Below are 57,671 nucleotides of genomic sequence, written 5' to 3'. Positions count from 1 at the left end.
GCCGGTGATCTCCACACGGCGGTCTTGCAGGTCGGCGGGAATGCCGCGAATGGTCCAGTCACCTTCACGGATGTGGGCGGTTTCTGGCAGGAAGTCCGGCAGCTCGCCGCCATCGATACGGGCCTGGCGTGCCACACGTTGTTTCAGCAATTCCCCTCTTTGGGGAGCAAAACGTTCCACCAGTTCGGAGACCAGAGCCACCGCGTCCGGCGTCAGAATTTGCGCGTATTCGGGTTGCATCTCGCCCTGGATGCGAAGGCGGGCGCTGCAGTGGGTCTGAGCCGGTGCCGACATAAGGTTCACTCCTTTGAGAATTACATTTTGAACTTACTAACTACGACTAAAGTCGAATCCCTGTTCCTGAAACGTTCCCGCAACAACGGGATAACACGATTGATAAGGTGCGAAATATTGTTGAGTACGTCAACAGTTTTTTTTAAACACTTGTTTTTTGGATATGGTTAAGTTGATGTTTTTTATTGCTTTATTGGATTGGTATAAAAGCTCTACGCAGATGGTTATGCTCCTGCTTTTTCCCATCGGACAACGGCTAATTTGGGCCGTTACCCTGCCCCTCATTTTGTAACTTATTACGTAATAAAATTACAAATGCAAAAACAAATCCCGACCTAACTCCAGGCTTTGCCAAAACAGCCGTATAAAGCGCGTTTGAATGTGGCAATGAATGTTTTGCTAATGCTAGACCTGATTGGTGAACGTGCGTTTTAAACTTGGCGTGGTGATGCAGGCTCTGTTGGCACCAGCGGTTGCAGCGATGGAAAGTGAAGTGCAATAACGTAGGTTTGTATCAGTTGTCGGGGGGAATGCCGGGGAGGAAAGGGGGAGATACATCAGTCAATAATACTGCCATCCTTGATAGAATTAGCAGTTTGTCGTTTTTTGCAGATTTCTCGCCAAGGGCCTGAAACGGAGAGCGTTGAACAGGCGATGTGCTGGTGATGAGCGGCCATCTGGCCGGGCTCAATAGTCATCATCCGGTTCGGCCAGATCGATCACATCCAGCTGGATGACCTGTTCATTTTCGCTTTCGGTGTGGCAAGGGGTGTCGTGAGGAACGGAATAAAGCGTAACGGCGGGTGCGAAATCGGTGTTCTGGTTCATGCCTGGTCCTGTGTTGCACTCAAGCCGGACAGTGATCCCTTCACTCGTGTTTCCACCTCCCTGTGTTGTCTACCGGCGGAAAGTTGCGCATCTTAATGAGTTCGGCAAAAAGATTCAAGTGGTTCTGAGTGTTTTTTGTGCTTTATAGGTAGGCATCGTCAGGAGGATAAATTGGAGGCAAAAAAATAGCCCAGTCGTTTGACTGGGCTATTCTCGGGGAAAATGGTCGGTGTGAGAGGATTCGAACCTCCGACCCTCTACACCCCATGCAGATGCGCTACCTGGCTGCGCTACACACCGACGGAGTCAGACTCGGCTGACGGGGAGGAAGTCTAATAGCATGGCCAAACGGGTGCAACTCCTTTTTTATCATAGAGATGCCGATTGCTTCTTTATTGCTCAGTCGGGATGCGGCTTGGGTCTGACGTGCAGATTTGGCATAATCGCCGCCCTGTCACCGCGAGCTATCATGCCTGCTATCTATGGAATTATCTGACAGATGTGGATAGCTGGAATGCAAACAGCACAATTGAACAAGATAAAGAGGGGATGGGCGTGAAACCATCAGAGGTCCCAGAAATACCGAGTCAGGCACAGAGTCAAACCGAGCAGGACGAACAGTGGATGCGCCATGCCATGGCATTGGCCACCCGGGCCGAAGGGATTGGCGAGATCCCGGTCGGAGCCGTACTGGTGCTGGATGGTCAGGTGGTGGGAGAGGGGTGGAACCGCTCCATCAGCGAACACGATGCCTGTGCCCATGCCGAGGTGATGGCGATCCGGGCGGCGGGCAAGCAGCTGGCGAACTACCGCCTGCTCGACACCACTCTTTATGTGACGCTGGAGCCCTGCTGTATGTGTGCTGGTGCGCTGATCCATAGCCGGGTCAAGCGGGTGGTTTACGGCGCCCGAGACCTCAAGACCGGTGCCGCGGGATCGGTGTTCGAGATCTTGCAGGACCCGCGACACAATCACAGCGTCGAGCTGACCGGCGGTGTGCTGGCCGATGTTTGCTCGGCCCAGTTGTCGGCCTTCTTCAAGCGCCGCCGCGCCGAGAAAAAGGCGGCCAAACTGGCGCTGCAACAATCAAACGATATCCTTTCCTGAATCATTCGGGGGCAGCGTAGGCTGCCCTTGCTGATTATCAGCATAAATATTCCTTTATAAACAATATATTACGCTCGCAAGTCTTCTAAGGGATCCCTGCCCATTCTTCCGTTAACAACCTCAGTTAAAGCGTTCTCGATGTAACAAAACTGTCATGCAACCGCCATATAATGCCGCGAAGCCTAGCTTACATTGAGGTCTTGCATGTCATTGGAATCGTTAAACCTGGTCATGGCGGGCAGTAGAAAACGCCGGATCAAGGATAAATTGGCCAAATATGGCGTCACCACAGGCGGAGCCCTGGTACTGGTGGCGCTGCTGCTTATCTTCTTTTATCTGCTCTATGTGGTGAAACCCATCTTCAATGGCGCCTCCATGGAGCCGACCGCCTCGTTTACCCTGCCTGCCGCAGGGAAGACCGCCTGGCTCGGCGTGGAAGAGCAGAACGAGATCGGCTATCGCTTCAGCGATAAAGGGCAGGTCAACTTCTTTGCGGTGCAGGGAGATGACAAGATCAAGGTCGGCCAGTCACTGGGTCAGGCCCAGGTTGCTGGTGACATCACCACGGTAGCGACCCCAGCTCCTGGTCAGCGGCTGATCGCCTACGGCTTTGCCGATGGCAAGGCGCAGGTCGTCCAGCCAGCATTCAAGGTCTCCTATCCCAACGATGTGCGGGTGATTGAGCCCAGCCTGCAATATCCCTTCGGCGAAGAGCCTGTGGTGATCGACCCGCAAGGGAAGGCGCTGCAACTGATGGTGTTCGAAGCCACCAAGGACAAGATGGCGACCGCCGCCGTGACCGAAGATGGTCGTGGTGTGATGACTGTGATGAGCGGTGAGGAGAACTTCATCTCCGGGGAGATTGAGTGGAGCAGTGAAAACTACACGATTCCCTCCCTGCCGCGCCATGTGGATCAGATGTTGCTGACCCCCAATCTGCGGATCCTGTTCGTGCGCGAGGGCAATCGCCTCTCCGTCTATGACATTCATAACCTGAGCGAAATCTCCCTGCGCAACGTGCTGGAGATCAATGCCCCCAACGCCAATGTGACCCGGGTTCAGCTACTCTCCGGCGCCTCTTCACTGCTGGTGGGCAATGACAACGGCGTCATCTCCCAGTGGTTCGAAGTGGCAAAGGATGGCAAACGCCAGTTCACCCAAATTCGTGACTTCAAGGGCGATGGCGCGGTAGATCTGCTGACTCCCGAGCACTTTCGCAAAGGCTTCATCAGTGCCGACAAGGACGGCATCATCAGCTTCTTCCACGCCACCGGCGAGACCAAGCTACTGACCGAGACGGTGGAAGGGGGCGAGCTCTCTGCTCTGGCCATCTCCCCCCGTCACAACCTGTTGCTGATGCAGCAAGGGGAGACCTTCAAGCTTTTCTCGGTGGAGAACGATCACCCCGAGGTGACCTGGTCGGCCCTCTGGCAGAAGGTATGGTATGAAGGATATCCGGAGCCCCAGTATGTGTGGCAATCCACCTCCGCCAGCAACGACTTTGAAGCCAAGCTGAGCCTGGTGCCGCTGGTATTCGGTACCCTGAAAGCCTCTTTCTACGCCATGGTGTTTGCTGTGCCGCTCGGCGTGGCCGGTGCCATCTATACCGCCTACTTCATGTCGGCAGGGCTGCGCAAATACGTCAAGCCGACGGTCGAGATCATGGCAGCGCTGCCTACCGTTATCCTGGGCTTCCTGGCGGGTCTGTGGCTGGCGCCCATCATCGAGGGTGCGTTGCCCGGGGTGATCCTGCTGCTGATATTGCTGCCGATGGGGATGCTGCTGACTGCATTGCTCTGGAACTATCTGCCGGAGCGCGGCAAGTCCTGGCTGCCGGAGGGGTGGCACGCCATCCTGCTGATCCCGGTGCTGCTGCTGATTGGCTGGGGGGCCTTCGCCCTGAGCCCGCTCATCGAGAATGCCTTTATGCACGGCGATTCGCGCATCTGGCTGACTCACGAAATGGGCATCAAGTTTGACCAGCGCAACTCGCTGGTGGTCGGTATCGCCATGGGCTTCGCGGTCATCCCCACCATCTTCTCCATCGCTGAAGATGCGGTCTTCTCGGTGCCCAAGCACCTGACCCAGGGCTCGCTGGCGCTGGGGGCCACCCCGTGGCAGACCCTGAGCCGGGTGGTGATCCTCACCGCCAGCCCGGGCATCTTCTCTGCGGTGATGATGGGCCTTGGCCGCGCCGTGGGCGAGACCATGATCGTGCTGATGGCTACCGGCAACACCCCCATCATGGACTTCTCCATGTTCCAGGGGCTGCGCACCCTCGCCGCCAACATCGCGGTGGAGATGCCGGAATCGGAAGTGGGCAGCTCCCACTATCGGGTACTGTTCCTCGCGGCCTTCGTCCTGTTTGTGTTCACCTTTTTGTTCAACACCCTGGCCGAGTTTGTCCGTCAGCGGTTGCGTGAAAAATACAGCTCGATGTAAGGGGCGACTCTGTAATGGACAAGGAATCGACAATGGGTAAGTGGTTTAAATCAGGGGCCCCCTGGATCTGGATGACCGGCGGTGCCGTCAGCCTGAGTCTGGTGGCGGTACTGGGTCTGCTGCTGCTGATCGGCTGGCGTGGTCTGGTCTACTTCTGGCCGCACCCCATCTATGAGTGGCAGCTGGAAGACGCCAGCGGCAACAAGAGCGTACTGATCGGCGAGATCAACGATCGCGAGCAGGTTCCGGTGGAGCGACTGCGCGCCGCAGGTCTGCCACTGGAAGGGGAAGAGCGCGAGCTGCTGACCCGCTATCTGGTCAAGACCGGCAACCGTGAGTTCGTTGACCTCGATTTTCGCTGGGTGCTGGAGACGGACATCAAGTCCCAGAGCCAGCCAGCCGAGCTGGCCATGGTTGAGCGTGCCACCAACGGCAACTTCTATGGCTATATCGTCGGGGTGAAAGAGGATGGCCGCGAGCTCACCTCTGATCTGCATCCTGCCCTGCAGCGGGTGCTGGCGCGAGCCAATGCCCTCTCCGAGCAGGCCAACGATCTGCAAAAAGGGGACATCGGCAGCATCAACTATCAACTGGAGCGGCTGCGCCTGAAAGAGCGTAAGGCCGAGCTGGATGACAAGCTGACCGATCAGCTCAAAGCCGAACTGGCCAGCGAGCGTCAGGCCCTCAACGATCGCTATCAGGTGCTGGAAAAAGAGCTCTTTTCACTACGTAGCCAAGCGGACCGTGACGCCATCACCGTCAAGGATATGCGTGGCGAGCTGGTGACCATGCCGATGTCCAAGGTACTGGACGTGGTATGGCCCAACGACATGAGCCTGCTGGCCAAGGTGGGTCACTGGTTCCACCAGATCGGCAAGTTCGTCTCTGACGATCCCCGTGAAGCCAACACCGAGGGCGGGGTGTTCCCGGCCATCTTCGGCACCGTGTTCATGGTGTTCCTGATGGCGATCATCGTGACCCCGCTGGGGGTGGTAGCGGCAGTCTACCTGCACGAATATGCGGGCAAGAACAGTCTGACCAAGATCATCCGCATTGCGGTGATCAACCTGGCGGGCGTGCCCTCCATCGTTTACGGCGTGTTTGGTCTGGGCTTCTTCGTCTACACACTCGGCGGTTCGTTAGACCAGCTGTTCTACCCGGAAGCGCTGCCGAGCCCGACCTTTGGCTCACCCGGCGTGATTTGGTCGGCGCTGACCCTGGCTATCCTGACCCTGCCGGTGGTGATCGTCTCCACCGAAGAGGGGCTGGCGCGGATCCCGAGCACCATCCGTCAGGGCTCGCTGGCACTGGGCGCGACCCAGGCCGAAACCCTGTGGCGCATCGTGCTGCCGATGGCGAGCCCGGCCATCATGACCGGCCTTATTCTGGCGATTGCCCGTGCGGCCGGTGAAGTGGCGCCGCTGATGCTGGTGGGGGTGGTGAAACTGGCACCGACCCTGCCGATGGATGGCAACTTCCCGTATCTGCATGTGGAGCGCAAGTTCATGCACCTGGGTTTCCACATCTATGACGTCGGCTTCCAGAGCCCCAACGTCGAGGCGGCCCGCCCGCTGGTCTACGCCACCTCCTTCCTGCTGGTGACGGTGATCGTGGGTCTGAACCTGACCGCTATCGGTATTCGTAACCACTTGCGCGAGAAATTCCGGTCGCTGGAGCATTAATCCGGCGCCGCTTGAGTGATACAAGAGTGAGATAACAGAGGGGCGGCCGAGCGCGAGCCGCCATCTCTCTGCACCAATACGTGAGGGGCGCCGGCAGCTGTCCGGCCACTCCAGATAGATTTTGAGGTAACAGATGATCAACGTAACGACCACGTCTACCCAGCACACCGCGCTGGACCTGCTCAACCTGACCCCGGAGCAGACCGCGCTGGAGGTGAAGGATCTCAACCTGTACTACGGCAGCAAACAGGCGCTGTTCAACGTCAACATGAAGATCCCCAAAGGGCAGGTGACCGCCTTTATCGGCCCGTCAGGCTGTGGCAAATCGACCCTGCTGCGCTGCATCAACCGGATGAACGATCTGGTGGAGATCTGCCGCATCGAGGGAGAAATCCAACTGCACGGCCATAACATCTATGACAAGAGCGTCGATGTTTCCGCCCTGCGCCGTCAGGTGGGCATGGTGTTCCAGCGCCCGAACCCGTTCCCCAAGTCCATCTACGAGAACGTGGTCTATGGTCTGCGCCTGCAGGGGATCAACGATCGTCGCACTCTGGATGAAGCGGCCGAGCGCTCCCTGCGCGGTGCGGCCCTGTGGGACGAGGTGAAGGATCGTCTGCATGACAACGCCTTCGGTCTCTCCGGTGGTCAGCAGCAGCGTCTGGTGATCGCCCGTGCCATCGCCATCGAGCCGGAAGTGTTGCTGCTCGATGAACCGACCTCGGCGCTCGACCCCATCTCCACCCTCACCATCGAGGAGCTGATCAACGAGCTCAAGAGCCAGTTCACCGTGGTGATCGTGACCCACAACATGCAACAGGCTGCGCGCGTGTCGGATCAGACCGCCTTCATGTATATGGGCGAGCTTATCGAGTACTCGGATACCAACACCATTTTCACCACCCCGGCCAAGAAAAAGACCGAAGATTACATTACCGGTCGTTACGGCTAAGGAGAGGAGAGGATGAATCTCAGCAAACAGATTGGCAGTCGGTTCAACGGCTAAGGCATAATCGGAGCAATCAAGGATTATTTGTATGGACAATATGAACCTCAATAAACACATCTCCGGTCAGTTCAATGCCGAGCTAGAGAGCGTGCGCAACCAGGTGCTGGTGATGGGCGGTCTGGTGGAGCAGCAGCTCACCGACGCCATCGCAGCGATCCACGACCAGGATCTCGATGCGGCCCGCAAAATCGTGGCCAACGACCACAAGGTCAACGCGATGGAAGTGGCGATCGATGAGGAGTGCACCCGCATCATCGCCAAGCGTCAGCCGACAGCCTCCGACCTGCGACTGGTGATGGCCATCATCAAGACCATCACCGATCTGGAGCGCATTGGCGACGTGGCCGACAAGATCGCCCGCATGCTGACCGACAACGCCAACAAGCCGCAGCCGCCGCTGGTGTCTCTGGAGAACATGGGCCGTCGTACCATCAAGATGCTGCACGATGTGCTCGACGCCTTCGCCCGCATGGATCTGGATGCGGCGCTGGCGGTCTACAAGGAAGATGACAAGGTAGACCGCGAGTACGAGTCCATCATTCGCGAGCTGATGACCTACATGATGGAAGATCCCCGCACCATCCCCCAGGTGCTCAACGTCCTGTGGGCGGCGCGGGCCATCGAGCGGGTCGGCGATCGCTGCCAGCACATCTGCGAGTACATCGTCTACTACGTGAAAGGCAAGGATGTGCGCCACACCAAGGCGGATGATCTGGGTACCCTGCTGGGCAAGGGCTAACCGGAAGTGAATAAAAAGGCGCGTGAAGCGCCTTTTTTGTTGCATAACTGGTCGGAGTAAGATAAAGCCCCCAACTGGCTGTTTTCTGATAGAATACTCCCCCTGTGTGAGTCCCGGATGGGCTCACGGTCCGGTCTCCCGGGCCCAGTTTGCCGTCTTGTGCTAAGGCGGGTGTAGCAATAGGTTAATCATGAGTTTTGCCGATAGTTTGTTCTTTTTAATGCTGCTGGTTGGCGGCAGTGTGTTCTTCTCCCTCTCCGAGATTTCTCTCGCCGCGTCTCGCAAAATCAAATTGCAGGTGATGGCGGATGAAGGTAATCGCCAGGCCGAAAAGGTGCTGGCCTTGCAGGCCCAGCCGGGCAACTTTTTCACCGTGGTGCAGATTGGCCTCAATACCGTCGCCATTCTGGGCGGTATCCTGGGTGAGTCTGCCCTCAACCCCGCCATCAAGGGGATTGTCTCTCAGTTCTACCAGGGTCCCTGGCTTGGCGAGATCAGCTCCGGTGCCTCCTTCGTGTTCGTCACCGGCATGTTTATCCTGATCGCCGATCTGATGCCCAAGCGTCTGGCCATGACCATGCCCGAGCAGATTGCCGTGGTGGTGGTGCGCCCCATGCTCTTCTTCGTCACCGTGTTGATGCCGCTGGTGTGGATCTTCAACGGGTTGGCCAACTCCCTGTTCCGTCTGATGCGCGTCTCCACGGTGCGCAACGACGAGATCACCTCCGATGATATCTATGCGGTGATGGATGCCGGTGCCGAGGCGGGGGTTATCCAGCGCGAGGAGCATCAGCTCATCGAGAACGTGTTCGAGTTGCAGTCCCTTGGTGTCACCTCTGCCATGACGGCCCGCGAGAGCCTGATCTATTTCACCCTGCAAGAGAGTGAAGAGAGCATCAAGGCGAAGATCGCCGAACATCCCCACAACAAGTTTCTGGTCTGTGACCACAACCTCGACAGCATCAAGGGCTTTGTCGATGCCAAAGAGCTGCTGATCCGCGTTATCGGCGGCCAGAGCATCGACCTTATCGGTGGCAACCTGGTGCAGAACGTCATCATCATCCCCGATACCCTGAACCTCTATGAGGCGATGGAGTACTTCAAGAATCATCGTGGCGACTTTGCCGTGGTGATGAACGAGTACGCGCTGGTGGTGGGGATTGTCACCATGAACGACCTGATGAGTACCGTCATGGGCGAGTGGGCGACCCACGTGGTGGAAGAGCAGATCGTCCAGCGCGACGAGAACTCCTGGCTGGTGGACGGGGTTACCCCCATCTCCGACGTGATGCGTGCCTTCGATATCGAAGAGTTCCCAGAGAACCAGAACTACGAGACCATCGCCGGCTTTATCATGTATATGCTGCGCAAGATCCCCAAACGCACTGACTCGGTCAAATACGCCGGTTACAAGTTCGAAGTGGTGGATATCGACAGTTACAAGATTGATCAGCTGCTGGTTACCCGGGTCGAACCGGCGGTGGCCGAGAAGCTAGCTCAGGAATCGTAAAAGGAGCGACATAAGAGTCATGAAGATGCAGTCTCATTCCCGTGCGCTGGCCTGTGTCGCGCTCGCCCTGGCACTGGGTGCCTGTAGTCAGAGTGCGCCGCGCAAAGCCACAGTGGCAGCCAAGCCGGTAACCCCCAAGCCTGCCGTGGTGGTGCCGCAGCCGGATCCCGATGCGGTGGTACAAAGCGGCATGGCCGAGCCGAGCCCGGTCTTTGACGAGCAGTATCACGGCCCGGATCAGGGGTCGCTGGAGTCGGTGACCGCCCTGTTTGCTCGTGGCTACATCGAGTCCGCCATGCGCGAGACCATGCTGGCGGCGGTGCACAACGACTATCCGCTGCTCGGCATGCGGGACGTGCGGTTGACCGATCCGGTCTCCAAATTCCTCACCTCCGAGCATGCGGCCACCACGGCCCATGACTACCTCTATGCGGGTGTGCAGCGTCGTCTCGGTCGTCCGCTCAGCCCTGCCCAATGGGAGCAGATCTGGCGCGGTTTGCCGCAGCAGGGTCGGGTCTCCGACTGGGTCAAGCAGATCAAGCGCGTGCTGGCCGGGCGTTAAGTCGCCAGCGGATCAAGATAGTGATGAGGCCACCTTCGGGTGGCCTCTTGCATTTCTGCGTTTGCCTCGCCGTTTGCACGCTGATTTCTGCTGATACTGATTGCCGCCCGTGGCACTTTGTTTTATCTTGTTTTGGCCGTCTAAACATCTATATGTTTTTATGGCTGCATAATAAAAGCGCTTCCCAAGATGAAGCTGGACGATCTGCAGCGATTCGATGCGAAACCGCAGATCAACAAAACAAACAGATAAATACGCAAATAAACAACGCATATAACAAAGAGACACGACAGATGAAAACCAGGGAATTGTGGGTGCTGGATGGGGGCATGGGGCGCGAGCTGGCACGGCGGGGGGCACCGTTTCGTCAACCCGAGTGGTCGGCGCTGGCCTTGATGGAGGCGCCAGAGACGGTGCGTTACGTGCATCAGGCCTATGTGGCGAGCGGGGCCAGAGTCATTACTACCAACAGCTATGCGCTGGTGCCGTTTCATATCGGCGATGAGCGTTTCTTTGCCGACGGGGAGGGGCTGGCAGCGCTGGCTGGTCAACTGGCCCGTGAGGTGGCTGACGAGCAGAAGGGCGCCGTGCAGGTGGCGGGTTCTCTGCCACCGCTGTTTGGCTCCTACCGTGCCGACCTGTTCAAGGCGGACCGGGTGAGCGAGCTGGCGACGCCGCTTATCCGGGCGCTATCCCCTCATGTGGATATCTGGCTGGCCGAGACCATGAGCCTGATTGCCGAGCCACTGGCTCTGAAAGCGCTGCTGCCTGACGATGGCAAGCCGTTCTGGGTCTCCTTCACGCTGGAAGATGAGGCGCCGGGCAACGAGCCGCGACTACGTTCCGGCGAGCGGGTAGCTGATGCGGTGACCGCGCTGGTGGCGGCCGGGGTCGATGCCATCCTGTTCAACTGCTGTCAACCCGAGGTGATTGAGGGGGCGCTCAAGGTGGCAAGTGCTGCGTTGCAGGCAGAGGGTCGCAGCGACATCCGCCTCGGTGCCTATGCCAACGCCTTCCCGCCGCAACCCAAAGAGGCCACCGCCAACGATGGGCTGGACGAGATCCGCGCCGATCTGGGGCCGCTGGATTACCTTGGCTGGGCCGAGCGCTGGCGCGGGGCCGGGGCGAACCTCATCGGCGGTTGCTGCGGTATCGGTCCCGAGCATATTCAGGCGCTGAGCAGCCGGTTGCGCTAAGGAGCTTCCATGAAAGAGAACAAGATTGGGCTCTGGTCTCTCACCGCGCTGGTGTTCAGCTCCATGGTGGGGGCGGGGATTTTCAGCCTGCCCCAGAACATGGCCGAGGTGGCAGGCGCCCGCGCCGTGCTGATCGGTTGGGGCGTGACGGGTGTGGGCATCCTGGCGCTCGCCATGAGTTTTCTCTATCTGTCGCGACTCAGACCGGATCTCGACGGCGGCATCTACAGCTACGCCCGCGCAGGTTTTGGCGAGCTGGTGGGCTTCTTCTCCGCCTGGGGATACTGGCTCTGTGCCACCATCGGCGTGGTGGGCTATCTGGTGATCGCCTTTGCGGCGCTGGGCAGCTTTGTCGATACGCCGGAGCAGATCTGGTTTGGTGACGGCAATACCCTGGCGGCGTTTGTCGGCGAGTCCTGCATCCTTTGGGCGGTGCACCTGCTGGTGGCTCGCGGCGTGCAGCAGGCGGCGCAGTTCAATCTGGTGGCGACCCTGGCCAAGAGCCTGCCGCTGCTGCTGTTTATTCTGTTCGCCTGCTACTGGTTCGATCCGGTCACCTTCGCGGCGGATCAGCAGGGTAGTAGCCTGGCGGTGCCGGTTTCCGAGCAGGTGCGCAACACCATGCTGATCACCCTCTGGGTCTTCACCGGTATCGAGGGGGCGGCGGTGTTGTCGGCCCGCGCCAGAAACCGGCGGGATGTGGGCACCGCCACCGTACTGGGGGTCGTGTTGGCACTGCTGCTCTATGTGCTTATCTCGGTGCTGGCGCTGGGAATATTGAGCCGACCCGAGCTGGCGGCGCTGCCCAACCCCTCCATGGCAGGGCTGATGGCCCAGATGACCGGCTCCTGGGGCAAGCTGCTCATCAGCGTCGGCCTTATCGTCTCGGTGCTTGCCTCCTACGTGAGCTGGACCCTCTTCTCGGCGGAGGTGCCCTTCAGCGCAGCCCGCCACGGCGCGTTTCCCGCCATCTTCCGGCGCCAGAACCGCAATGGGACGCCTATCGCCTCGCTCTGGCTCACCAGCCTGACGGTGCAAACATGCCTGCTGCTGGTGTGGCTGCTCGGCAAGGGTTACACCAGCCTGCTGCTTATCTCCACCTCGATGATCCTGGTGCCTTACCTGCTGATCGGGCTGTTCTTGCTCAAGCTCTCGTTCAGCAGGAAGGGTGAGGGCGGGCAGGGCCGCAGTCTGATGCGGGCGGTGGCGCTGGTGTCGAGCGGTTACGGCTTCTGGCTGCTCTATGCCGCCGGGGTGGAGTATCTGCTGCTGTCGTTGTTGCTCTACGGGCCGGGCTTGCTGCTGTTTCTCTACAGCCGCCGTCAGCTGGGCGCAGATCTTTGCCTGAGTGGTCGCGAGCGGCTGTTGGCCGGAGTGACCTTACTGAGCCTGATCCCCGCCGTCTGGTCGTTTGCCCATCTCTGATATCGAAGAGGTGACTGACCATAAAAGAGAGCGCCACAGTGGCGCTCTCTTGTTATCAGGGACTGGTTATCAGGGGCTTGCTATCCGGGAGTTGCGATTCGGGGCGAAGGCCTAGCGTCTGGCTGGTCCGGCCGGTTTGCCAAACAGCACCGCGAGTTTTTGTCGCCATGGCAGGCCACGGGCGTCACGCAGCATGTCGCGCCACTCATGGAAGGTGAGAGTGAGGGGGTTGAAGCTGTGGATCGGCTTGGTGATGCCAAAGCGACACGGCTCGGCCGGATCTTCTTCGACAAAGGTGCCGAACAGCCGATCCCAGATGATCAGCACCCCGGCAAAGTTGCGGTCTATGTACTTGGCGTTGCTGGCGTGATGCACCCTGTGGTGGGAGGGGGTGTTGAAGAGCCACTCAAGCCAGCCGAGTTTGCCCACTACCTGGGTGTGGACGAAGAACTGGAAGCCCAGACTCAGCAGCACGGTGGCGACCACCGCCTCGGGCGGGAAGCCGATGACAATCATCGGGATCCAGAACAGCCACATGCCGGAGATGGGGTACATCAGGCTCTGGCGAAAGGCGGTGGAGAGGTTGAGCCGCTCCGAGCTGTGGTGCACCACGTGGGAGGCCCACAGCCAGCGCACATGGTGGCTGGTGAAGTGGAACAGCCAGTAACAGAGATCCTGCAGCAGGAAGAGCAGCAATACGCTCCAGAAGGTGAGCTCGATATCGAACAGTCGCCAGCCCCAGAGGGTGTCATACAGATAAGCAATGGCGATGGCCGCCAGGGCATCGCCCCCTTGGTGCATCAGGGCCAGGGCTGCGTTGGCGAACAGATCCCGCCACTGGTAGGTGGCAGTGGGAAAGGCCGCGCCATGTTTGCGCAGGTAGAGCATCTCCCAGCCGATAAAGGCCAGAAAAATCGGGGAGAGGTAGAGCAGAAGCAGTTGCACATCCATATGCGGCCATCCATTCAGAGCAATTGCTCTCCAGCATAAAGGATGGTTTTAATATTTCATTAACATTTTTCAGCCAACGAAGAGATGGCATGAAATATGGCGCGGCAGCAGAGGAAGGCGCGCTGGATGGCTATGCTTGATGCAGGCTTTTTCAGGAGGTGCTGGCTTATGCGCGTCTGGTGTTGCTTGTTGCTGGGGTTGTGCATGATGGCGCACGCCAAGACCCGGGTCGAGATCCTGGCGGATGCCGCCTATCCCCCCTACTCCTGGCAGGAGGGGGAGGAGGTCAGGGGGATCTATGCCGACATCATCCGCGAGGTGACCTCTGCCATGCCTGACTATGAGGTGGTGCTCAAGCCTATGCCGTGGCGGCGCGGTCTGAGCATGGTGGAACAGGGGGCCGCCTTCGCTATTTTTCCACCTTACTACATGCCCGATACCCGCCCTTATATGTGGCCCTACTCCCAGCCGATGCTGGATGAAGAGCTGGTGGTGATGTGCGGCGCCAGTGTGGCAGCCAATACCCCGCAGGCCAGCTTTCCGCTCGACTATCACGCTTTGCGCTTTGGCATGAACGCCGGTTTTGCCGTCGGCGGCGATGCCTTTTGGCAGGCGGTAAAAGAGAAGCAGATCGACGTGGAGGAGGTGAAAAGCAATCGGGAGAACCTGCTCAAGATTGTCCGCGGCCGGGTCGATTGCACCATCAATGATCGCCTCTCCCTGCTCTATGAGTTGCTCAACATGATAAAGGCCGAGCAGCTGGCGGTAGCCGATATGTCCCTGCTCAAACAGGGGCCGGTGCTCAGCAAGGAGCAGGGGTTTCTCGGATACAGCCGCAAGGGGGAGTACCCCTACAAACAGGCCTTTATCGACCAGTTTGACAAGGAGCTCTATCAGCTCAAAAAACGTGACGGGGTGAAAGTGATCGTGGAGCGCTATCTGGGAAAGTCCCCGCGCTGAGCCGATGAGAGGGGCACTCGGGTTCAGCTGGGTTAAGCCTGCTCAGCGTGACACACAAGCAGAGGGACCTTGCGGTCCCTCTTCGTTTATCCAGCAGAGCATGTTGGCTAGAGCACCTGACTGAGGAACTGGCGCAGACGCGGGGAGGGGGGATTGTCGAAGAAGTCTGCAGGTTTTTCATCCACCAGCAGTTCGCCACTCTCCATAAAGAGCACCCGATCAGCCACCTCGCGGGCAAAGCCCATCTCGTGGGTCACCACCACCATGGTCATTCCTTCGCGGGCCAGCCCCTTCATCACATCCAGCACTTCCCCCACCATTTCGGGGTCGAGCGCACTGGTGGGCTCGTCAAACAGCATGATGCGTGGTTGCATGGCGAGCGCCCGGGCGATGGCCACCCGCTGTTGCTGACCGCCGGAGAGTTGGGAGGGATAGCTGGCCGCTTTCACCGACAGCCCCACTTTCAGCAGCAGCGCCTTGGCTCTGTCTTCGGCCTCACGGCGCGACAGGCCACGCACCTTCTGCGGAGCGAGGCAGATATTATCCAGCACCGTCAGGTGGGGGAAGAGGTTGAAGGACTGAAACACCATGCCCACCTCTTCCCGCAGCTTGTTGACATCGCCCGGTTCGGTCAGGCTGATTCCATCGACCACGATATTGCCGTCGTTGATGGTCTCCAGCTGGTTGAGGGTGCGCAGGAAGGTGGACTTGCCCGAGCCGCTGGGGCCGACGATCACCACCACTTCCCCTTCGGCCACCTGGGTGCTGACATTTTTCAGGGCATGCACTTCGCTGCCGTAGAACTTCTCTACGCCGGTCGCCTTGATGATGGGGTCAGTTGCTGCGCGCATATTTCACCTCGAGACGGCGTACCAGAAAAGAGAGGGTGCCGGTGAGCACCAGATAGAGCAGGGCCACGGTAAACCACACCTCGAACGGGCTGAAGGTGGAGCTCACCACCTCGCGCCCCGCCTTGGTCAGGTCGGTGATGGAGATGACCGAGACCAGCGAGGAGTCCTTGATCAGGTTGATGAACTGGCCTGCCAGCGGTGGCAGCACCCGCTTGAACGCCTGCGGCAGGATGACGTAGCGCATGGTCTGGGCGGAGGTCATACCCAGGCTGCGGCCCGCCTCCATCTGCCCCTTGTGGATGGAGCTGATACCGGCGCGGACGATCTCCGCCACATAGGCACCGGTAAAGACCGCCAGTGCCGCGACCCCGGCGGTGAAGCGATCGAGGTTCAGCACGGTACCGATAAAGAAGTAGACAATAAAGATCTGCACCAGCAGCGGCGTACCGCGGATCAGCTCCACATAGGTGATGGCCAGATTGCGCAGGGCCGGATTGGGGGAGAGGCGCGCCAGCCCGGCCAGGGTGCCAAGCAAAATGGCGAAGATGCCTGCCACCAGCGAGAGCTTGACGGTGACCCAGACGCCCCAGGCGATGGGGCCTGCGGTCCAGCTCAGTTGGGTGTCGAGGGTATCGCCACGAAAAACGGTATCCCCTTCGGCGACTTGTACGCCGGTACTGGCAATGGCTTGCCGCACATTGGGGTCGAGATCGTCTTGCAGGAACAGCTTGCCCTTCTCGGCCTCGCTGGTGCTCGCCATCACGGTGCCGTCAAATTCGGCCAGATTATTCTGCTCCGCCTGATAGGCGATGTATTGGGGAATGCGTTCCCAGCGCCAGGTGTAATCCACTGACTGGACAGCCTTGTAGATGCCGAATACGGCAACCAGCAGCATCAGCAGGAAAACCCCATGCCAGAGCAGCTGATTGGGTTGTTTTTCCATCTGTCTTGTCGGTTTGGGTGTGTGCACAGTCACAACCTCTTCTCGTTATTGTGTGGGGAGCTGCGTGGTGCAGGGGCGGCATGTGCCGCCCCCCGGAGGTTATTTGAGCTGGTTCAGCCAGGCGTTGGATTCGAACCACTTCTTGTAGAGACGGTCGTAGCTGCCATCGCCCTTGATCTGGCGCAGGTAGTTGTTGAACCAGTTGAGGGTGTCCTGATCCCCTTTGCGGATGGCCCAGGCCAGCGGCTCGAAGGTGAACGGCTTGTCGAGGTGCACCACGGCGCCCTGATTCTGGGAGGCGAAAATAGCGTTGTAGGGCAGGTCATAGACGAACGCATCGACCTTGCCGTTGATCACTTCCAGCTTGGCGTCATCCTGGGTTTCAAACTGCAGCAGGGTGGCTTTGGGGATCAGGCGCTTGACTGCCTGCTCGCCGGTGGTGCCGAGCTTGACCGCGATCTTGTATTTCGGGTCGTTGAGGTCGGTGAAGGATTTGATTTCGCCCGCCTTCTCTTTGCGCAGGACTATGGTCTGGCCGACCACGATGTAAGGATCGGCGAAGTTGACTCGCAGGTTGCGCTGGGGAGTGACGGTCATGCCGCCCATGATGATGTCGAACTTGTTGGTCAGCAGCGCCGGAATGATGCCATCCCAGGCGGTGTTGACGAATTCGACCTTCACGCCCATCTCTTTGGCGACCATCTTGGCGAGATCCACATCAAAGCCGATGTATTGGCCCTGCTTGTTGGTCATCTCGAAGGGTTGATAGCCGGCATCAAAGCCGACTCGCAGCACGCCGCGTTCGAGCACGGCATCCAGGGTGGAGGTAGGGGCTGGGGTCGGGGCCGCCGTGGCGATCCCGCAAAACAGCAGGGTAGAAAGAATCAGTTTTTTGATCATAAGTGACGTCTCTGTCGGTGGTGTGTTCGGCCTTGAACCTGATCCCGTGCGACTCCGTGGCACAAGAGACTGCTGCATCCGGCAACAGGCAAGACAGGATGAATGTCTTGAGCGGGACAAAAGCCCCATATGAGATGCTATGAATAGTGGTTGAGTGAAAAATGTACCAAAAACAGATTGTGTCAGAAGACTCAACAGGTTAGAGACATTTATTGCTCATGGCTTCATTCATAAAATCACACGAAAACAACATATCTATCTAATTGAGTGGGTTCAAGCCCAAATTATCCCCAAGACATTTTGTTACATAGAGAGGGGCTCGTATGTGGCTTGAGTCTGGTTGGGCTTATCTTTCTTGCATATCTCAAACCTGCTATAGCGGAATGGTGTGAGTTATCTGGTGGTGTGAAAAACAGACGAACAATATGTTTTTATTGTGAAAACAGTCAGGGTCTCTGGGTCTTGGCAAACGGTTCTCATATACTCACTTACCTCCCTCTGCCTGGTTTTGATATGGATGTCTCGTTGTTGCTGAAGCTGGATGTATTTACCCTGATGGTGATGGCATTGGGGGGATATAGCCTCGGGTTTATCACGCTCTCCATTATCTGGTCGACCCACCGGGAGATCCCGGGCATCGGGTTATGGTGGTGGTCCAGTCTCTGTGCGCTGGTGGCCCAGATACTTTTCTCGTTACAGGCATTTTTCCCCAGCTCCTCCGGCATCTGGCTGGCCAATACCCTGATCACGCTCTGCATTGTGTTGATGCCGGCGGCGCTGCAGCGCTTTTTCGGACAGCCCCCGAACTGGCGTGCCGGGGGGCTCTTCATGCTGGTCTATCTGCTGCTTCTGAGCTGGTGCATTGTGGAGGGGGGGATGGCATCCCGGGTGTTGCTGGCTTGCTTGAGTTACATGGTGCTGGGTGCTGTGATCGTCTATCTGGTCTGGCGCCACGGTTACCCCCACTATCTGCCGGCGGTGATGGTCTTTACCTTGGTCAACGTGCTGCTCTACGCCTTCTACTTGATGCGGCTCTGGTTCCTCTGGCAGGACAACGTACAGATGCTGATGGATAAGAGCGGGGTCAATGTGCTGCCCTTCCTCTCCATGCTGATGGGGAGCTATCTTTCCACCTTCGGGGTGCTGCTGCTCTGTACCCAGTACCGTGCGCTGGCGCTGCGCCAGCAGGCTAGCCACGACCCTCTTACCGGTCTGCTCAACCGACGTGGCTTTATGGAGCAGCTGAAGCAGCAAAAGTGGGGTGACAGTGGCGCGCTGGCGGTGCTCGACATCGATGATTTCAAGCAGATCAATGATCAGCATGGTCATGAGGTGGGTGATCGGGTGCTGGCCGAGCTCGGTGCCTATCTGGGTAGTCAGCCCGATCTGGTGTGCAGTCGTTTCGGTGGCGAGGAGTTTGTGCTGCTCTTCTCGCAGCCCGGCGTGCTGGCCCTGCAGCGCTGCGAGGGATTGCTGGAGGAGGTCGCGAACCGCGACATGGGGGGGCTCTACATCACGGTCAGTATGGGACTCTCCCACTGGCAAGGGGAGTGGCACTTTGACCCTCTGTTCACTCAGGCCGACCATGCGCTCTACAGCGCCAAGCGGCAAGGCAAGAACCGGGTCTGTCAGGCTGGTCGGGAGGTGTAACTCCCGTTCAGTCCGGTATTACGTTATCTCGGCAGGCTGGGGGCGCGGTGCCTGCGCCTTGAGGAAGGGGAGCAGCAGCAGGGCCGAGACGCCCGCCGCCACCGAGATCACCACGAAGAAGCCGTTCCAGTGCCAGATCTCCATCACCTTGGCCAGCGGATAGCCCGACAGCGCCGCCCCCATGTAGGCGAACAGACCGACAAAGCCGGTGGCTGCCCCTGCTGAATTCTTGTGGGAGCACTCCGCTGCCGCCATGCCGATCAGCATCTGGGGGCCGAACACGAAAAAGCCGATAGTAAAGAAGCAGGCCGCCTGCATCACATAGCTGAAGAAGGGCATCAGCCAGAGCGATCCCACCGCCAGCAGGATCCCCACCGCAAAGATGAGATTCATCGGGCCGCGGTTGCCGTTGAACAGCTTGTCCGATCCCCAGCCCGCCACCAGGGCGCCGATAAAGCCCCCCACCTCGAACATGGAGATGGCCGAGTTGGCGCTCATCAGATTGAAGCCGCGCTGCTCGGTCATGTAGAGGTTGCCCCAGTCATTGATGGCGGTACGCACCACATAGACCAACACGTAACAGCAGGCGAGCAGCCAGATATAGGGGTTGCCCAGCACATATTTGCGCAGGATCTGGCGATGGGAGAGCCCCGCATCCTGAGTCTGCTGGGCCAGCTCCATGGCATCCTTGCGCCACTCGCCTACTGTCGGCAGCCCCATGGCGCTCGGGGTATCCCGCAGCCGCCAGCAGAGGAACAATCCCGCGATGATGGCGATAAAACCGGGCACTATCATGCCGTAGCGCCAGCCATGTTGCAGAGCGATGGTGCTGACGATGAGAGGGATGAGCGCCCCGCCCACGTTGTGTGCGGTGTTCCAGGCCGACCACCAGACCCCGCGCTCGGTGCGCGAATACCAGCTGGTGAGCAGCTTGGAGCAGGGGGGCCAGCCCCAGCCCTGGAAGAAGGCGTTGGCGACCCAGAGGGCGGCAAACATCCAGAGTGCCGACGAGAGGCCGAACAGGATATTGATAACGCCGGTGGCCATCAGTCCGACACCCATGAAGTAGCGCGGGTTGGCGCGGTCACTGATGATGCCGGAGAAGAACTTGGAGCAGCCGTAGGTGATGTAGAACAGGGTCCAGAGCATGCCGATGTCGGACTTGTCCAGCATGCCGCTCGCCAGCATGTCAGGCATGGCGAAGTTGAAGCTCTTGCGGGTGAAGTAGAAGACCGCGTAGCCCAGATACATGGTCAGCAGCAGGTGCAGCCGCCAGTAGCGATAGGTGGCATCGATCTCGGCCTGATCCCGGATAAGGGGCCGGGGCGGTGCGCTTCTCATAAAACTCAGCACAGGCTGGCCCTCTGGTGGTGATTAGCCATGATTCTCTTCCCGTCTGCGACTGGGCAGATTGACCGTCAGCTGGGTGCCGTGGATGCAGGAGAGTTGCAGACGGCCCCCGAGGGCCTGTACCCGCTCGCGAATACCGAGCAGGCCATAGCCCTGCTGCGGGCGGCTTTCCGGCAAACCGCGGCCATCATCTTCCAGCACCAGTTGCAACTGATCGCCGCTGGCCCGGGCGCGAATGGTGACCGAGTGGGCGTTGGCATGTTTGACCACGTTGTTGAGCCCCTCCTGACAGACCCGAAACAGGGTGACCCGCTGGGCATCCGAGAGATCCCCATCCGCCAGCTGCCACTCCAGCCGGGTGACGATGCCATGACGCTCCAGCTCCAGCTCCCGCAGCAGTGCCCGTACCGCCTGTTCAAGAGTCATGTCGTCGAGCTGGCGCGGGCGCAGCCGCCCGAGCAGGCCGCGCACCGCGTCGTAGATCCCGAGCGACAGTGTGTCGATCAGGGTGCTGCTCTGGCCCACCCCGGCGTTGTCGGGGGCGAGGCGGCGCACGATCCCTGCCTGGGTTCGAATGGCTGTGATGGTCTGGCCGATGTCGTCGTGCAGCTCGCGCGCCACCTCCTTGCGGATACTCTCCTCGGTCTCCAGCAGCCGCTCGGTGAGCTGGCGATTATGGGCGAGCTGGCGGGTCAGCGCCTGATTGAGCTCCCGCTGGCGCTGGATCCCCGCGCCGAGCAGCAGGCCTGTGAGGCTCTGGGCCAGCAGGGAGAGCAGCAGATCGAGGGGGTGATCGTGCCAGGCCTGACTGGCCAGCAGGGCGATGGTGTTCATCAGGGTGGCGAGCAGCGCCCCTTGCCAGCCGTAGCGCCACGCCATGGCGATGATGGGGATGGCCAGACAAAACGGGGTGAAGCGCACCAGCGAGTTGGGCAATCCCAGTTGCAGCCAGAGGCTCAATACGAACAACAGCAGATACCAGACCAGATGGCGAAAGCGCCACTCCACCGGCTGATCCACCAGCGCAGGACCGAGCGGCACCCAGGTGGCGCGGGTGAGGTAGTGCCAGATCAGCATGCAGGTGGAGGTGAGAGTGAGCCCGCCGGTGAGACTGAGCAGCAGGGCCGAGAGGCCATCTTCCCCGGCCAGATGCCAGAGCAGGGCTTGCAGCAGCGCCGCCGCCGTGACGGTGGCGAGCAGCAGCAACAGTTGCTGCCAGTCGTTGCGCACCTGCTGGCGACGGGCAATCAGTAGCGGTAGCAGGGTCAGCAGACTGCCCGCGACCAGCCAAGGCCAGTGGGGCAGCCCTACCTCCAGATTGAGCCAGTAGAGCAGCAGTCCTTCGCACAATAATAGCGGCGGCCAGTAGTGGCCCGGGCTTTGCAGCAGCAAGCCGAGGCGCAGGCCGAAGGGGAACAGCAGCACCGCCAGCGCCGGGCCGCCCGCCAGATGCAGGCTGATGCTCCAGAGGCAAAACCAGCCGGCGGCAAAGATGAAGCAGGCCGCCAGCGCGATGGCGACATAGCTGGCAAAACGGGAGATCACCAGCTATCCAGCATGCGGTGGGCCAGCTCGACGTTGTTGCTGACTTTGAGCTTGTCCATCAGGTTGGCGCGATGGACGTGAACCGTCTTGGGGGAGAGTCCAAGCTGCTCGGCGATGCTCTTCACCTCCAGCCCCTGCGCCAGCAGCTGGGCAATCTCCCGCTCCCGGTTGGTGAGGGGATCCCGGCTGCTGCTGGCCAGCTTCTGGGCGATGTCGGGGGTGAGGTAGCAGCCGCCGAGCGCGGCGGTGCGCACCGCGGCGATCAGCTCGTCCGGACTGCAGCGTTTGGAGAGAAACCCCTTGGCGCCGGTTTGCAAGGCCTGCTCGATGAGGGCCGGGCTGTCGTGCACCGAGAGCATCACCACCGCAAGGCCGGAGGGGAGCTGCTTGAGCAGATCCAGTCCCGACTGGTCGGGCATCGAGATGTCGCAGACACAGACTCGCGCCCCGCTGCCGGGCAGACCGGCAAGGGCGTCGCTGGCGGAGCCGAATTCGGCGACCACCTGCAGATCGGGCTCCAGATTGAGCAGTTGGGCAAAACCGGATCGGACGATCTGGTGATCGTCGATGAGGGCAATTTTTATCATGATGTCAGCCTGAAATTCGGTGCGTCATGACCATGACGCGGCCAACAAGATACCTGCCCCCCGAGTCAGGCTCAAGCAGCAGCAGGAAAAGGGGCTAAAAACCGGGGGGCAAGGTGCGCAAAGCTTGATCGGGATCAGCTGGCAAGGGCGAGCAAGCGGGCTGATCAGCAGGGGGATGACCAGCCCGTGGGACTCAGCGGTGCAGCTCGCCGGCGCGCTCCGGCTGATAGACCACTTCCAGAATTTCGACCTCGATGGTGCGACCGGCCGGGCCCGGCCAGGCGATGCTGTCGCCCACTTTCAGACCGAGCAGGGCGCTGCCCACCGGCGCCAGTACCGAGATGTTGCTCTCGTCGCCCTTGGCATCGCGCGGGTAGACCAGGGTGAGGCAGAACTCGTTGCCGCTGCTCTGCATCTTGAAGCGCACCTTGCTGTTCATGGTGACCACGTCCGGCGGCATGTCGGCTGGTTCGCGGATCTCGGCGCGGTCCAGCTCCTCTTGCAGGGCCAGATGCTGCGGGTGGTTGCCGAGCAGTTGTTCGATACGGTCAAGGTCAAGGCTGGAGATAACCAGATGAGGTTGTTTCATAAGATATTCCTTATCAATAGCGGATAGGCCCATACCGGCGGGTGCAGGTTGGCCATCACGCAAAGTGTTACAAAAATGGATTCAACAGGTTCAATCGATTGAAAATGCCATGCCCCCAAGCGACTCGCGGCCGAAGGAGCGAGGCGGGGGCTCAGCAGGGTGTGAGCAAATGCGAGGAAATAGCGAGTATTTTCATGGGGCTACCATAACCATTCTGGCCGGCCTTGGCAACCGTGATTGAGTGACTACTCAGGAGCCTGATAGTTGTACTGACGGATGATCCGCGCCAGTGTGCCATCATGGCGCATCTCGTCTATCACGGCTTGCCAGCGACGCCCTTCGGTGAAGGGGAACTCTTTGTGAGCGGCAATAAATAACTGGGTGCGCATCAGGGTTTCACCACGAACAAGTTGCCCAGTAGAAAATCCTTCTTGCTGTTGGTTGTAGAGAATAGCGTTCCAGGCTGCTACCCATGCATCGATACGCCCTCGTTGTAGTTTGTGCGCATTGAGTTCTTCGGTGGCGACAGTTTGACTGGTCAGATTGAGTCTTTGTTTGAGTAAATGTTGGCCGAAAGAGTGGCGCAGAGTACCGACCTTGAGGGTGGACAGCTCACCGGCTTTGATTGGAACAGGATGAAAGCGGCGATCGCTGACGATAACAAATTCCTCGTCGATTATTGGTGCTACCCAATAAAAGAGGTGCTCTCGTCGAGAGCTCCGCACTGGCGGGATCAGAAGTACATCCTTGCGGTGGGTCACTTCGATGAGGGCTCGGGCCAGCGGCATCAACTCGATAGTGAGCGGTTCTTTTAAGCGCCGGGCGGCCTCTTCCATGACCTCGATGGCCATGCCGCTTGGAGCCCCCTGCTGAGAACGTATGACATAGGGGGGCAGCTCGGCCGCCACCAGCATTATAGCCTGGGCACCGGTGTTCACCAGCAACAACAGCAGGGTCAAAAAAGGCAGGCAGAGAGTGCGCATCAAGGTCGTGAGTCAGAGTCGAATGAGCAGAGTGTAACATTCCTGCCTGCGTTGTCGTTGGGCTCGCTGAGGGGTTGGGATCTCAGTCGAAGAAATCGCGCAGATCGCGCACTTCGTAATCAGCGAGTTGCTGCCAGGGGAGCTGAGCAGGCAGCTTGCGCAAGGTCACCTCCATCCGGTAGCTGCGATAGCCGTCGAGACTGGCCGATTCGACCACAAGCGGGAGCTGCCACTGACTCGACCAGAGAATGCGGGTTCGTTGCTGCCCTTCGCGCTTCTCATACCAGCGGGCCTGCTCGGGGGCGGCCTCATCCAGCGGGGTCATCCCCTCGATCAGCGCCGGGTTGACAAGATGGCGGATCCGTGGCCAGTCGGGTTTGAAGGCCACCTGGCCATACTCTTCCACCGGCACCTCAACCAGCTGGTTGTGCCAGCTGTCGGCATAACGCAGTTGCAACTCACCTTCATCACTGCGACTGACCCAGCGGGCTGCCATCTGGTGGGTAAAGTGCTTGTGGCCGGGCGTGGCATCGTGAGTGGCGTGATAGGCACGGGCAAGGGGGAGGGGAATGAGCCGCTGGCTCCACACCTGATTGCCCACCCGCAGCCACTTCTCTTGCCAGACACTCTCTCTGGCGATGCCATCGCTGCCGGTGTTCCGGTCGTGATAGCTGATCCGGGCGGCGAGATCCGGGGGTGTGTCGTCAGCATGCAGGGGAAAGGCGAGGGTGCTGCCAAGCAGCCATAACGAAAGCAAAAGTCGCATCATCATCTGTCGCTCGAAAGAGCCGGGGCCCGGGCCGCTGAGTCAATTGCTCAGATGCACCTGGGCCCCTGCTGCTTACAGGCCGAGCGCCTCCCGCAGTTTGCCAAACACCTTGGTGTTATCCAGTGTGCCTTTGAAGCGGTTGCTGCCGGCGCCATCGGCAAACAGCATCACATCGCCGCCGCCGTGGGTTTCCGATGTCAGTTTGACGCCGGTCTCCTGCAGATAGTCATTAGCCATCACCTGATCGCTGGTGAGGACGGGACGCACATCGGGGCGGTTGGGGCCGTTACCGAACACCAAGGTGGTGAAGGGCTTGCCATCCACGTCGTTCTGGGTCGAGCCGTCGCCATTTTTCACCAGATCCAGCACCGGATTGCCCTTGGCGGAGTAGCCGTTAATGGTCATGGTGTGGTCATGGTCGGCGGTGACCACGATCAGGGTATTGTTGAGATCCACTTTACCCAGCGCCGTCTTGACCGCCTCATCCAGTGCCACCGCGTCGGTGAGCGAGCGCTTGGCATTGGTGCCGTGCAGGGCGTGATCGATCCGGCCGCCTTCTACCATCAGGAAATAACCCTGACTGTTCTTGCTCAGCAGGTCGATCGCCTTGGCGGTCATCTCGGAGAGGGACGGCTGGGTATTGGCAGTCCCTTTGGCGACCCGATCCAGTTCGTAGTCGAGGTGGGATTTGCTGCTGAACAGACCGAGCACCTTGCCACTGGTGACCTTGGCCAGTTCACTTTGGGTGGTGACATAGCTGTATCCCTGTGCCTTCATCTCCGCGGTCAGGTCGCGGTTGTCATTGCGACCGCCCTTGTTGCTGGCGCTGTAGGGGGTCCAGTGGTTGGCACCACCGCCCATCAGCACATCGACCCCATCCCCAAGCGCCTGGTTGAAACCAGTTCCTCCCGGAACAGCTTGTGCGGCGATGTCATAAGCGGCATCCCGATGGCAGATGTGGGCGTAGGTAGCCGCCGGGGTAGCGTGGGTCAGCTCGGTAGTGGTGACGGCCCCGACCGATTTGCCTGCCGCCTTGGCCAGCTCCAGGATGGTGGGCACCGGCTTGCCGTTATCGCTGCTGCAATTGTTGACGGTTTTGTTGCCATTGACGTCTTTGCCGGGGGCGACGGCTTTGGTGTCGCTGCTCATGGCGATCACCTCGTTGTTCATCTTGACCCCGGTGGTGTAGGCCGCCATGGAGGGGGCCGAGTCGGTGGTCTGGGCATCGTTGGAGAAGGTCTTGATGCGGGCACTGCGCGGCAGTTTCATCATCTCCAGATTGCCCTCTTCCCCCACCTTGAACAGGCGGGTGGCGGTGAGCACGGTGGGGCCCATGCCATCACCGATAAAGAGAATGACGTTTTTGGCATCACCGGCCTGTGCCTGGGAGGTTGCGCCCAGCGCACTGAACAGGGCGGCGCAGACCAGCGTGTGCTTGATGGATGTGTTCATCTGTTTGCTCATGAAAGTGCTCCTTACAGCTTGGCCGCAGCCTTGATCTTGCCGAACACGGCGGTGTTATCGAGTGAGCCATGGAAGCTGTCAGCCCCCTTGCCGATGGCGCCGAGGAAGACATCGGTGCCACCGTGGGTCTCGTTGCCGATCTCGCCTACCTTGACCACCACTTCCTGGTGGTAGTCATTGGCGGAGACGGTGGCATCGTCGAGCGGGGCGACGCTGCTGCGCGGGCCATCCACCCGGTTGTAGCCGTTGCCAAAACCTATGATGGTGTAGGGCATGCCCTCGCTATCCTTGCTTGGCTCGCCAGTCTCGTAGTTCTTCACCAGCCCGAGTACGCCGGGGTTGTCGGCGGTGGTCTTGCCGGTGCGCTTGGCATAGCCGTTGAGCACTAGCGTGTGGTCGTGGTCGGCGGTGACCACGATCAGGGTGTTTTTCAGCTCGGGGTCGCTCTTTTTCACCTCGTCGATGGCGGCCTTGATGGCATTGTCGAAGGCGATGGTGTCCTGCAGCGCCCGCTTGGCGTTGGTGTCGTGCAGGGCGTGGTCGATACGGCCCCCTTCCACCATCAGGAAGTAACCCTTCTCTTTGCCCTTGAGCTGCTTGATGGCGGCCAGGGTCATCTGGGCCAGTGACGGCTCGCTGGCAGGGCGGTCCAGGTCATATTTCATGTGGCTCGAACCAAACAGGCCCAGCAGCGGCTTGCCCGTATCAGCCTTGTTCAGCTCATCCAGATTGCTGGCAAACTGGTAGCCCTTGGCCTGCATTTCGCTGATGAGGTTGCGGCCATCCTCCCGCTTGCCCTTGTCAGCTTTGGGCAGGAAGAAACTGCTGCCGCCACCGAGCACCACATCCAGCCCCTCTTTGAGGGCGCTGTTGTAGCCTTTGCCGCCCGGTACCAGCTGGACGGCGATATCCGCTTCCAGATCCCGATTGCAGATATGGGCATAGGTAGCCGCCGGGGTGGCGTGGGTCACCCGGGTACTGGTTACCACACCGGTACCGCGGCCATCGGCTTTGGCCAGCTCCAGCAGGGTGGTCACCGGCTTGCCAGCGCTCTTGCTGCAGTCGCTCTCATAGGTGGCGTCGCCGTCCATGCTGATGACGCCGTTGTTGCTTTTGACCCCGGTCATGTAGGCCGCCATGGAGGGGGCCGAGTCAGTGACCTGGGCATCGTGGGAGAAGGTCTTGATAAAGGCCGTCTCTGGCAGGGTATCGATGGTGAGATCACCCTCTTCGCCGACACCGTAGATGCGGGCGGCCGTCAGGGTGTTGAGGCCCATGCCGTCACCGAGGAAGAAGATGACGTTGGTGGGTTGGGCTGCGGGCTTGGTCGCCACCGTGTCATTGTCTGATTTGCAGCCGGCAGCCAGGGCGGCGCCGATCATCACTGCAAGTCCTGCCATTTTTCTCATTGGGGTTCGCTCCTTGTAAAACCTGAGCGCAGCCTAGAGGGGACAGATGACACTTTTACTGACTATCGGTGACGGTTGTGTGAAAAAGTGATGAAAATGTTACAATATATCAATATGTTATCTATCAATTGAGCCAGTTGGTCCGGTCGCTTCCGGCTGCTTTGTTTCATCTCGACGGTTTGCTGATTTGCTGAGGTGATAGCTAGAATGACCTGTCAAAATGTGCCCGCAGCAGGTAAAATGCGCCCCCTTCGTTCGATGCCCGCGGCAGAGCGCCTGTTGTTCCATGCGCGCGCCCGCAGCCCCCACAGAGAGTAACGGATATGTCCATCAACTGGTTCCCCGGTCACATGCACAAGGCCCGCAAAGAGATTGCCGAGGTCATGCCCCAGGTCGATGTGATCATCGAGATGCTCGATGCCCGCATCCCCTTCTCCAGCGAAAACCCGCTGGTGCCCGAGCTGCGTGGTGATACCCCGGTGATCAAGGTGCTGAACAAGGCGGACCTGGCCGATCCGGCGATCACCGATCTGTGGGTGGCGCATATGGAAAAAGAGAAGGGGATCAAGGCGCTGCCGCTGACGCAACAAGAGCCGGAGAAGATCAAGCAACTGCTGACCCTCTGCCACGAGATGCTGCCGGAGCGCAATTTTGAGCTGCGCGGCGTGCGGGCGATGATCATGGGGATCCCCAATGTGGGCAAATCCACTCTGATCAATACCCTGGCGGGGCGCATCATCGCCCGTACCGGCAACGAGGCGGGGGTGACCAAGTCCCAGCAGCGGATCAAGCTGGATAACAACGTCATCCTGACTGATACCCCGGGTTTTCTCTGGCCCAAACTCAATCCGCCCTCCTGTGGTTATCGTCTGGCCATCACAGCGGCCATTAAAGACACTGTGTTCGACTATGCCGATATCGCCATGTTTGCCGCTGACTACTTCATCAAGGCCTATCCGGAGCGGATCAAGGCGCGTTACCAGATTGACGAGTTGCCCGAGACCGAGATCGAGCTGCTGGAGATGATCGCCCGCCAGCGAGCCTTTATGCGCAAAGGGGGGCTGGCCGACCTGCACAAGGCGTCCGAGATCCTGATCAACGAGTTCCGCTCCGGTTTGCTTGGCCGCATCTCGCTGGAGACGCCGGAGATGGTGAGCGTCGAGATTGTCGAAGCCGCCGCAGAAGCCGAGCAAAAAGCTAAAGAGAAGGCCGAGCGGGAAGAGGAGCGTCAGGCCCGCGCCCGTCGCAAGTACGCCCGCAAGCGTCAGAAATAGTTATCCTCAGGCGTCCCGAGCTTGCCTGACAACGAGCGAGCTTGTGTGACCCAGATGACGAAACACGAAGAGGCGACCCCAGGGGTCGCCTCTTCTGTTTTATCTGGTGAAATGCCGCCCACTTCTCATGGCGTGTCCGCGCTATAAAGCCATGCCATCAACCAAAACGGTGGCGCGCCGTCTCAAGCAGCGACATATGAAGCGGGATCAGCTGTTGCCAGTCGCGGCGATAGCCGCCCCCGGGCACAGCGGCGACAGGCAACCCATGCTTGATTGCACAGTCAAAAACCATGGCATCGCGCAGGCGCACCCCTTCATCGCTCAGGGAGAGATAGCCAAGCTCGTCGGCATGATGCACATCGACGCCTGCCTGATAGAGGATGAGATCCGGCGAATAGAGGCGCAGTGCTAGCGAGAGTGCCTGTTGCAGTGTGGTGAGATAGGCATCGTCTGCCATGCCGCTTGGCAGCGGAAAGTCGAGGTGAGAGGTGGCTTTGTGATGGGGAAAGTTGTGCTCCCCATGGAGGGAGAGGGTGATGATGTCGCGCCGCCCGGCGCAAAGGGCCGCACTGCCATCTCCCTGATGCACATCGAGATCGATGATCAGCACCTGTTCACAGCGCCCCTCGTCGAGGCAAGTCTGGGCGGCAATCACCAGATCGTTGAACAGACAAAAACCGCTGCCGTGATCCCGATGGGCGTGGTGGTAGCCACCGGAGATCTGCAAGCCGCATCCCTGCTCAAGAGCATGGCGGCTGGCGGCAATAGTGGCACCCACCGAGCGCAAGGTGCGCTCCATCAGCATGGGTGACCAGGGAAAACCGATCTTGCGGATGGCACGATCTTCCAGCTGGCCGCTCAGGGCCGCCGCGACATAATCGGCATCGTGAATGCGACAGATTTGCTCCCGGGTAGCGGCGGGCGCTTCGCCAAGGGGGTAACCCTGCACCTGCAGGCGTTCAAACAGCCCTTGATACTTGGCCAGCGGGAAGCGATGGCGCTCGGGTAGCGTCAGGGAGGAGTAGAGGGGGTGATAGAAAATGCGCAACGACATAGTGCCATTCTCCCTGGCAAGGTGGCGCTTTCTATATATGAAATCTGCAGATGAATCCATATATGTAATCCCTATATAAAGGGGAAGTGGCAGCGCATAAATCAAGACGCGTCGTGAGTGAGACCGCAGGATATGGAAAAGGGGAGCTTGGCTCCCCTTTCAGTCAATATCCCAGCCCGGCTTATTGCTGCTGGATAACCCAGATCTGGAAGGCTTTGCGGGTTTCAGCATCTGCCTTGTTGTACCAGTTTTGCAACTGGGTCAGGGCTTCCGGATTGCTTTGAGCCTTGCTGGGGGCAACCTGAACCGGTGCGCTGGCGGCAGCCATCACGGCAGCAGAGGAGACGGCAACCGCTTTGGGCTGGTTGAAGGCTTTACCCATGTTGATCAGCTCTTGCTGATAGTCACGGGTCAGCTGGAAGCCTTCTACTTTCGGCATCACGAACTGTTCGCTGCTCACTTGCTGGCCTGTGACCTTGTCTTTCAGCGTGACTTTCTGATCCTTCAGGAACTGTTTGGCTTCTGCTTCGTTGCGGGGCTTTTTATAGTCCAGCACCAGTTGCTGGTTGTCGGCGGCGGTGAAGTTCAGCACCAGCGGCTCGGCGGTCACCAGCTTGATTTCGTCTCGATTAGAATAATTGCCTTCAAATGCAACCACGAGCTGATGTTTACCAACGCTAAGTGGAAACTTTTTGGTGTTATCGAGTAATGAGGGATTAATTGCTTGACCATCGATCAGCTGGACGACATACGGGGTGGTCACTTCCAATTGGGCATCAGCAAGGGCGCTACCGGCCCACAACAGACCAGCCAGCGCCGGTACCAGAACAGTCAGTTTCATTTCATCTCCTTGAACAGTCAGGCGATTGCCCACTGAAAACAGGGGCTTATTTTTACAGGTTTGGCCTACTGCGGCAATGGCTCTTTCTGGTGGTCGATGTTCGCGCTGCTGTCAGTTTGTTTATCAATAGCGACCGACTTATTTATTCGATCCGCCGTGTAAACGGGGGGAGGGCGTCGAGCAACCCCTTGCCATAACGTTTGGTCAGCAGACGTCGGTCAAGAATGGTAACCCGCCCCCGATCTGCCTCTTTGCGGATGAGGCGGCCACAGGCCTGGATCAGTTTGCGCGATGCTTCTGGCACCGTCAGTTGCAGAAACGGGTTCCCCCCTCGCTGCTCTACCCATTCGGCGGTAGCCTCCTCGACCGGTGAGTTGGGCACCGCAAAGGGGAGTTTGGTGATGACCAGATTGGTAAGGTAGTGACCCGGCAGATCCAGCCCCTCCGAGAAGCTGCCGGTACCAAACAGAATGCTGGCCTGACCGCCATCGCACTTTTGTTTGTGCAGGGTGAGCAGGGCATTGCGGGAGGCTTCCCCCTGCACCAGCAGTGATAGTCCCTTGGCTCGCAAGCCAACAGCCACCTCATTCATCTGGCGGTAGGAGGAGAAGAGCACCAGACTCGCCTCCTTGCCCGCAAGAATACGTGGCAGCACGCTGATGAGTTCGTTGGTAAAGGCCGGCGAGTTGGGTTCGTGCTCCATCTTGGGCAGATAGAGCTCGGCTTTCTGATAATCAAAGGGGGAGCGCAGGCGCAGATAGCGGGTACCGTCGTGCTCCTTGAGCCCCACCTGATGGCGAAAATAACTAAAGGAAGAGAGTGCTGTGAGGGTTGCGGAGACCAGTACGGCTCCCAGACATTTCGACCAGAGCCACTCCTCCAGCAAATAGCCTACCTCAATCGGTGAGGCGTGCAGCCAGATATCGCCGTCATCGCTCTTGGCCATCCAGCGGGCGAGCGGGGTTTTGCCGGTCGGAACATGGCGCCCCAGCATCTCCCAGAGGGCGCAGAAACTCTCCAGCCGCTGCAGATGAAAACCGCTCTCGGCCAGCAGGGGTTCGGCCTCCTTGCGGCGGATCTCGCCATCTTTCAGCGCTTCACCGATTGCTCCCTGCATCCGATCCAGCGCCCGCAGCGCCTTCTTGCTCGACTCCTTGAGATTCTCCGCCAGCATGGGCAGGGGATCCGGCAATACCCCTTCGGCGAAGCGGTAGTGGGGGTCTGTGCCAAACAGCCGATCGTTGGCGCTGAGCCACTGCTCGACCGCCTTCAGGTCGGGCTGGATGGAGGCCAGTGCATCCTGCAGTTTGAGTTGGGGGTCGAGCAGGCTCTCCTTATTAAGCGTCCGCGCCAGCTTGCCTGCACTTTGTACCAGCTTCTCCAGCCAGCGACGCGAGCCTTTGACGCTGGCCGACGCCGCGCCGTGATCCCGGGCGATGGTGGGCAGGTGATGGGCCTCATCCAGCACATAGATGCACTCATCAGGGGGCGGCAGAATGATGCCGCCGCCCATGGTGAGATCGGAGAGCAGTAGCGCATGGTTGACGACCAGCACATCGGCGCTCTCCATGTCGTTGCGGGCGCGATGAAAGGGGCAGTGCTGGTGATGGCTCAGCGCCTTGTTGCAGGTGTGGCGGTCGGCGGCGATGCGATCCCAGCAAGTGTCGGGAATGGGCTCCGGCCAGTTGTCCCGATCCCCGTCCCACTTGCCATTGGTGTAGGCCTGCCACAGGGCCTGGTAGCGATCTTTGTCGCTGTCAGATGGTTTGGATTTGCTCAGACTGCCAAAGTCGAGCTCGAAGTTGGCCATCTCGGCGCCACTGGCTGCCTGCTCCAGCAGATGCTCGCAGCAGTAGCGCTGACGCCCCTTGACCAGCATAAAGCGAAACGGTAGCTCGCTGTGGCGGTGGTAAAAAGGGAGGTCTTTGTGGATCAGCTGCTCTTGCAGGGCCACGGTGGCGGTAGAGATCACCAGCTTCTTCTGGGTGAGCCGCGCCACCGGGATGGCGCCCTGCGCATAAGAAAGAGACTTGCCGATACCGGTGCCCGCTTCGGCCACCAGAATACGGCGCTGTTTGTCGTACTCGCCGGTCAGGGTTTTGGCTATCTCGGCCACCAGAAAGTTCTGCTCTTTGCGCGGCACAAAACCGGGTAATCCATCCGAAATCTGGCGATAGGTTTGACGAATGGTTGCTTTGAGGCGAGTAGAGAGCATGAAGAGAAGGCCAGTTAGGGGTTAATCGAAGGACAAGGATACCCGCAACCCCTTGGTGAGGTCGAGGCAGCAGCCATTATCACGGCAGTTTTACGCTGTTCAGACCACTTTGGTTGTTTATCAGGTAGTTAGCGTTGCTTGCATGCAAAATAGACTATTTGAGTCCAAATAATCAGCAGGATTCATTGTAAACGTTTTCCTTTTGCCTTGCTGTCAGGTGAGACTTGGCTCACATTTTTGCCTCCATGACTATGATTTCCGTAAAAAGTTCCAAGTTTTTTCATTGCGGTTCAAAAAATCCGGTGCTAGTCTCGGCGGCATAGTGATGCAAAGAACATCGCTAACACAGGGAATAACAACAACTTAGTGTTTAATTACAGTAGGCATTGGAAACTATGAAAAAGACAATTCTGGCTATTGCTATTCCGGCTCTGTTCGCTTCCGCAGCCAACGCTGCTACCGTGTATGACAAAGATGGCGCCAAATTTGATGTGAACGGTCGCGTGCATGCTCGCTATCAAGGTGAGGAAGACAGCGCGAGTTTTGATACGACTAAAAATAGCTTTGTAAAGGATCAGTTTCAAACCAAGAAGGGCGAGGTCAACACCTATGCCCGTATGGGGCTGAGTGGTAAGGTCGCACTGAATAATACATGGTCTGCTCTGGCCATGGGTGAGTGGCAGGTCGAATCAGAAAACTCAGGTGCTGATGATAAACAGTTCGCTTCGCGTCATGTTTTTGCCGGTTTTGATGGTTCCCAGTACGGTCAATTCCTGTTTGGTCAGACTGATACCGCTGCTAAATGGGGTGTTCGTGACCGTGCCGATATCTTCGAAGAGTTGGGCAACGTAGGCAACTTGGACGACGGTCGTCAAGAAGGCCAAGTGATTTATCGTGGTGCATGGGATGGCGCTTTCTTTAATGCTTCCTACATCAGCCACAACAGCTCCTATTCATCTGATGAGCAAGTTGGTATTAACACCACAGCAGGTGGTCAGAACAATGCTAATGACGCGGGCCTGAAAAACGGTTATGCGGTCGGCGCTGGTTATAACTTCACCAACGGCTTTGGTTTTGGTGCGAGTTACCAAGACAAGAAGTTTGAAGATGTGACCGCAGGAAGCCTTGCTGACGGTGTCGTTGTTACTCTTGGTGATGAGATTGTTCGCGCCAAATCTAAAGAAGATTGGGCTCTGGGCGCGTCTTATGCGTACGATGCCTTCTACGTTGGTGCCATGTATAACCAATCCAAGATTGAGTCTTATGCAGATGAAAGCATGAAAGCTCGTGGTTATGAAATCGCCGGTTCTTATACCATCGATGCTTGGAAGTTGCTTGCTGGCTATAACTTCCTAGAAAGCGAAGCAACTTATACTGGTAAGAGTGCTGGTTATGCCGATATTTTTGACCGTGTAGTACTCGGTGTTGAATATGCATTTACTGGCAATCTGAAGTCTTACGCTAACTATGCAATCGAAAATGCTGGTGAAAAAGACGACCAGTTTGAATTCGGTATGCAGTACAACTTCTAATAAGTTGCACATGAGTAATATCCTGGCTTGAGTCTTTGACCAGGCTACGAATGGCCGAGATGATATCTCGGCCATTTTCTTTTTGGCTGCATTGCTATTGCGTAACGGAGTTCTGGTGAATCGCCGGATTGTAATTTCTAGTGATAGTTGGCAAATTGCCGGTCTCGGTTAATTTGTACAGATCTAGTTATCACCTGACACCGGCCTCAAATCGGTGTCTTGTTTACGCTACTTTAGTGCGCACTTCCTTCGGTATCAATTTCAGACCCTTCTTGAACATGTTGTAGGGGGTTTGCCCCTCCATCATCCTGCCCTGATGTGGCCGTTGGGTGTTGTAGTGCTCCAGGTAGCTATCCAGGTCTGTCTGCATCTGCTCTACCAACTCATACCAGGTCGTTCTCCCCTTGATAAGGAAGTGTTCATCCAGCAGTGTGCGATGCAGCCGTTCGATAAAGCCGTTGCTCTGCGGCCTGCGCACCTTGGTGGTTCGGTGCTCAATTCCCTCCAGTTGCAGGAGCAAGCTCGTAGGGATGGTGGTCAGGGCGCCCACAGAACTCGCGCCCGTTATCCGACAGGATGGTATAGACCCGCGCCTCGTGGGCCTCGAAAAACGGCTGCACCGTTTCATTGAGCACATGAACCGAGGTCACCGGCAGCTTGCTGGTGTAGAGCCGCCCCCAGGCGTGGCGGCTATAGCAGTCCAGCACGGTTTGCAGATACACCTTACCAACCCCCTTGAGCGCGCCAACGAAGAAGGTGTCGATCGCCACCAGTTCCCGGTGTAATGAACCTCTATCTGGCGTTCGCGGAACTCGGGACTAAAGCGTTCGAGCAGGCGAATTTGCTCGTCATTGAGCTCAATGGTTTGTTCCCTATGGGTTTTCTCGAGGCGCAACAAACGGTCGTGTTTGGAGAGCAAGTCGTGCCGTTGCCACACGCCACGCACACCGCCCGCACTGACATTGATGCCTTGCAGAGCCAGTTTTTGCGCGACTCGCAGCGGGCCATGAGCTGGTCTGGTGAGGGAGTAATCGAGGGTGGCCTGTTCAATCTCGGGAGCGACCCGATTGGGATGAGCCCCTTTGCAGCCGGGCAATTTGTCGAGCAATCCCTCGGCGCCATAGGTCTGGAAATTACGGCGAATTTCGTAGAACTGCTGACGACTGTAGCCGATGAGTTTGCAGGCTTTGCTGACGTTATTGAGCTCTTTGGCGAGCGCTAGCAGGCTGAGTTTGCGACGTGCTACTTTCTCGTTGGTGGTCATGCAGAGGCTGATAGTATTTTGCAGGTGCAAAAAAGCCCCTTGGCGGGGCTTGGTGTCTGGCAAGGCCGGTGTCGGGATTATCAATCGAACAGGATGCGGCCGCTGGTGCCGGCATCGCTGTCTTTCCAGCTGGCGCCGCTTTTGCGCAGGGTGTAAGTGATGGTCTCCTGCTTGAATTTCAGGTAGTCGCTGCCGCTGTGGCTCGGTTTGACCTGATTGCCATCGATATAGGTTTCCCCTGTGGTATCGACGTGAATTTCGGCCACGGTGCGGCCATCGTCAGTAACGGCTTTATAGTTGCCAGCCCACGGGCTCTCGTCGCCATACTGCACGGCCCCTTCCTGAGCGTGCGCTTGGGCATGGGTCTTGTGGCCGTGATGGGTTTTGGCCACGGCGCAGCCGGAGATACCGACCGCCAGCAGGCAACCGAGGGCGACATTGAGCAGAGTCTGTTTGGATTTCATCTTCATTTACCTGTATCAAATAATTGCAATGGATAAGGGGTGGAGCCCCACGGTCGGTGTGGGCCCCGTTGAGCCGTGGCTCGAAATCAGTCCTGATTGATGCCAGAAATATGGCCGCGGGCGTCGGTGAGGCAGTGCCAGAGCCGGTCATGGGGCCCTTTGATGTCAATCATCATCCCCGCCTGGGAGTCGGCCACATAGTCGAGGGTCAGTTTGCTGCGGCTGACGCCCGCTTTTCTGGCGACGGCGTTCATGCAGGCGTTCTCGGCAACCTTGGTTTGTGCAGTGCTGCCGTTGTAGGCACTGCTACTGGCGATTTCATTATCATCGCCGTCGTCATCGTTCTCATCGTCATTGAGCTGGCAGGCGCCGCTGTCGCCATTTTTGACAAAATAGGTGATGCCCCAGTCGCCATTTTTCACCATGGAGAGGGTGGTGCGCCCCTTGCTCGCCTCGTAGAAATTTGAATTCACTTTTTTAAGTGGAACTTGCTGGCTATTGATATAAGCCGTGCCATCTTCGACGCGAAGATTAATATGTCCAGGACAGCTGGCGGATAAATCAGGCACCCCTGCATATGCGGTTCCGGTCATGACCAATACAGAGAGAGCAAGCAGCGTTTTTTTCATCAGATAACCTCAAATCAACAAGGATCAGCAAGTGTGATGTCGTCAAAATAACGGTTGCTATGCCTGAACGTTATTTCTGTGCTCATTGCACACCTGTTATCGGTAGCCCGCAGTCAGTCGTTTCAGTGCGCCTCGTCCTGCCGGGATGACGCCAAATTTAGCAGTCGGGTGATGTAAGTAAAATAAAACAGGATTAATTGGATTCATAAAATATGAAAAACTATAAATCATTTAAAACAATGAGTTAGGAGCGACTCAAGTCACTGTGAAAATGATGGGGGACCTCCGGGTTGGTTCCTTATGGGCATCGATAAGGTTGGCCATCGGTCAGTGATGTCGGGCGTTTGGTATTTTTCCTGTTGCAAGCGGGCACAGGCTGGCGACATCACAGGACCAATCAGCCATTGCGCGCCGTAAATACACAGACAAAAAACTCCAATATTCTGTGTGCGAGGGGGAAATTAGCCTACCAGCAGGAAGATATTTTTACCTGATATGACTGGGTGGTGAGGCATATGAAAAGGACAGAATAAATAAACCCTCCGTCAATAGGGCGTAATTATCTGGAGTGTTCATGTACTTTTCCTGAGGATTGCCCACTCTTGGCAGGCAAAAATAACGACTTAGAAACTCATGGCCAACCCGATGGAATAACCGCTGGTGTTGTGGCTGAACATATAGCGGGCAACCAGCCGGGTGCGGGTGACTATGATGTCGTACTTGCTGCTGTCCAGCTCCAGACCGGCGCCGATGGAGTTGAGGGAGTCAAAGCCAAGCAACCCCCGCTGTTCCCCCAGATATGCGGTATGAGCCCCCTCCAGTACATAGCGCACCGGTCTGTCGAGCAGGGTCCAGTGGAATAGCGGGGCCCGGCGGCGCAGATAGAGACCGAGGTTCTCCGCCTCTGCGTGACCACGGACGCTGGTCGAGGTACCGCCAAAGCTCTGCAGGTGCTGGTAGGAGTAGCGCACTTCGATATCGATATCCTGCACCTTTGAAAAGAGCTCGTAGTCGAGCATCAGCGAGCCTCCCAGTCCGTACATATTGAGCTGCCCACCATCGAGAAAATCCAGCGAGTAGCCCTTGGTGCGCTCCAGCAGCCAGTTGCCGATCCGCAGATCGCTGGCCATGGTACCGAGCGAGACGTTGGCGATGGGGCGCAGCACCCAGTGGCCACCGCGCGGGTCTTCATGGAGGGTTATATCCCAGCCGATCCCGCCTGAAGCGGTCAGGCTGTTCCATTTGGTCGGGAGGGTGCGGCTCTCGGTGCCGTTGCTCACCACAAACTGGGGATCGTAGCGGCTAAAGCCGATCGCCCCTTCCAGATAGATGGGCATGGCTTCGCTCATGGTGGCGCCGCCACCGATCTGGGTCATGTTAAGGGCGGCAGATTGATTGGTGCCGCTGCCGATATCGAGGTTGCTGGCGGTGATGTCGGGCACCACGGTGAAGGTCATCAGCGAAAGCACCGCATTGGCGCGCTCCTGTGCCCACTCCTGATCCTGTGTTGCGGCCTTGACGGTGCTGCCGGATAGCGCCAGCAGCATTGGCAACAACATCTGCAATAAAGAGGAGCAAGAGCGGTGCATGAGTGTGGTTCCCGATAAGTGGCGTCTGATTGCCCTAGTTTTACTGTAGTGAGCTTCCCGCCGGTTGGCACGGAGCTAAGAGGGGGGAATAGGCGCCACTTGCGGTCGGTTGCCGCTGAGGGGCAAGCCTTTGCCACACCAACGGCACGCCTTTGCAGTTTGTCGCTAAAGCTTGGCCTCTTGCCGCCGATATCTCTTGTGAGATCGTGTGGAGGACAAGCAATTGAACGCTTGGGTGTTGGGGTTGGTCAGCATATCCGTGAGTATGCAGTTAAAGGCTGGGGTCACCGAATTTGGTGCCGGTCTGGATCAATCCGTCTGGCGTTTGACCTCCGATACCCAGATTGAGTGTCGCCTCGAGCACCCTATTCCCAACTGGGGAACGGGGGCTTTTGTCAGTCGTGCCGGGCGCAAGATCAACCTCGACTTTGAGCTCAAGGGCAAGCGGCCACAGGCCCAGACCCAGACGGTGAGTCTTGGCATCATGCCGCCGGTATGGCGCCCGGGGATAGCCGGGCGAGAAGTGAGTCAACTGCGCTTCTATCAGCAGTTCGATGGGCTGGTGGAGGGGCAAACCGCCTGGACCATGCTCGACGAGCTGGAGGGGGGGCGCATGCCGACCTTCCAGTATCGGGACTGGTATCGCCAGAACCGCGCGGTGCGTGTATCGCTGTCGTCAGTCAACTTTCGGGTCAAATATCAGGCTTTTATAGACTGTCTGAGCGGGCTCTTGCCCTACAGCTTCAACGATATCGCCTTTAGCGTGCTTACCTATGACAAGAACAGCGATCAGCTCTCCATCCCCTCCAAGCGGCGGCTGGCGATGATCAGCGAGTTTATCAAGGCGGACAAGAGCATCGACGTGGTGGTGATAGACGCCTACAGCGACAGCTATGGCGGCCGCTGGCCGAACCTGAAACTCTCCGAGAAGCGGGCCGATGCCATCAAGAAGGTGTTTGTCGATCTGGGGATAGATCCCGGCAAGATCTCGGTGGAGGGGCATGGCGAGAAGCAGCACGTCGCCTCCAACGAAACCGAACAGGGGCGTGCCAAGAACCGGCGGGTGGTGATCAGCATGGGGCGCAATGGCGAGATCTAGCGCTGTCCCCGGCAAAGAGGCATAAAAAAGAGCGCATCTGCGCTCTTTTTTGATCCTGCCATTGCCATTCGGCAGCGGGAGTCGGATAGCTTAGAAGCTGTCACCCAGGCCGGTACCGGCATCTTTCTTGGCAATCAGCTCAATCTTGTAACCGTCCGGATCTTCGACGAAGGCGATGACGGTGGTGCCGCCCTTGACCGGGCCCGGTTCGCGGGTGATCTTGGCACCGGCGGCGCGCAAGGCGTCGCAGGTGGCATAGATGTCGTCCGCTTCCAGCGCGATATGGCCGTAGGCAGAGCCCAGTTCGTACTCGCTCACCCCCCAGTTGTAGGTCAGCTCGATCACCGCTTCATCCTTCTCGTCACCGTAACCGACGAAAGCCAGGGTGTATTTGTACTCGCTGTTCTCGCTCTTGCGCAGCAGCTTCATGCCAAGGACGCGGGTGTAGAAGTCGATGGAGCGTTGCAGATCGCCGACACGCAGCATGGTATGCAGAATTCTCATTGCTCAGTTCTCCGGGTTGGTGATGTGTACTGCTTTCAATCTCGGTTGCGAGGCTATCAGCTTTCTGGATAGACCTTCTCTTTGTATTCGCACAAGTCCTCAATGATACAGGAACCACTGCAGTGGATGTTTGCGAGCGAGACAGGTAGGACGGTTGTGGCGCCCAGTCATTCAGCTCTCTGGATAGACCTTCTCTTTGTATTCGCACAAGTCCTCGATGATACAGGAACCACAACGGGGCTTGCGAGCCAGACAGGTGTAACGCCCGTGCAGGATCAGCCAGTGGTGGACATCCAGCTTGAACTCGGCGGGTACCACTTTGAGCAGCTTTTCCTCCACCTGATCCACGTTCTTGCCCACCGCAAAACCAGTGCGGTTCGATACCCGGAAGATATGGGTATCGACAGCGATGGTGGGCCAGCCAAAGGCGGTGTTGAGGACCACGTTGGCGGTCTTGCGGCCGACGCCGGGCAGGGCTTCCAGCGCTTCGCGGTTCTCCGGCACCTCGCCGCCATGGCGCTCCAGCAGGATGGCGCAGGTCTTGATGACGTTCTCGGCCTTGGTGTTGAAGAGGCCAATGGTCTTGATGTACTCCTTGAGCCCCTCAACCCCGAGATCCAGCATCGCTTGCGGGGTGTTGGCCACCGGATAGAGCTTGTCGGTCGCCTTGTTGACGCTGACATCGGTCGCCTGCGCCGAGAGCAGCACGGCAATCAACAGCTCGAATGGCGAGTTGAAGTTGAGCTCTGTGGTGGGGTGGGGGTTGTTTTCCCGCAGTCGCTCGAGGATCTCTCTGCGTTTCTGGTTGTTCATGCCTTGCGTCCGATCATAGCTCGGTCGCCCGGACGCGGGCCGGGGCAACGTTGCAGTGGGCTATGGTAGCGGCCTGTTTGCGGTCCCGCCAGTCGTTGATGGCGTTCTTGGCGGCGATCAGCAGCCCCAGCCCGATAAAGCCGCCAGGCGGCAAAATCGCCAGCAGCAGGCTTGCATCGGCGTGGAACAGCTCGATGCGCAGGGATTTGGCCCACTCGCCCAGCAGTAGCTCGGCGCCATCAAACAGGGTGCCCATGCCGATGATCTCGCGCATGCCACCCAGTACCAGCAGCACCAGGGTAAAACCAAGGCCCATCATCAGGCCGTCGAGGGCCGCCAGCAGCGGCGGATTCTTGGAGGCATAGGCCTCGGCGCGGCCGATGATGACGCAGTTGGTGACGATCAGGGCGATAAAGATGCCGAGTGCCTGATAGAGGCCATAGGTGTAGGCGTTCATCAGCAGCTGCACGCTGGTCACCAGCGAGGCGATGATCATCACATAGACCGGGATGCGAATATCCTTCGGCACCCAGTTGCGCACCAGCGAGACGGCGAGGTTGGAGCAGACCAGCACCGCCATGGTGGCAAGGCCCAGCCCCAGCGCATTGGTAAAGGTGGAGGAGACGGCGAGGGTCGGGCAGAGGCCCAGCACCTGCACCAGCGAGGGGTTGTTCTTCCACAGCCCCTGACTCATCAGCTCCTTGAGCTCGCCCTTGCGGCTTTCCAGCTCGGCAATCGGGGTTGCGCCCGTTTCAATCTGTTCCATCTGGTTCATGATGGCTCGACTCCGTTAGTTCGCCGCCGGACAAGCCGGGGCGTTGCTGAGCAGTTCGGGTTGCTCCTGCTGCAGTTTCAGCAGGTTCTTCACTGCCTTGACCACGGCTCGCGGGGTGATGGTGGCGCCGGTAAAGGCATCAAACTCGCCGCCATCCTTCTTCACCGCCCACTGGGGCTCGTTGTCATGGGTCAGGAATTTTCCGGCAAAGCTGTTGATCCAGTCCGATTTCTTCAGCTCGATCTTGTCACCGAGGCCCGGGGTCTCGTTGTGAGCGAGCACGCGCACGGCGGTGATGGTGCCTTTGGTATCAAAGCCCGCCACGATGCGGATCGCTCCGCTGTAACCATCCGGCGCGATCGCCTCCAGCGCATAGCCCGTTACCACGCCATTCTTGCTGGCGGTATAGAGGGCCTGCGGCTGATCGCTGCCGAGATACTTCCTGCTGGTCACCTGTTTGCAGCTGGCCACCAGATCGTTGTCATAGCTCCCCTCTGGCAGCAATACCGAGAGGGTCTGCTGCTTCTCCAGCTGCTGCTGGTGGGCGATTTTATCCTTGGTCAGCTCGTTGGTCAGTGCCACCAGCGCGGTACAGCCGAGCGCGAACATCGCCAGAATAAGGCCGTTCTTGCGCATGCTCTTTAACATGTCCGGGCTCCGTCAGCTGTGATGGGGGAAAAGGGCAGAAACATCATTGGCGACGGGCTCCATACACTTTCGGGCGAGTCAGGCTGTCAATAAACGGCACACAAAGGTTGGCCAGCAGCACGGCGAAGGCGAACGCATCCGGATAGCCGCCAAAGCGGCGGATGATGTAGACCAGCACCCCGATCAGCACGCCATAGACCAGTCGGCCGCGCGGCGTGGTGCAGGCACTGACCGGATCGGTGGCGATAAAGAAGGCCCCCAGCATAGTCGCGCCGCTAAAGAGATGGAACATGGGCGTGGCGGTTGCATCCGGGCTCACCAGATAGCCGATGGTGGAGGCCGCCAGCAGGGCACCGAGAATCGCGGTGGGAATGCGCCAGTTGATCACCTTCTGTTGCAGCAGGAACAGGCCGCCCAGCAGGTAGCCGAGGTTGACCCAGCTCCAGCCGATGCCGCCCCAACCCTCAAACAGCGGGCCGCTCAGGATCTCGCCGGTGGTGAGCCCCTGAGTCAGGCCGGTTTTCAGGGTATCGAGCGGAGTCGCCATGGTGAGACCATCCACCCCCTGCTTGAGCTGGGCCATGCTGTAGCCGTCGAGGCTAAAGCCGGTGAAGATCACCGACGCCGCATCACCAAAGCCGAGGCTGTAGGCGCGCACGCTCTCCGGCGGCAGCCAGCTGGTCATCTGCACCGGGAAGGAGACCAGCAGCAGCACATAGGCAACCATGGCCGGGTTGAACAGGTTCTGGCCCAGTCCGCCGTAAAGGTGCTTGGCGACGATGATGGCAAAGGCCGTGCCCACCACCAGCATCCACCATGGCAGCAGCGGCGGCAGGGAGAGACCGATCAGCACGGCGGTGAGCGCCGCACTGCCATCCATCAGGGCCGGCTTGATGGCGCGGCCACGGAGCTTGAGCACCAGCGCCTCGCACAGCAGCGCGGTCACCAACGCCAGCAGGATCTGGATAAAGGAGCCCCAGCCGAAGAACCAGGTCTGGGCCAGCAAGCCCGGCACGCAGGCCAGGATCACCAGCAGCATCAGGGTTCGGGTCTGTTTGCGGTTATGGGCAAACGGCGCAGTCGCAATATTGAACATGAGTCTGTCGATTACCTTGTGGTTGTTCGGTCGGCTGACGGGGCATCTTCAGCGGCACTCTCTGCGGCTCTGGCTGCCTCGGCCGCCAGCTTCTTCGCCTTGGCGCGGGCCACCGCGGCTGCAATGGCCGCTTTTTTCGGATCAACCGGGGCATCAGCCGCAGGGGCGTTCGCTTCAGGCACGGCAGTGACGGCAAGTGGTTGCTCACTGCTGGCGGCATCGCTTTGCATCGGCTCGGCCGGTGCGCGCTCACCCTCAGCTCCGGCCCTGTCTACCTGAGTAGCGGTACTCTCTACCCCAGCACCGGCATTTTCTACCTCAGCACTGGTACTTGCGCTCTGCTGGGCCAGCTTTTTGGCCTTGGCACGGGTGATGGCTGCGGCGATAGCGGCCTTCTTGGGATCGACCGCTTCGCTTGCAGCCGTATCGCTTTGGCTGGTGGTTACTTCGCTCTTGGCTACCGTCATGTCGCGGGTCTGTGCGCTGGCAGCTGGCTCACTCTGCGCGCCTTCAGCACCGGCACTTTCGCCCTGCTGGGCCAGCTTTTTGGCCTTGGCGCGGGCAATGGCAGCGGCGATAGCCGCTTTCTTGGGATCGACCGCTTCGCTGGCCCCAGATGGCGCATCGTTTTGGGTTGCAGCCGTTTCGCTGGTGCCTGCGTTTGCAGTCAGATCGCCCTCAGCGCTGTCACTCTGCTGGGCCAGCTTCTTGGCCTTGGCACGAGCGATGGCGGCAGCAATTGCAGCTTTCTTGGGATCGACGGGCGCATCGCTTTGGATGTCTGCCTCGGCTGCGGTGCCGTTGGCAGCGCTTACCGGTTCACCATTCGCCTCGGCCTTTTTAGCTTTGGCACGGGCGATGGCGGCGGCAATCGCCGCTTTTTTCGGATCAATCTCTGCCTTTTGCTGATCAGCATCTACCGCAGGCGCAGCAACGGCTTCGGCAGTCACAGGCTCGGCGCTATCGCCAGCCTGAGCGGCTTTCTTGGCCTTGGCGCGGGCCAGTGCGGCAGCGATGGCTGCTTTCTTGGGATCGCTGGCGGGGTCAACCGCCTCGGTGGATTGCGGCGCAGCGGCTGTTTCGCTGTTTGCGCTTTCCGCCAGTTTGGCGGCGCGGCGCGCCTCCGCTTCCCGTTTGCGGGCTTCGCGGGCGGCAATCACGGCGCTGTTGTCAGGCAAGCCCTCGGCGGTGGCGGTAATGGCGGTGATGGGGGCATCCTGCTTGGCCTTGATACGAGCCAGGGCGGCCGCCACCGGATCTTCCCCGCCTGCGGCCGTCATGGTCTGACGGCGCTGGGCGGCGGCTTCGGCATGGCGCGCTTCACGGGCCGCTTTCTCTCGCTCGAAACGGGCCTGCTTGGCCTCGAAACGCTGCTTGGCGCGCTCGGCTTTTTCGGCCTCGGCACGGGCTTCGCGAATGTCGTCTTTGGCGATCTTGTAGTACTGCACCAGCGGGATCTCGCTGGGGCAGACCCAGGCGCAGGCGCCGCACTCGATGCAGTCCATCAGGTTGAGCTTCTCGGCCTTGTCATACTCCTTGGCCCGGCTGTACCAGTAGAGCTCTTGCGGCAGCAGGGTGGCCGGGCAGGCGTCGGCACAGGCGCTGCAACGGATGCAGGGTTGCTCCGGGCCGGGGGCGGGCAGTTCAGCCTGCGTCGGCGCCAGCAGGCAGTTGGTGGCCTTGACCACAGGCACCATGGCGTGGGGCAGGGTAAAGCCCATCATGGGGCCCCCCATGATCACCCGCTGCTCTGCTTCCGGTTGCAGCTCGAAACGCTGCAACAGCCAGCGCACCGGCGTACCGAGGCGCACCCAGGCGTTGCCGGGCTTCTTGAAGCTGTCGCCGGTAAGGGTGACGATCCGCTCGATCAGCGGCTCGCCGTCGATAATGGCGCGCTTGATGGCAAACACGGTGGCGACGTTGAGCACCATGATGCCGATATCGACCGCGCGGCCCCCCTTGGGCACCTGACGGCCGGTGAGCAGTTCGATGGTCTGCTTGGCACCGCCCGAGGGGTACTTGGTCGGCACCGTCTTGACCAGCACATCTTCATCGGTGGCGTGGTGGGTCAGCTGCTCGATCGCCTCGAGCTTGTTGTCTTCCACCCCGATCAGGGTGAGTTTCGGTTTGAGCAGGTGCTTGAGCACCCGGATGCCATCCATGATCTCGTCGGCGTACTGCTGCATCAACCGATCATCGGTGGTGATATAGGGTTCGCACTCCAGCCCGTTGACGATCAGGATCTCGGTGAGCTGGCCGCGGCCGTCGAGCTTGCTGTGAGTGGGGAACACGGCGCCGCCAAGGCCCGCTACCCCTGCCTGCTGGATGCGCTCGAGCAGCTCGCCCCGCTCCAGATTCCAGTAATCGGGTTTGCCATTGCGCTCGCCCCACTCATCTTCGCCATCGGGGGTGAGAATGACGCAGAGATCGCCGAGCCCGGAGGGGTGGGCAACCGTGTGGTTGCCAATCTCGGTGATGGTGCCCGAGGTGGAGGCATGGACAGGGACGACCCGCCCCTTGGCATAACGGGTCAGCGGCTGACCCTTCTTGACCTTGTCGCCCACCTGCACCAGCAGATCGCCGGCGGGGCCTGCGTGCTGGCGCAGCGGAATGATGAGGCGTGGCGGCAGACCGGCGTCTACCACCGGGCTCTGGCTTGATTGCAGCTTGTTGTCGGCGGGGTGAATGCCACCGTGAAAGTCCCAGAGCGTGCCGGCTTTGATACGTTCGAGTAAGGAATGCATGGTTGCTCCGCTGTTTATTCCACTATCTTGACCGGAATCTTGCCCGGAACATGCACGTTATTGAGATCCCACTTCCAGTTATCGACCGTGGTGGGCACCGGGATCATCTCGATGCAGTCGGTCGGGCAGGGATCGACACAGAGATCGCAACCGGTGCACTCGTTGGCAATCACGGTATGCATCGCCTTGGTGGCGCCGACGATGGCATCCACCGGGCAGGCCTGAATGCACTTGGTGCAGCCGATGCACTGATCTTCGTGGATAAAGGCGACCTTCTTGACCGGCACGGCGGCCTCGTCACTGCCCCCCAGCGGCTGGGGCTCGACCCCCATCAGATCGGCAATCTTGCGCATGGTGGCCTCGCCACCGGGCACGCACTTGTTGATCTGATCGCCGTTGGCAACCGCCTCGGCGTAGGGTTTGCAGCCGGGATAGCCGCACTGGCCACACTGGGTCTGGGGCAGCAGGGCATCGAGCTGATCGACGATGGGGTCTGCTTCCACATGAAACTTGACGGCGGCAAAGCCCAGGATAATCCCGAACGCCAGCGCCAGCAGGGTCAGCACCAGAATGGCAAAAAGAATATGGATCATGGTTATATCTTGATGAGGCCGGTAAAGCCCATAAAGGCCAGAGACATCAGACCGGCGGTGATCATGGCAATGGAGACCCCGCGAAACGGCGCGGGCACATCGGCGGCGACCAGACGCTCGCGCATGGCGGCAAACAGGATCAGCACCAGCGAGAAGCCGGTGGCGGCGCCAAAGCCGTAGATTACGCTCTGCACGAAGTCATGACGCTCGTTGATGCTCAGCAGCGCCACCCCGAGCACCGCGCAGTTGGTGGTGATGAGGGGCAGGAAGATCCCCAGCAGGCGGTAGAGGGTCGGGCTGCTCTTGCGCACCACCATCTCGGTAAACTGCACCACCACGGCGATCACCAGAATAAAGGCGAGGGTGCGCAGATAGGCGATCTCCAGCGGCAGCAGGATATAGTGCTCCACCAGATAGGAGCTGGCACTGGCGAGGGTCATCACGAAGGTGGTCGCCAGCCCCATGCCGATGGCGGTTTCCAGCTTGCCGGAGACCCCCATAAAGGGGCAGAGGCCAAGGAATTTCACCAGCACGAAGTTGTTAACCAGCACGGTGCCGATCAATAAAAGCAGGTACTCAGTCATCAATTACCGTCACTGAAAGTCGGGTTATCCGGGTTTGAAGGCGGGCGGTATTATCTGACGTTAGGGCCAGTTAAACAACCGCAAGGCCGCATGGTTATTATGCAACTGGATAATTTAGCCGGGGTTTTGGGCGAGAATCCGGTGGGTTTTGCGTCATATCCCCACCGGGTGAGAAGCCTTACTAACCAACAGCCAGTTTGGCGGCCTCTTTCCACATAAATGGCGGCATCGGAGTAGTGAGACGCCATTTTATGTTCATCGGTTGGCTGCCTGTGTGGGATACGTACTCCACCTCACCAAAGTTCACAAAGCCAAGGGTGCGGCCAAATTCATCTTTGCTCTGCTCGCGGACGAACAGAAACAAGCGCTTACCTTCTGCTCTGTGGTTTATGTAACTCAGCCCCTTACCCCGTTCTGGGCGAGCGCTGTTTTGGCTCTGCCAATGAAACAGCGACTCGTTGATGGCGTAGTCGTGATAACGGGTGGTGGGGGAGAAGTGCTGTTCCGTTTTGTTCAAGGTCACGAACAGCAACTCGATATGTTGCTCTGCGATGACATAGACCCCTTCGCGAGCAGTGGGTTGCTGCGCGAAGGTAGTCGCGCCAAAGCCAACCAGCACCTGCTCTCTGGCATAACGGGCATGCAGCTGCAGTGGATTACCGGGAAGGTTTGGCATGGCGCTTTGTTCGTGTTGCACCCGGTTGATCAGCATGGGCAACAGATCGGCCAGCTCGGCCCTTAATTCAGGTTGATTGAGTTGTTTCAGGCTGTGCGCCAAGGAGCTAAAGCCAGCAGTGGGGCCGCTCTGTTGCCAGAAGTCGTAATGGCACATCAAGGCCATGCGTGCATCGTGCTCGCCGTTAAGGTAAAGGCGTTTTCCACCAAGGTTTGTAAGAATTTCAAGTAATGGAGCGCATCGCAGCCCAATAGCCGGGTTTTGATGGCCCGGGTGTAGAGAGTCGACAACTTCTCATCGCTCATTTCAGAAATGGTATGGTTGCTAGCCTGTTTGACCAAGGCGCTCCAATTGCCGCGCTTGTAGATCTCCTCAAGGCTGATGTGAGGGTAGAACTTCAAAAAGTTCGCCAGCGTCAGTGGTAAATCACAGTCCTGTGAGAAACGGCGGATCAGGCCCATGAGGCGTGAGGTATTGAGGGTCGCCTTTTTGATATTGCTCAGAATTAACTCTTGGGTTTGTTTTGAGAGTTCGATGCGGCAGCCCAAGGGGGCGTGAGGGAAGCCCTGTTTGATCTCGTGGCTGATCGCCTTATTGGTTTTACCCACCAGAGCCCGGAATTTTTGGGCAAAGTCATACTCAGCATGGGCATTGCCAACAAAGTCCAACACGGTGCAGCACTCTTTATCGCTCGCCAGCCGCAGGCCCCGCCCTAATTGCTGTAAAAAGATGGTGAGGCTTTCCGTTGGTCGTAAAAACAGCAAGGTATCGACTTCTGGGATATCAACCCCTTCGTTAAAGATATCCACCACGCAAAGAATGTTGATCACGCCGGTACGCAAATCTTGTTGTTTACTATGCCGCGCGTCTCGGTTATCGCTGGTGAGAATGTCAGCCTTGATGCCCTTCAGTAAAAAGGCCTTGCGCATAAAATCGGCATGTTCACGGCTCACACAAAATGCCAGCGCTTTAATTTTGGTAATATCGGTGACGATCTCAGCGAGACTCTGGACGATTTTCTGAACCCGGCTGTTATTTTTAGTGTAAATATTGGTCAGTGCAGTAATGTCATAACGGCCATTTTTCCAAGCGACTTGGCGCAAGTCAGTATCATCATCGATGCCAAAATATTGGAATGGACAGAGATGGCGACGATTGATGGCCTCGGGCAAGCGGATCTCTGCTGCGATGACACCACAAAAGTCGGCAAGAATATCACTGCCATCATGGCGCTCTGGCGTTGCGGTTAATCCCAACAGAATGTGAGGTTCAAAGGCGGCGAGCAAACCACGATAACTGGCCGCAGCAATATGGTGAACCTCATCAATGACGATGTAATCGAAATAGTCTGGGCTAAGACGTAAATTAGCCAGCTGGTTATTCAAGGATTGCACCGAGGCAAATAGTTGACGGTAGTGGGTCGGCACGGCGCCGCCGACCAAGAGTTCGCCAAAATTGGATTGCTTGAGCACTCCGCGGTACGAGGCTAATGCTTGGCGCAAGATCTCCTCTTTGTGGGCGACAAACAGAAACTTGGCATCGGGTTTGGTTTTCAAAAAACGCGCAAAATCAAAGGCGGATATCAGGGTTTTCCCTGTACCGGTGGCCGCAACCACCAAGTTACGGAAGCGCTGGTGTAAAGCGCGCTCCATCGCCAATTGTTCAAGGATCTCCAGTTGATGGGGAAACGGCGTGATATCAAAGAAATAGGCAGGACCATTTTTGTCCCCATCCCCACGGGCCTCTTGCAGTGCATGCTGCAATTTTGTACGGCTTTCGAGCTTGCCATCAAACAGTTCAAAATCATCGGATTCCCAATAGGTTTCAAAGGTACTCAGGGATTTCTCGATAATATGCGGGATCTCTTGCGAGGTGATTTTTAGGTTCCACTCCAAGCCGCTAGTGAGGGCAGAGTGAGAGAGATTGGAGGAACCTATATAGCCGGTATGAAAGCCGGTATTTCGGCAAAATAGATAACTTTTGGCATGCAACCGCTCGCGCTGGGTGTTATAGCTGAGTTTGACTTCGGTATTTGGGAGGCTGGCTAAAAATTCAACTGCCTTGGCGTCGGTCGCCCCCATATAAGAGGTAGTAATTACTTTTAATTGGCGGCCGCTGCGAGTGAACTCTTCCAGCTCATGACGGAAAATACGAATACCTGCCCATTTGATAAATGAGACCAGCCAGCAGATGCTATCTGCCGATAATATCTCCCGTTTAATCTCCGATTCCATCGACAAACCCGCATTGCTGCCACAAAACAGTTCGCTCTGAGTGAGACCTGTCAGAGGGAAAATATCCTCGGCATATTGCTTTAAATTGGCGGAGATGGGGTTATCCAACTGGTAGAGTGCTGTCAGAATTTTTCCCTGACTATCGATGAGGTTCTCGCCAATAAAGTCTGGGTCTTGGGTGCGATCCTTTAGCCAAAGCAATAACTGGTTAGCCAGCTCAATCTGCCGTTGCAGCTGATCCTCTCCAGTTACCGACCCCACCGCATATTCCAAAACCCGGCTCAGAAATCTGGATAACCAAACTGCCGCTTCGGCAGGCTCAAGTTGGCGTTCCCCCACGTAAAAGCGCTCGCGGTCGAGTCGAGATGTCAGCAGTTGAGTAATGAGCTGTTCATAAATACCGCATTGTTGCATCACGCCCGAGCCTCGAACATTGTCTATAGAAGAAAGAGATAATATCATTTTTTCATCTAAATCAGCATGTTATTATCGGTGGCAGGTTTGGTTATGGAGCTCGTATTATTAATTTTTTCACGTGGCTCACAGATTCAAGATGTGGCAGCATTTTTTTCTTACCCCATGCTGGGCTTTATTACTGCCACTATCTGCAGTGACTGAGGAGTACAGATGTTCAAGAAACCGGTAGCGGTTGAACTGGAGGCAATCAATCAGGAAGGTGAGATACAGGTGGTGCGTGACAGCGGTCTGACCGTTCAAGGCTACAGCGTTTACTTGCGAGTCGAAGAGAGCAACGGCTGTGCCTTGGCAACCTGTGTGGCAGACTACGACACCATCGGCCCTGCCTACGAACTGGCGGAGCGGTTGAGTCAGGCGCTGGCCATCCCGCTCATTGTGATGACTCCAGAAGCATTAATGCCAGTGAAGAGTTAGCCAAACGCGACAACAGCAGCCATTGCAACGCCCAACTGAACACCCCTTAAAAATTACATCATCATTTGCGCTCTCTTTGCGCGCCACGGCACACATGGGCTCTCCCTTGCCGGGTATGATGGGGTAGCCCGCCGTGGCGACGACAGTCGGATGCTTGCGGGCATATGTCGGTCACATCAGCCAGATCACCACCAGGAGGTAACCATGATCAGCCATATCGACCATCTGGTATTGACGGTCAGTGATATCGAACGGGCCGTGGAATTTTACAGTTCGGTGCTCAATATGGAGGCCATCACCTTCGGTGCGGGGCGCCGGGCGGTAGGGTTTGGCAACCAGAAGATCAATCTGCAGCTGCCGGGGCAGGAGCCGCGCAATCGGGCGCAGGTGGGGTCGGGGGATGTCTGCCTTATCACCCGCTGGCCGCTGGAGCAGGTGATGGCCCAGCTGGCCTGCCACGGGGTGGAGATTGTCGAGGGCCCGGTGACCAAAAGTGGCGCCTGACGGTGCAACGCCTATCAGAATCACTCTACTTCCTCGACCCTGACCAGAACCTGATAGAAGTGAGCATCTATCCCTGAGCCCATCAAGCCATCACTCCGATTGCCATCATCAATAGAAAGGGGCCGTCAATTGACGGCCCCTTTCTTGTATCGCCATCGACCCAGCGCCAGTGGCTCTTTGCCGATACTCCAGAAACGCCCTAGAAAGGCGCGCTGCTCTCATCGCTCTCCTGTAAAAACTGCTCCACTTCTGCCTGATAGGCCGCATCCGGTTGACCGCTGCTGGCAGGGATTACGGCGGCAGGCCGGACGACGGGAGGGGCGGTGAGGGTCTCCATCACCCGCTGCTGCAGATAGGGGTAGAAGGGGTTGGAGGAGGTGCGGGTGAGGGCGCCGGGGTTGACGATCAGCACGCCGCGCTCACCACGCAGGGCCAGACCGCCGAGATTGATGCCGTATTGCTCCCGCTGCTCCGGGCGCGCTGCCATGCCATAGAGGGGGTCGTCCATCGGGAAGGGGAGCGCGACGTGGGAGAGGGAGTAGATCTCCTTGGGATAATCGATACCCAGCGGGCGGAGCTGCTCAGGCTGGTCTGCGCTGGCCAGCGTTCTGGCCTGCGTCGTGGGAGAGGCGGGGTCGACATTGCCCACCACGGTGAGGCGATAGTGCCCGGGGGCGTTTGGCAGCAAGCGGTGCAGCGCCAGCTCGGAGGCCGAGCTCATCAGCGGGCCAAACAGGGTACTGCGGTTGATATCAAACAGCACCAGTTCGCTGCCGTTGGCCGGCAGGTAGTGGTAGAGATCGGCAATGATGGAGCGGGTGCTGACGGTGTAGTCCATCACCGACTGGAAGGTGAGGGCGGGGGGAAATGCCGCCAGCTCGCCACTGGCGGCCAGCTGGCGCACCTGCTGCTGGATGGCGTGGGTCAGGCGGTAGGACTGGCGCGCGCCGTTGACCGGAAACGAGTTGTACTTGAACGGGTTGAACTCCGGCATGGTGTCGAGCCAGGCGGCGTTGGCAAAGGCGGGCAGCAGGGCCGGCACGGCCTTGAGCCCGGCGAAGCGGGCAAAACGGGTCACCCCGATCATCGGGGAGATCAGCACCAGCCGATCCGGTTTTGCCAGCGTGCCGCTCGGGTCGGCCAGCGCATCGAGCGCATATTTCACCGCCAGTGCGCCGCCGTTGGAAAAGCCCACCAGATGCAGCGGCCGCTTGCCCGGTGCCAGCAATCTGGCCTCCCGCACCGCCAGTCGGGTGGCGGCCAGCCAGGTCTCCCAATCCACATCCACGAGGCCAGCGGGCACGGTGCCGTGGCCGGGGATCCTCAGTCCCAGCGCGATAAAACCCTGTTGCTGATAGCGTCTGGCCAGATGGCGCAGGCTGTAGGGGGAGTCGGTCAGGCCGTGCAGCAGCACCGCTACCCCTTTGACTTCCCCCTCGGGGCGCAGCAGGTAGGAGCGGTTCCAGTTCTGCTGAAAGCGGGCGGGATTGATGGGGGCGTCCTGATAGTAGCGATTGCTGGCCAGTTGCTGCTCCGGCGGCGTTTTGGCGACTACCTCGGTGGCCACCAGCTCGAACAGCTCTGCTTCGCGGGCCAGATAGGCTTGCCAGTCGCTGCGATCGAGCTCATCGGCACTGAGTTCGGGGGGCACCACTGTGTGCCACAGCTGCAGCGGCGCTGCCTGCCAGGCGAAGTAGGCGATCACCGCCCATGCGGTCAGCAACAGCAGCAACAGGGTCAGCAGAGCACGGCGAACAAGGCGGCGAGTGTGAGCCAGCATGGTGCAATCCTTGGCGATAGGGGTAGAGCCGCCTCTGGGCGGGCGAGTTTGGCGCAGCATCCAAGGCGCTGCCAACCGGCTTAAAGCCTAATGGAAACAAGGTGATATGTATAGTTGATGGCGTTCGGCCGCGCTGGCTGTGGGCGCCTGATCACGCCGCTTACATCAGGCTGGCCGTTCGAAGGCTGCATCGCGGGCCATCTGGCGGCGTGAACTTGTCCGCGGATGCCCGTTTGGGCGCTGCGACCTTGCAACTATCTGCCCCTGAAAGGGGGCAATTATGCTACTGTAGCGGCGTTTTTTGATGGATAAGCTGGCATTGGCCTTTTTTGAAGATGGAATGGTATGCAGAACTTTGACGTAGTGAATTGGCTGATGCAGCAAACAGCCTCCCCGGCGCAGCCGGAACAGGCGATGGCACAACCGGGCGCGGCCCAGACCCTGTGGCAGGTGACCCATGCTGGCTAACGAATCCATGCGCCTGAACAAATACATCAGCGAGAGCGGTATCTGCTCGCGTCGCGAGGCCGACCGCTTTATCGAGCAGGGCCACGTCTTTATCAACGGCAAGCGTGCCGGGATTGGCGATCAGGTGCAGGTTGGCGATCTGGTCAAGGTGAACGGTCAGGTGATCGAGCCGCGCGAGGCGGACAGTCTGGTGCTGATCGCCCTCAACAAGCCGGTGGGTATCGTCAGTACCACAGAGGCGGGCGAGAAGGACAACATCGTCGATTTCGTCAACCACAGCACCCGGGTCTTCCCCATCGGGCGGCTCGACAAGGATTCGCAGGGGCTGATCTTCCTCACCAACCACGGCGATCTGGTCAACAAGATCCTGCGGGCGGGCAACGATCACGAGAAAGAGTATCTGGTGACCGTCGACAAGCCGGTGACCGACGAGTTTGTGCGCGGCATGGCGGCCGGGGTGCCGATCCTCGGTACTGTGACCAAGAAGTGCAAGGTGAAGAAAGAGGCGCCGTTCGTCTTTCGCATCACCCTGGTGCAGGGGCTGAACCGCCAGATCCGCCGCATGTGCGAGCACTTCGGTTTTGAAGTGACCAAGCTGGAGCGCATCCGCATCATGAACGTCAGCCTCAAGGGGCTGCCGGTGGGCGAGTGGCGCGATCTCACCGACGACGAGCTGATCGATCTGTTCAAGCTGATTGAGGACTCCTCCTCCGAGGTGAAACCGGCCAAAGGCGACAAACCGAAGGCGGCCAAGGCCCCTGCGGCGCAAACCGCCAAGCCGGCCCAAGGCAAGAAGCCGCGCCGCGATGATGATCACGAGATTGGCGGGCGTCCCAATGTGCCGGGCCCGGAAGCCTTCGAGAAGAAGCTGCCGGTGGGCAAGGGTGGCGCTGGCAAGGGCAGTGCAGGCAAAGGGGCTCCCAAGGGAGGCAAACCGGCCGCAGGCAAGCCGCGCACTGCTAACAGCGGACGGCAGAAGAAGGGGCGCTGAGTTGCCCCTCTGAGTGGCATCAGCCGCCAGTCATCTCCAATACGGTTATCCCCAACACTATTATCTCCAACACACCGGCCTCAGGCCGGTGTGTTGCTTTGGGCCGCAGAGTTGGCCGGGAGGGCCGTCGAAAGGGTTGGCTCGCTGGCGATCGGTAACCGCATGACGTGAGGGTAGTGGTGCGGGTCGAGGCGCAGCACCAGCAGGCTCATCAGCAGCAATCCCCCCAGCTGCCACTGCCATGCGGCGGCGAAGTCGCCGAACAGGTGATAGAGGCGGGCGGCGACCCAGGGGCCGGTGGCCGCCAGCATAAAGCCGAAGCCCTGCATCAGGGCGCTCAGGGTGCCGGCGCGGCGCGGGTCGGGCAGGTGATCGAGCGCAATCACCATGATGAGGGAAAAGCTGCCGCCCAGACCGGCACCACACAGCATGCACCAGAGGATCGGGGCACTGGCTGGCGCTAGCCAGAGGCCGCCAAATCCCGCCAGCTGCATGGCGATGGCAAGCCCCATCCACGGCCGCCGATCCAGACTGCGCGCCGCCAGTAGCGGCAAGCCAAGGCCGCTGGCGGTCTGCGCCAGTGCCAGCCAGGCGACCAGCTCGCCCGCCTGCGCGGCGCTCCACCCTTGCGCCATATAGGCGGGGGCCAGCCAGGCCACCACTATGCCGTAGCCGCTGTTGATGATGCCAAAGCAGACGATCAGCAACCAGCTGCGGGGCAGGGTGATCAGTCGCTGCTCGCCATGAGGAATGGCGACCGCCGCGGTGCTTGGCAGACGCACTTTCCACCCTAGCCAGACGAGGGCCAGCAGCAGCGGCAGGCTCCAGAGCGCCAGTGCCTGCGACCAGTCGAGGCTCGCCGCCAACCGTGGCGTGAGACTGGCGCCGAGCGCACCACCCCCCATCATGCAGGCAGAGAAGATCCCCATCACTTGCGGCACCTTGCGGGCAAAGTGCTGCTTGATAAGGGCGGGCAGCACCCCCTGCACCAGCGCCGAACCCAGGCCGCAGAGTGCAGCGGTGGTGATCAGCAGGGCGCCGCTCTGGGCATCAAAACGCAGGGCACTGCCCGCCGCGAGCAGCAGCAGGGCCAGCCCCAGCAGGGTGGTGGCACTGGCAAGGCTGCGCAGGCGCGGGGTGAGCAGCACGCCGACCCCGATGAGCCACAGTGGCAACAGGGTGAGCCAGGCCAGGGTATCCATCCCGAGCGACAGGGCGCGGCCAATCTCGCCGCTCAGCGGGCCGATGGCGGTAAGAAAGGGGCGTAGATTCAGGCCAGTCAGGATCACCAGCACCAGCAGGGCAAACTGCTGGCGGCGCCCCTCTGCCGGGCGTTCGCTTGTCCCTTTACTCATGATCAGGCGTTGCTTGTGTGGCTTGTTGTAACTGGGAGCCGTAGAGATCCGCCGCCGTCAGGGTCACGGCCAGTTTGACCAGTGGCAGAGGAGGCGGTGTCAGCGGCAACCCCAGCTTTTGATAGGCGGCGGTGCTGTCAAAGCCGAACGGGGCCGCATCGGCGTTATCAAAGGCGTAATAGACGGCGGCGATACCGTTCATAACCAGCGCGCCGAGGCACATGGGGCAGGGGTGGCCGCTGGCATAGACAGTGGCGCCCGCGAGCGGCCCGCTCTGGCTTGCCTTGCGCAGCGCCTCCAGCTCGGCGTGACGGGTCGGGTCCCCATCCAGATGGATGCCGTTGACCGCGCTCGCCACCAGCTGCTCATCGCGTACCAGCAGGGCGGCGAAGGGGCGGCCCCCCTGCCGGTGATTGGCTCTGGCCAATTGCACCGCCTGCTCCAGCCAGCGCTGATGAATCGGGAGGGTGGTTGATGAGGGGAGCGGGCGGGCGTTGGCAGAGGCAACAAGGGGCGCAGACATGATGAAAAACCCTGATTTGACTAAACAAATGCCAGCCTAGCGGCGAAACAAGCCATTTGGAAATTAAATGATAAAATGAGTTTCAGTGGTTTTATAAATGGAGAAACCCATGCTGGATCCCCTGTTACTGCGCAGTTTTGTCGCCATTATCGACACCGGCAGCTTCACCCGGGCCGGTGAACGGGTCCATCTGACCCAATCCACCATCAGCCAGCAGATGCGCAGGCTCGAACAGCAGATCGGCTGCCCGCTGTTGGACCGCTCCGGTCGGCAGGTGGTGGCGACGGCCGAGGGGGAGCAGCTGTTGGGGCTGGCCCGCCGCATTCTGGCGCTGCTGGCACAGGCCGAGGAGCAGGTGAGCGAGGGGAGCATATCGCTCAGCCTCGGGGTGCCGGAGGATTTCGCCGCCGGTGCCATTACCCCGGTGCTGGCCGGCTTTGCCCGCGACTACCCCGAGGTGCGGCTGGAGGTGGAGAGCGGCCTGAGCCACCACATCTGGCAGCGCTTCGTGGCGGGGGAGCTGGATCTGGCGCTGGTCAAGCAGGTGCGCGGACAGGGCTCGCCGCTCGCCAGCTGGAGTGAGCCACTGGTGTGGGTCGATAGCCGCGACTGGCCGGCCAAGGGGCGTGATCCGCTGCCGCTGGTCGCCTTTCCGAGCGAAGGGCTCTATCGCCAGCAGATGACCGAGGCGCTCGATGGTCTGGGGCGGCGCTGGCGTATCGCCTATGTCAGCGCCAGCCTCGCCAGTTTGCAGGGGGCGGTGAGCGCGGGTATCGGGGTGAGTTT

49 protein-coding genes, 1 tRNA gene and 3 pseudogenes (2 of these 53 only partly in view) are annotated in these 57,671 nt (G+C 59.0%); 19 read left to right on the top strand and 34 right to left on the bottom strand.

Going from position 1 to position 57,671, the window contains the following annotated elements; genetic code table 11:
- From aceB to OKC43_RS06100, 3 genes are all read right to left on the bottom strand, one after another.
- Positions 1-294, bottom strand: partial view of a malate synthase A gene (aceB, locus tag OKC43_RS06110; protein WP_270658378.1) — the 5' end (the start) only. The gene continues 1,314 nt to the left of window position 1, outside the view; 294 of the gene's 1,608 nt are visible here — the first part of the coding sequence; its start codon is at positions 292-294; its stop codon lies beyond the left edge, outside the window.
- A 687-nt stretch (positions 295-981) separates the two neighbouring features.
- Positions 982-1,122, bottom strand: a complete 141-nt coding sequence (locus tag OKC43_RS06105) for a hypothetical protein (protein ID WP_236358388.1) — start codon at positions 1,120-1,122, stop codon at positions 982-984.
- A 223-nt stretch (positions 1,123-1,345) separates the two neighbouring features.
- Positions 1,346-1,422 (bottom strand) — tRNA-Pro (locus OKC43_RS06100).
- A gap of 249 nt (positions 1,423-1,671) precedes the next feature.
- Here OKC43_RS06100 and tadA point away from each other — a divergent pair.
- From tadA to OKC43_RS06055, 9 genes are all read left to right on the top strand, one after another.
- Positions 1,672-2,229, top strand: a complete 558-nt coding sequence (gene tadA / locus OKC43_RS06095) for a tRNA adenosine(34) deaminase TadA (RefSeq protein WP_265347389.1) — start codon at positions 1,672-1,674, stop codon at positions 2,227-2,229.
- A 204-nt stretch (positions 2,230-2,433) separates the two neighbouring features.
- Positions 2,434-4,671, top strand: coding sequence for an ABC transporter permease subunit (locus OKC43_RS06090; protein ID WP_236358384.1), 2,238 nt, complete (start codon positions 2,434-2,436; stop codon positions 4,669-4,671).
- Positions 4,672-4,703: 32 nt separating this feature from the next.
- Positions 4,704-6,353, top strand: a complete 1,650-nt coding sequence (gene pstA, locus OKC43_RS06085; RefSeq protein WP_019446688.1) for a phosphate ABC transporter permease PstA — start codon at positions 4,704-4,706, stop codon at positions 6,351-6,353.
- A gap of 133 nt (positions 6,354-6,486) precedes the next feature.
- Positions 6,487-7,305 carry a phosphate ABC transporter ATP-binding protein PstB gene (pstB, locus tag OKC43_RS06080; RefSeq protein ID WP_005334102.1) on the top strand — a complete coding sequence of 273 codons (819 nt, stop codon included), beginning with the start codon at positions 6,487-6,489 and terminating at the stop codon, positions 7,303-7,305.
- Between the two features lie 85 nt (positions 7,306-7,390).
- Positions 7,391-8,101, top strand: a complete 711-nt coding sequence (gene phoU, locus OKC43_RS06075) for a phosphate signaling complex protein PhoU (RefSeq protein WP_005334097.1) — start codon at positions 7,391-7,393, stop codon at positions 8,099-8,101.
- A gap of 190 nt (positions 8,102-8,291) precedes the next feature.
- A complete protein-coding gene (locus tag OKC43_RS06070) occupies positions 8,292-9,611 on the top strand; it encodes a hemolysin family protein (RefSeq protein ID WP_270656647.1) in 1,320 nt (439 codons plus the stop codon).
- A 19-nt stretch (positions 9,612-9,630) separates the two neighbouring features.
- Positions 9,631-10,173, top strand: a complete 543-nt coding sequence (locus OKC43_RS06065) for a hypothetical protein (RefSeq protein ID WP_041202118.1) — start codon at positions 9,631-9,633, stop codon at positions 10,171-10,173.
- 293 nt (positions 10,174-10,466) lie between these two features.
- Entirely contained in the window at positions 10,467-11,369 is a 903-nt protein-coding gene (locus OKC43_RS06060) for a homocysteine S-methyltransferase family protein (RefSeq protein ID WP_270658380.1), read from the top strand.
- A 9-nt stretch (positions 11,370-11,378) separates the two neighbouring features.
- Positions 11,379-12,794 (top strand): basic amino acid/polyamine antiporter, encoded by a 1,416-nt coding sequence (locus OKC43_RS06055; protein WP_270656651.1) that lies wholly within the window; start codon positions 11,379-11,381, stop codon positions 12,792-12,794.
- Between the two features lie 111 nt (positions 12,795-12,905).
- On the opposite strand, the gene OKC43_RS06050 is transcribed toward OKC43_RS06055, so the two are convergent.
- Positions 12,906-13,745, bottom strand: coding sequence for a sterol desaturase family protein (locus OKC43_RS06050; protein ID WP_270658381.1), 840 nt, complete (start codon positions 13,743-13,745; stop codon positions 12,906-12,908).
- A 168-nt stretch (positions 13,746-13,913) separates the two neighbouring features.
- Between OKC43_RS06050 and OKC43_RS06045 the strand changes: the two genes are divergently transcribed.
- Positions 13,914-14,705, top strand: a complete 792-nt coding sequence (locus OKC43_RS06045; protein ID WP_270658382.1) for a substrate-binding periplasmic protein — start codon at positions 13,914-13,916, stop codon at positions 14,703-14,705.
- Between the two features lie 107 nt (positions 14,706-14,812).
- Here the strand turns inward: OKC43_RS06045 and OKC43_RS06040 are convergent, their stop codons facing one another.
- From OKC43_RS06040 to OKC43_RS06030, 3 genes are all read right to left on the bottom strand, one after another.
- The gene (locus OKC43_RS06040; RefSeq protein ID WP_120414562.1) at positions 14,813-15,556 is read right to left on the bottom strand and encodes an amino acid ABC transporter ATP-binding protein; all 744 of its coding nucleotides are present in this window, start codon (positions 15,554-15,556) and stop codon (positions 14,813-14,815) included.
- Positions 15,540-16,499, bottom strand: a complete 960-nt coding sequence (locus OKC43_RS06035; protein WP_270658386.1) for an amino acid ABC transporter permease — start codon at positions 16,497-16,499, stop codon at positions 15,540-15,542. Before OKC43_RS06035 ends, OKC43_RS06040 begins: the two co-directional genes overlap by 17 nt.
- Before the next feature lie 99 nt (positions 16,500-16,598).
- Complete coding sequence (locus OKC43_RS06030; protein WP_270658388.1) at positions 16,599-17,399, bottom strand: transporter substrate-binding domain-containing protein; 801 nt, start codon at positions 17,397-17,399, stop codon at positions 16,599-16,601.
- 513 nt (positions 17,400-17,912) lie between these two features.
- On the opposite strand from OKC43_RS06030, the gene OKC43_RS06025 reads away from it, so the two are divergent.
- On the top strand, positions 17,913-19,049 hold the full coding sequence (locus OKC43_RS06025; protein ID WP_270658389.1) for a GGDEF domain-containing protein: 1,137 nt from the start codon (positions 17,913-17,915) through the stop codon (positions 19,047-19,049).
- Between the two features lie 18 nt (positions 19,050-19,067).
- On the opposite strand, the gene OKC43_RS06020 is transcribed toward OKC43_RS06025, so the two are convergent.
- The 8 genes from OKC43_RS06020 to OKC43_RS05985 all read right to left on the bottom strand — a co-directional run bounded on the left by OKC43_RS06020 (position 19,068) and on the right by OKC43_RS05985 (position 27,745).
- Entirely contained in the window at positions 19,068-20,402 is a 1,335-nt protein-coding gene (locus OKC43_RS06020; RefSeq protein ID WP_270658390.1) for an MFS transporter, read from the bottom strand.
- A gap of 21 nt (positions 20,403-20,423) precedes the next feature.
- On the bottom strand, positions 20,424-21,944 hold the full coding sequence (uhpB, locus tag OKC43_RS06015) for a signal transduction histidine-protein kinase/phosphatase UhpB (RefSeq protein ID WP_270658391.1): 1,521 nt from the start codon (positions 21,942-21,944) through the stop codon (positions 20,424-20,426).
- Positions 21,941-22,531, bottom strand: coding sequence for a transcriptional regulator UhpA (gene uhpA, locus OKC43_RS06010; protein ID WP_236302546.1), 591 nt, complete (start codon positions 22,529-22,531; stop codon positions 21,941-21,943). Before uhpA ends, uhpB begins: the two co-directional genes overlap by 4 nt.
- 193 nt (positions 22,532-22,724) lie before the next feature.
- Entirely contained in the window at positions 22,725-23,120 is a 396-nt protein-coding gene (rnk, locus tag OKC43_RS06005) for a nucleoside diphosphate kinase regulator (protein WP_005334070.1), read from the bottom strand.
- A gap of 245 nt (positions 23,121-23,365) precedes the next feature.
- A complete protein-coding gene (locus OKC43_RS06000; protein WP_270658393.1) occupies positions 23,366-24,103 on the bottom strand; it encodes a substrate-binding periplasmic protein in 738 nt (245 codons plus the stop codon).
- 82 nt (positions 24,104-24,185) lie between these two features.
- A complete protein-coding gene (locus OKC43_RS05995) occupies positions 24,186-24,872 on the bottom strand; it encodes a hypothetical protein (protein WP_107685200.1) in 687 nt (228 codons plus the stop codon).
- Between the two features lie 72 nt (positions 24,873-24,944).
- Positions 24,945-26,336: an alkaline phosphatase gene (locus tag OKC43_RS05990; protein WP_194496707.1), complete on the bottom strand. Its 1,392-nt coding sequence runs from the start codon at positions 26,334-26,336 to the stop codon at positions 24,945-24,947.
- A gap of 11 nt (positions 26,337-26,347) precedes the next feature.
- Positions 26,348-27,745 carry an alkaline phosphatase gene (locus OKC43_RS05985; protein WP_201936673.1) on the bottom strand — a complete coding sequence of 466 codons (1,398 nt, stop codon included), beginning with the start codon at positions 27,743-27,745 and terminating at the stop codon, positions 26,348-26,350.
- Between the two features lie 323 nt (positions 27,746-28,068).
- On the opposite strand from OKC43_RS05985, the gene ylqF reads away from it, so the two are divergent.
- A complete protein-coding gene (gene ylqF / locus OKC43_RS05980; protein ID WP_005334061.1) occupies positions 28,069-29,019 on the top strand; it encodes a ribosome biogenesis GTPase YlqF in 951 nt (316 codons plus the stop codon).
- Between the two features lie 157 nt (positions 29,020-29,176).
- Here ylqF and OKC43_RS05975 read toward each other — a convergent pair whose 3' ends face one another.
- The 3 genes from OKC43_RS05975 to dinG form a co-directional block, all read right to left on the bottom strand.
- Positions 29,177-30,073, bottom strand: coding sequence for a histone deacetylase family protein (locus OKC43_RS05975; RefSeq protein WP_270658397.1), 897 nt, complete (start codon positions 30,071-30,073; stop codon positions 29,177-29,179).
- A 181-nt stretch (positions 30,074-30,254) separates the two neighbouring features.
- Positions 30,255-30,914: a YccT family protein gene (locus tag OKC43_RS05970; RefSeq protein ID WP_201986107.1), complete on the bottom strand. Its 660-nt coding sequence runs from the start codon at positions 30,912-30,914 to the stop codon at positions 30,255-30,257.
- Between the two features lie 142 nt (positions 30,915-31,056).
- Positions 31,057-33,129: an ATP-dependent DNA helicase DinG gene (gene dinG, locus OKC43_RS05965; protein WP_270658398.1), complete on the bottom strand. Its 2,073-nt coding sequence runs from the start codon at positions 33,127-33,129 to the stop codon at positions 31,057-31,059.
- A gap of 395 nt (positions 33,130-33,524) precedes the next feature.
- Between dinG and OKC43_RS05960 the strand changes: the two genes are divergently transcribed.
- A complete protein-coding gene (locus OKC43_RS05960) occupies positions 33,525-34,661 on the top strand; it encodes a porin (RefSeq protein WP_139472845.1) in 1,137 nt (378 codons plus the stop codon).
- A gap of 223 nt (positions 34,662-34,884) precedes the next feature.
- Here OKC43_RS05960 and OKC43_RS05955 read toward each other — a convergent pair.
- The 4 genes and pseudogenes from OKC43_RS05955 to OKC43_RS05940 form a co-directional block, all read right to left on the bottom strand.
- A pseudogene (locus tag OKC43_RS05955) lies at positions 34,885-35,925 on the bottom strand (IS481 family transposase).
- 80 nt (positions 35,926-36,005) lie between these two features.
- Entirely contained in the window at positions 36,006-36,389 is a 384-nt protein-coding gene (locus OKC43_RS05950; RefSeq protein WP_042056543.1) for a hypothetical protein, read from the bottom strand.
- 86 nt (positions 36,390-36,475) lie between these two features.
- Entirely contained in the window at positions 36,476-37,018 is a 543-nt protein-coding gene (locus OKC43_RS05945; RefSeq protein WP_107682335.1) for a hypothetical protein, read from the bottom strand.
- 623 nt (positions 37,019-37,641) lie between these two features.
- Positions 37,642-38,607: an autotransporter domain-containing protein gene (locus tag OKC43_RS05940; protein ID WP_270658400.1), complete on the bottom strand. Its 966-nt coding sequence runs from the start codon at positions 38,605-38,607 to the stop codon at positions 37,642-37,644.
- A gap of 223 nt (positions 38,608-38,830) precedes the next feature.
- Here OKC43_RS05940 and OKC43_RS05935 point away from each other — a divergent pair, with 223 nt between their 5' ends.
- Positions 38,831-39,706: a flagellar protein MotY gene (locus OKC43_RS05935; RefSeq protein ID WP_322875127.1), complete on the top strand. Its 876-nt coding sequence runs from the start codon at positions 38,831-38,833 to the stop codon at positions 39,704-39,706.
- Positions 39,707-39,796: 90 nt separating this feature from the next.
- On the opposite strand, the gene gloA is transcribed toward OKC43_RS05935, so the two are convergent.
- From gloA to OKC43_RS05890, 9 genes and pseudogenes are all read right to left on the bottom strand, one after another.
- Positions 39,797-40,210, bottom strand: a complete 414-nt coding sequence (gene gloA / locus OKC43_RS05930) for a lactoylglutathione lyase (protein WP_005347113.1) — start codon at positions 40,208-40,210, stop codon at positions 39,797-39,799.
- 171 nt (positions 40,211-40,381) lie between these two features.
- The gene (gene nth / locus OKC43_RS05925; protein ID WP_216977950.1) at positions 40,382-41,023 is read right to left on the bottom strand and encodes an endonuclease III; all 642 of its coding nucleotides are present in this window, start codon (positions 41,021-41,023) and stop codon (positions 40,382-40,384) included.
- 13 nt (positions 41,024-41,036) lie between these two features.
- Positions 41,037-41,798, bottom strand: coding sequence for an electron transport complex subunit E (locus tag OKC43_RS05920; protein WP_414627609.1), 762 nt, complete (start codon positions 41,796-41,798; stop codon positions 41,037-41,039).
- 15 nt (positions 41,799-41,813) lie between these two features.
- Positions 41,814-42,446, bottom strand: coding sequence for an electron transport complex subunit RsxG (gene rsxG / locus OKC43_RS05915; RefSeq protein WP_270656667.1), 633 nt, complete (start codon positions 42,444-42,446; stop codon positions 41,814-41,816).
- A gap of 43 nt (positions 42,447-42,489) precedes the next feature.
- Entirely contained in the window at positions 42,490-43,542 is a 1,053-nt protein-coding gene (rsxD, locus tag OKC43_RS05910) for an electron transport complex subunit RsxD (protein ID WP_005337606.1), read from the bottom strand.
- Positions 43,543-43,553: 11 nt separating this feature from the next.
- Positions 43,554-46,286: an electron transport complex subunit RsxC gene (gene rsxC / locus OKC43_RS05905; RefSeq protein ID WP_270658407.1), complete on the bottom strand. Its 2,733-nt coding sequence runs from the start codon at positions 46,284-46,286 to the stop codon at positions 43,554-43,556.
- A 14-nt stretch (positions 46,287-46,300) separates the two neighbouring features.
- Positions 46,301-46,879 carry an electron transport complex subunit RsxB gene (rsxB, locus tag OKC43_RS05900; RefSeq protein WP_040067826.1) on the bottom strand — a complete coding sequence of 193 codons (579 nt, stop codon included), beginning with the start codon at positions 46,877-46,879 and terminating at the stop codon, positions 46,301-46,303.
- A 2-nt stretch (positions 46,880-46,881) separates the two neighbouring features.
- Positions 46,882-47,463: an electron transport complex subunit RsxA gene (gene rsxA / locus OKC43_RS05895; RefSeq protein WP_270658410.1), complete on the bottom strand. Its 582-nt coding sequence runs from the start codon at positions 47,461-47,463 to the stop codon at positions 46,882-46,884.
- Between the two features lie 181 nt (positions 47,464-47,644).
- Positions 47,645-50,787 (bottom strand): annotated as a pseudogene (locus tag OKC43_RS05890) (DUF3427 domain-containing protein).
- A 213-nt stretch (positions 50,788-51,000) separates the two neighbouring features.
- On the opposite strand from OKC43_RS05890, the gene OKC43_RS05885 reads away from it, so the two are divergent.
- Entirely contained in the window at positions 51,001-51,264 is a 264-nt protein-coding gene (locus OKC43_RS05885; RefSeq protein WP_042056561.1) for a hypothetical protein, read from the top strand.
- 204 nt (positions 51,265-51,468) lie between these two features.
- Positions 51,469-51,845 (top strand): annotated as a pseudogene (locus tag OKC43_RS05880) (VOC family protein).
- Between the two features lie 122 nt (positions 51,846-51,967).
- Here the strand turns inward: OKC43_RS05880 and OKC43_RS05875 are convergent.
- Positions 51,968-53,548 carry an alpha/beta hydrolase gene (locus OKC43_RS05875; protein ID WP_270656673.1) on the bottom strand — a complete coding sequence of 527 codons (1,581 nt, stop codon included), beginning with the start codon at positions 53,546-53,548 and terminating at the stop codon, positions 51,968-51,970.
- 345 nt (positions 53,549-53,893) lie between these two features.
- Here OKC43_RS05875 and OKC43_RS05870 point away from each other — a divergent pair, with 345 nt between their 5' ends.
- Together OKC43_RS05870 and rluF are read left to right on the top strand one after the other, a co-directional pair.
- On the top strand, positions 53,894-54,016 hold the full coding sequence (locus OKC43_RS05870; RefSeq protein WP_005350832.1) for a hypothetical protein: 123 nt from the start codon (positions 53,894-53,896) through the stop codon (positions 54,014-54,016).
- Positions 54,006-55,007, top strand: coding sequence for a 23S rRNA pseudouridine(2604) synthase RluF (gene rluF, locus OKC43_RS05865; protein ID WP_270656675.1), 1,002 nt, complete (start codon positions 54,006-54,008; stop codon positions 55,005-55,007). The genes OKC43_RS05870 and rluF overlap by 11 nt, the downstream gene beginning before the upstream one ends.
- 80 nt (positions 55,008-55,087) lie before the next feature.
- On the opposite strand, the gene OKC43_RS05860 is transcribed toward rluF, so the two are convergent.
- A complete protein-coding gene (locus OKC43_RS05860) occupies positions 55,088-56,362 on the bottom strand; it encodes a cyanate transporter (RefSeq protein ID WP_270658411.1) in 1,275 nt (424 codons plus the stop codon).
- A complete protein-coding gene (locus OKC43_RS05855) occupies positions 56,355-56,885 on the bottom strand; it encodes a nucleoside deaminase (RefSeq protein WP_270656677.1) in 531 nt (176 codons plus the stop codon). The genes OKC43_RS05860 and OKC43_RS05855 overlap by 8 nt, the downstream gene beginning before the upstream one ends.
- Positions 56,886-56,994: 109 nt before the next feature.
- On the opposite strand from OKC43_RS05855, the gene OKC43_RS05850 reads away from it, so the two are divergent.
- On the top strand, positions 56,995-57,671 hold the 5' portion of the coding sequence (locus OKC43_RS05850) for a LysR family transcriptional regulator (protein WP_270656678.1). It continues 166 nt past the right edge of the window; 677 of the gene's 843 nt are visible here — the first part of the coding sequence; the start codon lies at positions 56,995-56,997; the stop codon falls past the right edge of the window.

This window comes from Aeromonas sp. Y289-2, from assembly GCF_027705925.1.
GTDB lineage: Bacteria > Pseudomonadota > Gammaproteobacteria > Enterobacterales > Aeromonadaceae > Aeromonas > Aeromonas veronii.
Note: the sequence above shows the minus strand (reverse complement) of the source record. Positions and strands in the feature narration are given on the sequence as shown.

Excerpts from the sequence above, each read along its gene's own strand:
- OKC43_RS06105 (WP_236358388.1), bottom strand. The coding sequence starts at position 1,122 with ATGAACCAGAACACCGATTTCGCACCCGCCGTTACGCTTTATTCCGTT.
- tadA (WP_265347389.1), top strand. The coding sequence starts at position 1,672 with ATGGGCGTGAAACCATCAGAGGTCCCAGAAATACCGAGTCAGGCACAG.
- OKC43_RS06090 (WP_236358384.1), top strand. The coding sequence starts at position 2,434 with ATGTCATTGGAATCGTTAAACCTGGTCATGGCGGGCAGTAGAAAACGC.
- pstA (WP_019446688.1), top strand. The coding sequence starts at position 4,704 with ATGGGTAAGTGGTTTAAATCAGGGGCCCCCTGGATCTGGATGACCGGC.
- pstB (WP_005334102.1), top strand. The coding sequence starts at position 6,487 with ATGATCAACGTAACGACCACGTCTACCCAGCACACCGCGCTGGACCTG.
- phoU (WP_005334097.1), top strand. The coding sequence starts at position 7,391 with ATGGACAATATGAACCTCAATAAACACATCTCCGGTCAGTTCAATGCC.
- OKC43_RS06070 (WP_270656647.1), top strand. The coding sequence starts at position 8,292 with ATGAGTTTTGCCGATAGTTTGTTCTTTTTAATGCTGCTGGTTGGCGGC.
- OKC43_RS06065 (WP_041202118.1), top strand. The coding sequence starts at position 9,631 with ATGAAGATGCAGTCTCATTCCCGTGCGCTGGCCTGTGTCGCGCTCGCC.
- OKC43_RS06060 (WP_270658380.1), top strand. The coding sequence starts at position 10,467 with ATGAAAACCAGGGAATTGTGGGTGCTGGATGGGGGCATGGGGCGCGAG.
- OKC43_RS06055 (WP_270656651.1), top strand. The coding sequence starts at position 11,379 with ATGAAAGAGAACAAGATTGGGCTCTGGTCTCTCACCGCGCTGGTGTTC.
- OKC43_RS06050 (WP_270658381.1), bottom strand. The coding sequence starts at position 13,745 with ATGGATGTGCAACTGCTTCTGCTCTACCTCTCCCCGATTTTTCTGGCC.
- OKC43_RS06045 (WP_270658382.1), top strand. The coding sequence starts at position 13,914 with ATGCGCGTCTGGTGTTGCTTGTTGCTGGGGTTGTGCATGATGGCGCAC.
- OKC43_RS06040 (WP_120414562.1), bottom strand. The coding sequence starts at position 15,556 with ATGCGCGCAGCAACTGACCCCATCATCAAGGCGACCGGCGTAGAGAAG.
- OKC43_RS06035 (WP_270658386.1), bottom strand. The coding sequence starts at position 16,499 with ATGGAAAAACAACCCAATCAGCTGCTCTGGCATGGGGTTTTCCTGCTG.
- OKC43_RS06030 (WP_270658388.1), bottom strand. The coding sequence starts at position 17,399 with ATGATCAAAAAACTGATTCTTTCTACCCTGCTGTTTTGCGGGATCGCC.
- OKC43_RS06025 (WP_270658389.1), top strand. The coding sequence starts at position 17,913 with ATGGATGTCTCGTTGTTGCTGAAGCTGGATGTATTTACCCTGATGGTG.
- uhpA (WP_236302546.1), bottom strand. The coding sequence starts at position 22,531 with ATGATAAAAATTGCCCTCATCGACGATCACCAGATCGTCCGATCCGGT.
- rnk (WP_005334070.1), bottom strand. The coding sequence starts at position 23,120 with ATGAAACAACCTCATCTGGTTATCTCCAGCCTTGACCTTGACCGTATC.
- OKC43_RS06000 (WP_270658393.1), bottom strand. The coding sequence starts at position 24,103 with ATGCGCACTCTCTGCCTGCCTTTTTTGACCCTGCTGTTGTTGCTGGTG.
- OKC43_RS05995 (WP_107685200.1), bottom strand. The coding sequence starts at position 24,872 with ATGATGCGACTTTTGCTTTCGTTATGGCTGCTTGGCAGCACCCTCGCC.
- OKC43_RS05990 (WP_194496707.1), bottom strand. The coding sequence starts at position 26,336 with ATGAGCAAACAGATGAACACATCCATCAAGCACACGCTGGTCTGCGCC.
- OKC43_RS05985 (WP_201936673.1), bottom strand. The coding sequence starts at position 27,745 with ATGAGAAAAATGGCAGGACTTGCAGTGATGATCGGCGCCGCCCTGGCT.
- ylqF (WP_005334061.1), top strand. The coding sequence starts at position 28,069 with ATGTCCATCAACTGGTTCCCCGGTCACATGCACAAGGCCCGCAAAGAG.
- OKC43_RS05975 (WP_270658397.1), bottom strand. The coding sequence starts at position 30,073 with ATGTCGTTGCGCATTTTCTATCACCCCCTCTACTCCTCCCTGACGCTA.
- OKC43_RS05970 (WP_201986107.1), bottom strand. The coding sequence starts at position 30,914 with ATGAAACTGACTGTTCTGGTACCGGCGCTGGCTGGTCTGTTGTGGGCC.
- dinG (WP_270658398.1), bottom strand. The coding sequence starts at position 33,129 with ATGCTCTCTACTCGCCTCAAAGCAACCATTCGTCAAACCTATCGCCAG.
- OKC43_RS05960 (WP_139472845.1), top strand. The coding sequence starts at position 33,525 with ATGAAAAAGACAATTCTGGCTATTGCTATTCCGGCTCTGTTCGCTTCC.
- OKC43_RS05950 (WP_042056543.1), bottom strand. The coding sequence starts at position 36,389 with ATGAAATCCAAACAGACTCTGCTCAATGTCGCCCTCGGTTGCCTGCTG.
- OKC43_RS05945 (WP_107682335.1), bottom strand. The coding sequence starts at position 37,018 with ATGAAAAAAACGCTGCTTGCTCTCTCTGTATTGGTCATGACCGGAACC.
- OKC43_RS05940 (WP_270658400.1), bottom strand. The coding sequence starts at position 38,607 with ATGCACCGCTCTTGCTCCTCTTTATTGCAGATGTTGTTGCCAATGCTG.
- gloA (WP_005347113.1), bottom strand. The coding sequence starts at position 40,210 with ATGAGAATTCTGCATACCATGCTGCGTGTCGGCGATCTGCAACGCTCC.
- nth (WP_216977950.1), bottom strand. The coding sequence starts at position 41,023 with ATGAACAACCAGAAACGCAGAGAGATCCTCGAGCGACTGCGGGAAAAC.
- OKC43_RS05920 (WP_414627609.1), bottom strand. The coding sequence starts at position 41,798 with ATGAACCAGATGGAACAGATTGAAACGGGCGCAACCCCGATTGCCGAG.
- rsxG (WP_270656667.1), bottom strand. The coding sequence starts at position 42,446 with ATGTTAAAGAGCATGCGCAAGAACGGCCTTATTCTGGCGATGTTCGCG.
- rsxD (WP_005337606.1), bottom strand. The coding sequence starts at position 43,542 with ATGTTCAATATTGCGACTGCGCCGTTTGCCCATAACCGCAAACAGACC.
- rsxC (WP_270658407.1), bottom strand. The coding sequence starts at position 46,286 with ATGCATTCCTTACTCGAACGTATCAAAGCCGGCACGCTCTGGGACTTT.
- rsxB (WP_040067826.1), bottom strand. The coding sequence starts at position 46,879 with ATGATCCATATTCTTTTTGCCATTCTGGTGCTGACCCTGCTGGCGCTG.
- rsxA (WP_270658410.1), bottom strand. The coding sequence starts at position 47,463 with ATGACTGAGTACCTGCTTTTATTGATCGGCACCGTGCTGGTTAACAAC.
- OKC43_RS05885 (WP_042056561.1), top strand. The coding sequence starts at position 51,001 with ATGTTCAAGAAACCGGTAGCGGTTGAACTGGAGGCAATCAATCAGGAA.
- OKC43_RS05875 (WP_270656673.1), bottom strand. The coding sequence starts at position 53,548 with ATGCTGGCTCACACTCGCCGCCTTGTTCGCCGTGCTCTGCTGACCCTG.
- OKC43_RS05870 (WP_005350832.1), top strand. The coding sequence starts at position 53,894 with ATGCAGAACTTTGACGTAGTGAATTGGCTGATGCAGCAAACAGCCTCC.
- rluF (WP_270656675.1), top strand. The coding sequence starts at position 54,006 with ATGCTGGCTAACGAATCCATGCGCCTGAACAAATACATCAGCGAGAGC.
- OKC43_RS05860 (WP_270658411.1), bottom strand. The coding sequence starts at position 56,362 with ATGAGTAAAGGGACAAGCGAACGCCCGGCAGAGGGGCGCCGCCAGCAG.
- OKC43_RS05855 (WP_270656677.1), bottom strand. The coding sequence starts at position 56,885 with ATGTCTGCGCCCCTTGTTGCCTCTGCCAACGCCCGCCCGCTCCCCTCA.